The organism is Pseudocalidococcus azoricus BACA0444 (assembly GCF_031729055.1).
Lineage (GTDB): Bacteria > Cyanobacteriota > Cyanobacteriia > Thermosynechococcales > Thermosynechococcaceae > Pseudocalidococcus > Pseudocalidococcus azoricus.
In genome coordinates this window covers 1-55373 of record NZ_JAVMIP010000002.1, presented here as the reverse complement: position 1 = coordinate 55373, position 55373 = coordinate 1, and the positions used below count along the sequence as shown (strand labels likewise).

Here is a 55373-nt window from a genome sequence, read left to right as displayed (position 1 = left end):
TACTAATCAATCGGTTAATTTGCCGCCGTTGTTCTCGAATCGTAGCCTGCCAACTTTTACTGCGAAATTGGGGTTGATAGTGCCATTTTAATAGATGTCCTAAGAGAATTCCCAAGCGATTTTCGAGTTCCTGTTGTTGCTGTTTGCCCAATGCTGCAATCTCCTCGGCCAAGTTCTCAAAATCGAGTTGTTCCATATTATGGGTGCGTAAATATTCTGCTTGGGTTTCAGTCCAGGCCTGGAAATCGAGTTCGTAAAGAGAAAGAGGAATGGGGGTTTGAGTATTCATTTTGATAACGCAAGTGTGAGCTATATCTTGAATCGTGCTGTAAAATTATTCCTGATTTCTTGAGCAGCAATATAATTAGAAATAGATTTCATAATCCTACAATCTGTCCCCATTCTACCCAAAGATTTAAGGTATCTCGATGCACACCCAACATTTCACTGCGATTATTTACAAGGAAGAAGATGTGTATATTGCTGAGTGTCCGGAGGTTGGAACAGTTGATCAAGGTACAACGATAGAAGAAGCGATTACCGGCTTGAAAGAAGCAACTCGACTGTATTTAGAAGAATTCCCTTTGCCCGAAAAATCCCCTAGGTTCGTGACCAGTATTGAAATTAGTTATGCCTAAGCTCCCACGAATCTCAAGTAGAGAGGTAATCAGAGCATTAGAGCGTTTGGGATTTCAACGGATCCGTCAAACAGGGAGTCATGTTGTGATGAAAAAGAGGCTAGAGGAAGGAGAGTTAGGTTGTGTGGTGCCAGTCCATCAAGAGTTAAAAGTCGGAACTTTAAGGGGAATTCTCAAACAGGCACAGGTCACAGTTGAGGAGTTGATTGAAAATTTATAAAAGAGTTGTGCATTTGAGCCTCCTAAAGCGAGTTTGGTTGTCAGGATTAGGGCAGGGAGTTACTTTATTTTTCCTTGGTTTAATCACCGGTCTATCCTTGCCGCCGTGGGGAGTTTGGGGTCTGGCCTGGGTCGGTTTGGCTCCGGTGTGGTTCATTGCAACTGTTAAGACTGAATATCAAGATATCGGGGCGAGATTTCGGCAGGGATTTTTTGCAGCGGGCTGTTGGGGCTTGGGGTTCTATGGCTGGGGCCTGGCCTGGATTACCGGGTTGCATCCGTTGATGTGGATGGGTTTATCTCCGGTGCAGAGTCTGGCTGTGGCATTAGGGGCTTGGGTTGCGGTCACAGGTTGGGGTGTAGTGCTGGTCGGGGCCTGGGGGGGCGTGTTGGCGATCATGACTCCTTGGCGAAAAGCCTGGGCCTGGGAATTGCTGCTGGGGATCGCGCTTTGGTGTTTGCTGGAAGGAATTTGGACTCGCTCGCCCTTGTGGTGGACATCCTATGCTTTAACTCAAAGTCCGGGAAATCTGGCTATTTTGCACTGGGGGCAGGTATCAGGCCCTAATACGATTTGTGCCTTGTTACTGCTGGTGAATGGGATGATTGCTGGGGCCTGGAAGCAATTATGGAACCACCCCAAACCTCTCAAACTCTGGCTATTACCAATTCTAGGGTGGGGAATTGCCCAAGGGATCGGCTGGATTTGGCTGCAAACTCCCCTCACCCCAGATAACCAGGCCCCGCTGACTATCGGGATTCTTCAAGGCAACATTCCCACCCGGATTAAACTGACTCCCCAAGGCATTAACCAGGCCCTATCACGCTACACCCAAGGCTATCAGGCACTCGTCCAACAAGGAGCCGAGGCAGTTTTAACCCCCGAAGCAGCCATCCCGTTAGTCTGGCCGAACCCGAAATTAACAGAATTAACCCAAGTGGTTGGGACTGAAAATGTGCCATTGTGGCTGGGAATTTTTATGCCAGTTACTAATCGCAATAATGCCCTAACGCAAAGTTTAATCACGCTGACGGGTAACACCGCCCCCTATAGTCAATTCAACAAAATTAAACTGGTGCCCCTGGGAGAATATATTCCCGAATTTTTGCAAGGTGTTGTCTCCCGACTTTCCACAGCCACGTCTGAATTGATTCCCGGCCGCTTGGATCAACAGTTTGCAACGCCCCTTGGCCCAGGGATTATTGGGATTTGTTTTGATTCAGCTTTCTCCTATGTGTTTCGGGATCAAGCCCATTTGGGCGGAGCGTGGATCATGACGGTGGCCAATAACGACCCCTACGATGCCACCATGATGCGCCAACACCAGGCCCAGGACATTTTACGGGCAATTGAAACGGATCGCTATGCCCTGCGAGCTACCAATACCGGACTCTCAGGTGTCACAGACCCCCACGGAAACACCCTCTGGTTATCAGCCTATCGCCAAGAAGATCGTTACTTAGCCCACATTTATCGGCGGCAAACCCAAACCCTCTATGTCCGGTATGGCGACTGGTTAACCCCAATGTTGCTGCTTTGCCTGGGGGGAATGGGGTTGCTGCAACGGTCTCAAAGCCCTGGTTCACGCCCATAGGGGCCAACTCGGAACAAATCAGTCGGCATCCCGTTCTGGTATAAACTGATTTGTCAATTGCGAATCCTAATTTAGTCCCGCTTCCAAATCACCCTCTGGGAATGATCCTATGCTCCTCCTTGGCCGTCTTTGGTTTCGTCACATTGTCCCCACGGGTTTCCTGGGCATCGTCACTTGGTTAGTGGTCATAGCCCCAGGCCTGGCCTTGGAATTACGGGTCGCCGTGCAGCAAAACCTCTCTCAGGTGAAGGTTGCCAGTTCCACCCCAGCTAATATTCTCGACAGTAACCGCCGCCAAATTGCCAATCTGCAAGTCCTACAGGGAACGGCCATCGCCACAGGTAGCAGTGTTAGTTTGGGGCGGATGTCGGGGGCGCGTTTGTGGATTGAACCGACCCAAGGGGGCCAGGTACAGGTGGGAGAACGATGGTATCGGGGGCGTTTAGAGTTAATTGGCACGGGCAATGGCCTGGTGGCCGTCAATCATATTGAGGTAGAGGAGTATCTCCCCAGTGTCGTGGGCAAGGAAATGTATCCCAGTTGGCCCTTAGAATCTCTCAAAGCCCAGGCCGTCGCCGCGCGTACCTTTGCCCTATTTCGCCGGAATCGGGAACTTAGACGGGGAACAAGTCTATTTGACCTAGGAGATTCTGTCTTATTCCAGGCCTACCCAGGCGTAGCAACAGAGACAGCGAGTACCATTGCCGCCGTCCAAGCAACCCAGGGCCAAGTCCTCACCTACAACGGACAACTGATTGAAGCAGTCTTTCACTCGGCATCAGGGGGACATACTGAAAACTCGGAGCAGGTCTGGTCTGGTGCAGTTCCCTACCTCCGCGGTGTGCCTGACTTTGACCAAGGGGCCCCTGTGTACCAATGGACGATTCAACTCACCGCGGCTCAACTACGCCAACGAGTTCCGGGAGTGGGTAATATTCTCGCCATTCAGCCCACCCAAATCAGCCCACAGGGACGCATCAGACAAGTGCAAGTTATTGGCGATGCCGGGACACGAACAATGACTGGGGCCCAGGTGCGCTCTGCCTTAGGTTTGCGTTCAACTCTCTTCACCATTCAACCGGAACTCCCCCTTGTGGCCAGTCAAATTAATCCCCGCATCCCACCCATTAGCTTTCTCATTTCTGGACGGGGTAATGGTCATGGCCTGGGGCTGAGTCAGTGGGGAGCCTTGGGGATGGCCAATCAGGGTTATACCTATGACCAAATTCTCACCTACTATTACCAAGGAGTGACCATCAGCCAGATGCGGAATTAATCTTAGCCCAACCCCTCAAATGGGAATAGAACCTAGGCTCAGGGTTTCAAGGCGTGTTGTTTTAGGTCTTCTAAGGCCACATAGTTTAGAGCCGCAATATGGGTTGATTCCAAAATGACGGGCGGGGCCACACCCATTTCTAAGGCTTCTTGCCAACGGCTGGCACATAAACACCAGCGATCTCCTGGTTTCAGGCCTGGAAAATTGAATTGGGGGGCAGGAGTTGTTAAGTCATTCCCTTGGGCCTGGGTGTAATTCAAAAAGGCCGGTGTCACTTGGGCGCACACCACATGAACACCCCGGTCATCTGGGCCCGTCTCACAGCAACCCGTACGATAAAACCCCGTCATAGGATTGGTGCAGCAGGTTTGGAGGGGAGTTCCTAGGACATTTTTCGGGTGCTGATTGAGTTCATCAGGGTTCAAAATGGGGCCTCCAGAGTTAGGAAATTTATGGGTATGGCTAATTCCCCAGTTTAATCGCCTCAGTCCTGACAGATTTGAATGATTGACTGTAATCACAAGACCTTGATCGCAAGACCTTAGTTGAGTACATCCAGGAGAGCTTGTCCCATTTCTTGGCACCCTAAAAGCGTCATTCCCGGCCCCATTAAATCCCTAGTGCGTTTGCCTTGATCCAAAACCGTGAAGACAGCCTGTTCAATGGCCTGGGCCGGGCCGGGTTGATGCAAACCATAACGGAGCATCATCGCCGCACTCAGTACCATGGCCAAAGGATTCGCCTTATTTTGACCCGCAATATCTGGAGCCGAGCCATGAACCGGTTCAAACACCCCAGGCCCCGCAGACCCTAAACTGGCTGAAGGTAGCATCCCAATACTGCCTGTTAACATCGCCGCTGCATCCGACAAAATATCCCCAAATAGATTCCCCGTCACAATCGTGTCAAATTGCTTGGGGGCGCGCACCAACTGCATCGCCGCATTATCCACATAGAGATGACTAAGTTCCACATCAGGGTAGTCTTGGGCGAGTCCATTGATCCGATCCCGCCAGAGTTGAGACACTTCTAAGACATTGGCTTTGTCCACTGAACAGAGTTTCTTGCCCCGCTGTCGGGCGGTCTCAAAGGCAACTCGCCCAATCCGATCAATTTCTGATTCGGTATAGGCCATCGTGTTCACACCCCGTTTTTCCCCAGATGCCGTGCTAAAAATCCCCTTGGGCTGGCCAAAGTAAATTCCTCCCGTCAGTTCTCGCACCACCATAATATCCACACCAGAGACAATTTCTGGCTTCAGGGAAGAAGCATCAATCAGTTGGGGCAAAATCTGGGCAGGCCGTAAATTGGCGAACAATCCCAACCCAGCCCGCAGTCCCAACAAACCCGTCTCTGGGCGTAAATGTCGGGGTAAATTGTCCCATTTATAGCCCCCAATGGCCGCCAATAACACGGCATCACTCTGCCGACAGGTTACCAATGTCTCTGGGGGTAAGGGGTCTCCGGTCGCATCAATGGCCGCTCCCCCCATCAAGGCAGAGGTAAAGTCGAATGTTAAGCCAAACTGCGGGGCTACAGCCTTGAGAACAGCAACAGCAACGGCCATAATTTCCGGGCCAATGCCATCACCAGCCAAGAGAGTAATGCGATAGGAGGTCATAGGAATCAGGGTTTCCAGCAGAAAAAACGGTCAAAGGGAGTTATTTACTGGCCGCAACGGTGGCAGCTTCTTCAGGGGGCTTGGTGACACCCAAACGAATTTCTGAGCAGAAGGTAGCCATACTAAAGCCACCAAATCGCTTCAGAATACTGGTACGCAGGCGCAAATTAGGACTAGCAAACCAAAGCCGTTCTTCGGAGTACATGGTTTCATATTCCGTAATCAGGGTCAGGGAACCATCATCCCCCATCACATATCGGCCCGCCACGGGTGTTTTTTCCGCATAACCGACTTCCCGTAAAAGCTGACCCGTGAGAGAATCCGGGGCATCGGGAACCGTGACTAAAACCGTAGAGCCTTGATGCTTTTCCTCATCCCAGGCCATGGTGCCATCCCAACTGACCCGCGCCCCACAACTGGCCAAACTGGGATCAATTTCATACTGCTGACAGAGGGCAATAACCGCTGCATCTGTGACCGGAACTAACTCAATCGTTAACTGAGACTGGCCCGACTCGGTTTGTTTGAAGGCCAGGTGATGACTTGTCCGTTGTGAAAACCAGCGGCCGGAACTCTGTCCAAAAAATTCTTGAATATCCATGTATCTAATTGATGAATGTTTATTTATTTTAGGCTGATTTCTTGGCTCAATTCCCCTGTTGCCCCCTAGGCCTGGTTGTCAATGTTAGCCCCCAGTAAGCGGGAAATAAAAATTTCTAAGGAGCGAATGAGGAAAATGCCGCGGGCTGGGTGGGCTTTGTTAGCCATAGGACGGACTAAAATTGTAAACATCCCTAAGCGATTGCCGGCCAAAACATCGGTAAAGACCCGATCGCCAACCATCGCCACTTGGGCATTGGGTAAGTTCATGGCTTGTAGGGCCTGGCGGAGTTTCCGGCGAGAGGGCTTGGCGGCTCCCATCAAAAACGGAACTCCCAACGTTTCCGCAATCCGGCGAATCCGACTGTGATTGAGATTATTACTCACCAGCCAGAGGGACACCTGCCCTTTAATGTCCGCTAACCAGGCCAGAACTTCCGGGGGAACTTCTTCCTCCCACGTGGGCACAAGGGTATCATCCACATCCAGAATCAACCCCTTAAGATCATGCTCTAACAGCAAAGATGGGGTTAGCAATAGGACATTTTCCCCGAGGACAAGATTGGGCTGAAGTAGAGACGCAAGTTCCAACGGGGCCATCACTAAATCCTGAATCTGATCAATCGAATGACCAAGTCATACTGAAAAACGATAGTTAATCTGATTCCAAAACCACGGTCGCTTACCAATCCTCTTCCTCGTCACCCACCCAGTCAACCAGGTGCTTTTCCAAATGCTCTTCAATTAAGGGTTGAATGTGTTGAAAATCTTGGGGGGAGAGAACTTCGGGTTTATGACCAGGCCGGAGACGGGCCACTAAAAGCATTGGGCTGAGGGGCATATAGATGGCATATTCGCGATCCTGATGAAAGAACTTGGAACCCAGAGGCTGATATTCTTCCTCCTGTTCGCTGCCTTCATCTTCTTCAAAGGTGACAATTTCCACCTCATCGGCCAGGGGCACTTCCCCTTCCACGGTTAGGAAATGGGCCGTCCGTTTCAACAGCAAGTTTTGTTCGGCCAAAATTGCCCGGGCAATATCAAAAACGGGATCAATATCCTCTTCTTCCAGGGGCATTAGGGTTTCTTCATCATCGCTATCAGCTAAGACCACAAAGATTTCCACCGGAAAATCAATCGGCTGTAACAGCGCATATTCTTGATCACTAAATTTCAGACTAAATTCAATAAAACAATCGAGTGCGCGCCCAAACTCATCGAGCAGGGTCACTTGCTCACGCTCTTGCTCAGGATCTGTGGGTGACCACTCTGAGTTATTGTTTTGCCCGGTGTTGTTTCGACCCATGATGATTGTTTAATTATCCCTTATGGCTACGAAGCATAACACTTGGCTGTCACCCCTGAACGTTGCTGATCAAGCCATTGTTGGAGAATGATCGCCGCCGCTTGACTATCAACGGTCGGTTGGGAGGTGGATCGTTGCCGCTGGGAATGTCGCCCATAGCCCCGCTGCCGTAACATTTCTTCGGCCTGGTAAGAGGTGAGCCGCTCATCCACAAAGACAACCGGGAGATTCAGGACTTGCCCCAACCGTTCTCCCCAACGCTGGACATGGCGGGCCTGGGTGCCAATTTCACCATTCATCATCAAAGGCAACCCAACCACTAGCTGCTTAACCTCCCGTTGCTGACAAATGTACCCAATGGCCTGGGCATCTTCGGCAAAGGAGCGATGAATCAGGGTTTTCAGGCCAAAGGCAATTAGACCCAATTGATCGCAGGCTGCTAAGCCAATCCGTTTCCGGCCAAAGTCGAGGCCCAGGGCCGAAATCATCAATTATGCTTCCAAAGGATAAACGCTAATCCGTTTGCGACTTTTACCAAACCGTTCAAAGGTGACAACTCCCTCAATGGTGGCAAACAAAGTATCATCACTCCCCCGACCCACATTGGTTCCAGGGTGCACTTTTGTTCCCCGTTGCCGGATGAGAATATTCCCAGCTTTGACCACTTGTCCACCGAAGCGTTTGACCCCCAAGCGTTGGGCATTGGAGTCACGACCGTTACGGGTACTGCCGGTGCCTTTCTTATGTGCCATTGGTTGATTCTCCCTAAATTTTGTGAGCAGATTAACTAAATAAAACCCTAGTGGATGATTTTCCGAACCGAGAGCAAGATTAGGCGGTGACAACTTCAGCGGGGGTTTCCCCAACCATTGAGCGACCGTCAACCAAAATATCTGTCACCATAATCCGGGTTAGCTCTTGACGATGGCCTTGTTTTTTGCGGGTCTTTTTCTTGGGCTTCATTTTGTAAATCACGATTTTGGGGCCCCGCAGATGTTGCATGACCTCGGCCTGAACTGTAGCCCCAGTTACCAGCGGTTGGCCAACCAGAACCTCTGTTCCAGTTTGTACCAAGAGGACTTGATCCAGGGTTAAGGTTGTTTCCGGGTCAGCCGCAAGTCGATTCACATCATAAAATCGGCCGGGTTCGACGCGCAGTTGTTGGCCGCTGGTGGCAATAATGGCATAGGTCATCGCAAAAACTCCATACGCTGCCGTAGAGGTGGGCTTGGACTAGCATCCTTCCCTTTTAACCTGGTTCGAGCAGTCTAAAATAATCTGACAATTTTCAATCATAGTTAATTTAAGGGGATGCCGTCAATCTTTGGGTTAAGGGGTGATGGCCCAATTCTAGGTAAAGGTGCGAATTTATCCTTAACTTAACGACTTAAGGACAGTCTAAAAACCTTTGTACCTCTGAGGCTGTGGGTTGGGGAGTAGTTGCCCCGGCCCCTTGGGTCACCATTGCCCCGACTGCACTGGCAAATTGGAGGGATTGAGTCAGGAATGTTGGATTGGTGAGGGCATTGTGCAGATCCTGGACTGGACAGAGACAATGGAGGAGTCCGGCCACAAAGCCATCCCCTGCCCCAGTCGTATCTACAACCTGAACTCCAAAAGCTGGTAGTTCTCCTGAAATTGTCCCGGTTGAAAATTGACAGCCCCGTTCCCCATCCGTAATCACCACCAGGCCAGTGTTGCCTTGCACCTGATTTTTAATCGCCTCTGGGTCTGTGGTCTGAAATAGCCAATCTGCTTCCTCCGCAGCGAGTTTAATCACCTGGGCCTGGGATAATAGTGGGCGAATGGTGGATTTGGCCAGTTCCGGATCAGTCCAGAAAATCGGCCGCCAGTTGATGTCAATTAAGACTTTGATCTGATTGTTTTGGGCCAATTCCAAGGCTTGGGTTAAGGCCCGACTCGTCATCGGTGCAGCAAAGCCGAGTGTTCCCATCACTAAAAATCGCGCCGATTCAATCAGTGAGGTGGGTAACTGGGAGGCCTGGAGTTGTTCATCGGCAAAACAAGGGCAATCTACGGGCGCAAAACCAATAAATTCCCGGTCGCCATTGGCCTGGTGTCGGACAACAACTTGACGGGTGGGGGCCTGGTTGACCCGTTGAAGACCAGCCAGATTAACCCCCAGGTCCTCTAATTGTTCAACCAGCCGATCTCCAATGGCATCCTGCCCCACTGCCCCAATAAACCCCGCCGGAGTTCCCAACTTGACTAGGCCAGCCGCAACATTGGCCGGCGCACCCCCTAAATAACAATGCCGTTGGTGGTCTTTGGTAATGCAGTCTTCTAAAACTTCCCCCAAACAAAGCACAGGGGGCAGGCTCGGGACAGCAGCAGCAGAATGCATAATAGAAGCAGTAAAACAACTATGTTGGTTGCATTATTCCACGGGATTGCCCTATGCCCCAAAATCAGACCGCCTACTCCTCGGACGATTTACAAGGAATTTTGAAAATAGCCCTCTCGCGCCAACAAAATCAGGGGGAATTTTCTTGGGATGATCTGGTGGAAATTGCCGGGGAATTGGGCCTAACTCCGGGTGACTTAATCATTGCGGAACAGGAATGGCAAGCGAACCAGACCATCCAGGCCAAGCAGGCAGAATTTGATCTACTCCGGCAACGGCAATTGGGGCAACGGGTCGGGCGTTATCTTCTGATTGGCAGTGCTTGTGTGGGCTTAAATACGCTCACGGGTTGGGGAACACCTTGGTCGCTCTATGTCCTGTTGGGTTTAAGTCTGCGCCTCAGTCTCCAGGCCTGGGCCGTCTATCAGCCGAAAGGAGAAGCCTATGAACAAGCCTTTCAAAAGTGGTATCGGCGGCATCAATTCCGGGGTTGGCTGAGTCGGTGGACAAGTCGGTTACTCCAAAGCACATTGCCCCAATAAGTTCCGCAACTCAAGCATCTTGGGCTGGACAGACTGGCAGGGCCTTAAACTGGGGGTTGAAATGGGCATCAAATGCTCCTTGTCCCTGGAGTAAATACCAGACTCCTTCAATGATGCTGGCAACCCTGGCAATGCCCCAGGCCGGCAACAGCACCCCTAGGAGTAAATAGAGACACCCCCAAAGATATTGACGCAGATAAAATTTATGCAGGCCAGGCAGTAACAATCCAGCAACGGCTAAGAAAATCGCCACAGCCCGATTTTTGTAGATGAATTTGGGCCTGGTCTGATCTGACAGTGGCATCAAAAATTTCCCTAAATGTCCGATCATTTGCTTTACATATCCTTACCCAGCTTAGGCATAACTTGTGCAAGATACTGTGACCTAGGCTACGAGCATCGTCCGAGGTTTATAGCATATCGCTGAGATTGTCAGGGCATACGGTTAAGGAACGGTTAGCCCCCACCCGGTCTGGAAACAATCGGGCATAATAAACACAAGTTAAATAGGTATAAATCTCCATGACTGCTGCCCAAGAATTACCACCGCAAAACCTAAAACCGGCCTGGAAAACGATTTTTTTCATGGCGTTGGTACATTTGGGGGCCTTGTGCGCCTTAATTCCTGGCACCTTTAGCTGGTCAGGCCTGGCTGTGGGCGGAGTCTTATTTTGGATGACTGGGGGCCTGGGGATTACCTTGGGCTGGCATCGGCTATTGACCCATCGCAGTTTTCAGCTTCCCAAATTTCTCGAATATTTCTTTGCCTTTTGTGGAGCCTTGGCCTGTGAGGGTGGCGTGATTGAATGGGTAGGACTGCATCGAAACCACCATCTCCATTCAGATCATGATCAAGATCAACATAATTCTCGGCGGGGCTTTTGGTGGAGTCACATGGGCTGGATGCTCTCCGAAATTCCGGCAAAATCAGAAATTGACCGCCTCACCAAAGATATTAACCAAGACCCGTTCTATCGTTTTTTAGATGATCATTTTATTTGGATTCAAGTTGCCTTTGGCCTGGTTTTATTTGCGATTGGAGGCTGGTCTTGGGTGATTTGGGGAATTTTTGTCCGGTTAGTGGCGGTTTACCATGTGACTTGGTTTGTGAACAGTGCCACCCATCAATTTGGCTATCGCACCTTTGAAAGTGATGACTATTCTACGAATTGCTGGTGGGTGGCTCTTTTAGCGTTTGGCGAGGGCTGGCACAATAACCATCACACCTACCCCCATTCAGCCCGGCATGGGTTGCAATGGTGGGAATTTGACTTGACATGGGAAACGATTCGCCTCTTACAGATTTTAGGATTTGCGAAAAAAGTTCGCTTAGTTACAGCCTCGGGTGAACAGCGGGATGAATCAGTGTAGCTGACAAGCCTTTTAAGTCCTTCCCTAAATCTTGGGTATCCTAGAGACAATTCCCGACCATTGCACCTGTTTGACACTTTCCCGCCGATAGGAGAAGAACCACTGGCTATCCTGGAATGTGCAGTAAGGAGCAACAGACATTTGGTCGGGAGTAATTCCCAGATGCTCAAGTTGGAGGGTGTTCACTTGCCGAACATCCAGTCGGACTCTTCCAGGTGTCGCATCCTCACTGATCGGAGAATTTTCCAAATTTTGCAGACATTCTAACCTCTCTTCTAAGGTTAGTCCTTGCTTGAATGGAATTAAGCTTTTGCCAACCGTCACGGCCACATCTAAACCCACTTGATAATTCTGGCCAGAAATAGCGGGCCCGAGAGCAATCCGTAAATTTTGAGTCTGACTACCCGCTGCTTGGAGTTGTTGCACCGTTAAGGGAGTAATGCCCAACGCTGTGCCTCGCCATCCAGCATGAATAGCAGCGACTTGTCCAGTTTTTACATCGGCAATGAGCAGGGGAACACAATCGGCACTACACACCCAAACGGCCTGATCTGGCTTAGAAGAGACTAAGGCATCTCCGGGTAATTGGACTTCGTAATCTAGGGTTGTAATGCCGTTGTCAAAAATATCAGTGGTGGAGTGAATGAGGTTGCCATGCACTTGCTTGACTCGGAAGGGTTGGGCCAGGGCCTGGAGATGGGCGGTTAAGTCAACCAGAGACTGTTTAGCAAATTGGCGCGTAAAAAATCCGTGGGGAAATTCGCGCAACAAATCACAGGTCAGATAGCCACCGAACTGAGTAGATTGCCAGGCCCAGCCTTGTTCCGTGCTCATGGCCAACCTACATCATCCCCATACCACCCATTCCGCCCATGCCTCCCATACCCATTCCGCCCATTCCACCACCACCAGGAGGCATTGCAGATTTGGGTTCTGGTTTTTCGACAACAAGCGCTTCAGTGGTTAACACCAGGCCAGCCACCGATCCAGCATTTTGCAGCCCAGAGCGAACAACTTTGGCCGGATCAATAATCCCCGCGGCGATCAAGTCTTCGTAAGCTCCCGTGGCCGCATTAAACCCGGTGTTAAAGTCAGCCGCTCTGACATTCTCAACCACCACAGCCCCTTCTTGTCCAGCATTATCAGCAATTTGAGCTAAGGGAGATTCTAGGGCTTTCATCACAATTTTGGCTCCGGTTTGTTCTTCCGGGGAAAGTCCAGCCAGGATCTGGGTGATTTTGCCAGCCAAGTGTAAAAGCGTTGTCCCACCACCGGGAACAATTCCTTCTGCAACCGCAGCTTTGGTGGCATTGAGGGCATCTTCAATTCGGAGCTTGCGATCCTTGAGTTCGGTTTCAGTCGCGGCTCCCACTTTGATCACGGCTACACCACCGGCCAGTTTGGCAATCCGTTCCTGGAGTTTTTCCTTGTCATATTCGGAATCGCTGGCTTCCAGTTGTTTGCGGATTTGGGCCACCCGTTCTTTGACGGCGGCTTCTGTCCCCCCACTGCTGAGGATTGTCGTGGTGTCTTTCGTAACCGTTACCTTGCTGGCCTGGCCAAGCATTCCCACATCCACTTGATCCAAGGTGAGACCAATTTCTTCGGAAATCACTTGTCCGCCCGTGAGAACAGCAATATCCTGCAACATGGCCTTGCGGCGATCCCCAAAGGCGGGGGCTTTAATAGCAATAGTGTTCAGGACTCCCCGGAGTTTGTTAACCACCAAGGTAGCTAGGGCCTCGCCTTCAATGTCTTCCGCCAAAATCACTAACGGACGGCCAGAACGAGCTACCCCTTCCAGGGCGGGAATTAAGTCTTGGATGCTGCTGATTTTTTTGTCCACAATCAGTAAGAAGGCATCATTAAATTCAGCGATCATCCGCTCGGCATCGGTGACAAAGTAGGGGGAAATATAGCCGCGGTCAAACTGCATCCCTTCGACAACTTCCAATTCGGTGCTGAGGGATTTGGACTCTTCAACGGTAATCACCCCATCTTTGCCAACCTTATTCATGGCCTGGGCAATCATCGCCCCCACTTCCGGGTCATTACCGGCGGAAACACTGGCCACCTGGGCAATCATATCCCCAGTCACAGGTTTAGCAACTGCTTCAATCCCCGTTACTACTGCAGCAATGGCTTTATCAATACCCCGGCGTAAGGCCACAGGGTTAGCTCCGGCCGCCACATTTTTCAGGCCTTCTTGGATCAGGGCCTGGGCTAAAACCGTCGCGGTTGTCGTCCCATCGCCAACTACATCATTGGTTTTGGAAGCGACTTCCCGCATTAACTGCGCGCCCGTGTTTTCGAGGGGATCTTCAAGTTCAATTTCTTTGGCAATGGTGACACCGTCATTGATGATTTGGGGCGCGCCATAGCTTTTTTCAATCACAACATTTCTGCCTTTGGGGCCAAGGGTAATCCGGACGGCATCGGCCAGGGCATTAATCCCTTTTTCGAGCGAGCGGCGGGATTCTTCGTGGAAAATGACGATTTTACTCATGGAGTCGTAATTCCTCTGGTGGGCCCGTGAATCGGTGAGCGCAAAAACTTGTTAGACGAGCCATTTAACAGGACTGATTTTAGCACTCTCACTTGGTCAGTGCTGATGTGAGGGCCTGGAGGGATCACCGAACTTGAGGCTACATTCTGGATACCCGGCCCGGCGGGTTATGGACAGGAGCAAAAATTCTCCGCGGAAGATGAGATGACTACGCTGGTTTTCCAGGCCTGGCGATGAGGGCGGGCAACTTTTTTAGAGCAGCATTGGATAATTTGCTTTAGGTGGCCAGGGCCTGGTTTTGCAAGTCCAGCAATTCCTTGATGCCAATTTCAGCTAAATCCAACATCTGATTGAGTTGATGACGGCTAAAGCTACCGGATTCGGCAGTGCCTTGAACTTCTAATAATTCGAGATTTTCAGTCATGACCACGTTAAAATCCACCATTGCGGCTAGGTCTTCGGCATAATTGAGATCCAAACAGGATTGATTTTCCACCAGGCCCACGGATACGGCCGCCACTTGATGCTTAATGGGTAAATGGGGCAACTCTCCTTGATTGACCAATCGTGTTAAGGCATCCACCAAGGCCACATACCCGCCCGTAATTGCCGTGGTTCTGGTTCCCGCATCGGCCTGTAACACATCGGCATCCACTAAGATGGTTCGCTCCCCCAGGCCTGGTAAATCTAAGGCAGCCCGCAGACTTCGCCCAATCAAGCGTTGAATTTCCTGAGTCCGTCCCGATAGCTTATAGAGTTCCCGGTCTTGGCGTTGGGGAGTAGCTCCGGGTAACATCCGATATTCCGCCGTTAACCAACCCTGCCCCGATCCTTCTAAAAACTTGGGCACACCCGGCCGAACTGAAACCGTACATAACACCCGCGTTTGCCCACAACTCGCTAAGACCGAACCAGGCGTGAATTGGGTGAAGTGGCGTTGAAAACTAACCGGCCGCAGTTGTTGCCAGTCTCGTCCATCAGGTCGTTGCCAGGTCATAGGGGTTGAGTCATGCCTTACGCGCCGCGCAGTTGTCCTTACCCAGAATAATTCATTCTGCCCCCCTTGACGGTTCTGTATATCTAGTGTTCACTAAGGACAAACTCAAAGGTTCTACACTATATTTGTGGCTGACTCCCCCCAGATCATGCTTTAGTTAACGGATCGGTGGTGTCTCCCAGGCCTGGTTGAGCGCGCTTGATTAACCCTTTTTTTGCAGCTTGTCTCCTATGGTTTCCCAACTTGTTGAACTACGCCCCCGCTCAGATGCACCCGTCCAGGCCAAGGGTCAGCCTCCTTATTGTGTCGAAGGGTTAATTCAAATCTTCACCGCCCACCATCGCAGCTTTTTTACAACCGTCATGGCCCAAGCCCTCACCATCGCTGGCCAAGGAACTCCGGTTTTAGTGGTGCAATTTCTCAAAGGTGGCATTAACTTAGGGGTGGCGCGACCTATGACCCTGGGACAGCATCTGGATTGGGTGCGCTGTAATGTCCAACGGTGTTTACATCAGAATGATCTTAGCGAGAGTGAAGTCAAGGCCTTAGCCGAATTATGGGAGTTTACCCAGCAGGCCATTCGCCATAGTCAGTACAGCCTCGTGGTTTTAGATGAGTTAAGTTTGGCCGTACATTTGGGCTTGATTCCCGAAGCAGCCGTGATCAATCTTCTCGAAAATCGTCCGCGCCAACTTGACATTATTCTTACCGGCCCCGCTGTCTCCCCCCGTCTGTTGGAATTAGCCGATCAAGTCACAGAACTACGCCGCACCTATCGCACCTGAGTGCTGATCCAGTTTTCCTAGGAAAATCGCGGCCCAGGCCTGGGATCACCTCTCTCTAAGCTAGGATGGGAAGGAAGAGTCTGGTTTACTGGACTTTATTGCTTTTTCGGTGTTGGAGGAGTGGGTCTAGCCCGCTTTTTTTATGGCCATGAATCTGAGCCGCCAGCCTCGATAGGATTACCCGTGTAAGGCCGCAGATGACCAGATCAACAGGTGCTTTTCAATGCTGACTTTCAAGCTTACCGCTGGTTCAGAACTATCTGTGTCATGCCATCGGTCAAGATTACTCATTCGCCCCCCCTTGTTTTGATTGATGTCCCTGCGTTTATGTCTCACCCCTTAATTCCCATTGTTCATGATCTTGCTAAATCTGTGGCGAGCCAACTGGGCCTGGAAGCGGTCGCTGTTTACTTCTACACCCATCACTCTCCCCCAACCCTGCGTGTGGATATTCGCCACCCTGAGCGGGATATTACCCTGGAAGACTGCGCCCAAATGAGCCATTGCTTAGAAGAGGTTTTGGATGCGAGTGATCGGGTGACAACCGCCTATGTTCTGGAAATTTCTAGCCCCGGCCTGTCTAATGATTTAACCACTGATCGAGATTTCAAGTCGTTTCGGGGGTTTGCGGTTCAGGTCACAGCCCATTCCCCAGACCATGGTCAGCAGGCCTGGCAGGGAACCTTGATTGGGCGAGATGAGGTGGCGGTTTACCTGAATCAAAAAGGACGCAAAATTACGATTCCTCGTGATCAGGTGTCTCTGGTGCAGTTACAAGAGGGGCCGAGCTAGCCTCTCTGAGATTGAATTCAAGTTGTTATGGAGTTGTTGTTATGAGTACCTATCGGTTGCCTGGCTTGCGGGAAATGCTCAATCAAATTAGTCGGGAGCGGAATTTACCCAAAGCCTCCGTCCAAGAAGCCCTGGAAGAGGCCTTACTCAAAGGTTATGAACGGTTTCGCCGCAGTCAGCGTCTAGACCAAAGCCACTTTGATGAAGAGTATTTTAGTAATTTCCTCGTCGAACTGGATCCCGATGATGAAGGCTTTCGGGTTCTTTCCACCAAAACCATTGTCGAAAAAGTGGATAATCCCGATCACCAAATTGCCCTGACCGATGTTCTGGAAGTGGTGGAAGATGCGGAACTTGGCGATAACGTGGTTCTGGATGTCACCCCCGATCAACAGGAATTTGGGCGGATGGCGGCGATTCAAACCAAGCAAGTCCTTTCCCAAAAATTACGGGATCAACAACGCCGCCTAGTTCAAGAAGAATTTCAAGATTTAGAAGGGACAGTCTTATTGGCTCGGGCTTTACGATTTGAACGGCGATCGGTGATTATGGCGGTGCGTAGTGATGCCCTCCAGCCGGAAGTTGAAGCTGAACTGCCCAAACGGGAACAACTCCCCAATGACAACTATCGGGCCAATGCCACCTTTAAGGTCTATCTGAAGCGGGTTAAGGATGGGCCGCAGCGGGGGCCACAAATGGAAGTTTCCCGAGCCGATGCTGGCCTGGTGGTCTATCTGTTTGCCAATGAAGTGCCGGAAATTGAAGATGAAATTGTCCGTATCGTTGCCATTGCCCGTGAAGCCAACCCCCCGAATCCGAAAATTGGCCCCCGGACAAAAATTGCCGTTGATACCTTGGAGCGGGATGTGGATCCAGTTGGAGCTTGTATTGGGGCTAGGGGGGCCCGCATCCAGGCCGTGGTCAATGAACTGCGGGGCGAAAAAATTGATGTGATCCGCTGGTCTCCCGATCCTGGTACCTATATTGCCAACTCCCTCAGCCCGGCCAAAGTTGAGGAAGTCCGCTTAATCAACCCCACCCAACGGATTGCCCATGTCCTGGTTGCGCCGGATGTGATTAGTTTGGCCATTGGTCGGGAAGGACAAAATGTGCGTTTGGCCACCAGGCTAACGGGCTGGAAAATCGAAGTCCGGGATGCGACCACCTATGATTACGAGAGTGAAGATCGCAAAGCCGAGTCGGCCTGGGAATCTGAGGAGCGAGAAGAAGCCCTGGATTTAGACGCGGCGGTCGAGGTGAACAGTGAAGCCGCAACCGATTTGCTGCTCCGAGAGGAAGCTGACGAATAGTCGTCTCACGATGCCACCCCATACTCGCCGTTGTCTCAGTTGTCGTTGCCTTGGCCACAAGTCAGAGTTTTGGCGGGTTGTGCGGTTGGCTCAATCTCAAACCGTGGTCTTGGATCAGGGCCAGGGTCGTTCGGCCTATCTATGCCCCCAGGCCAGTTGTCTCCACCAGGCCCAGAAGAAAAACCACCTTGGTCGTGTCCTGAAGGCCCCAATTCCGCCGGAAATCTACGCCACTCTCCACAGTCGTTTAGTTGCCAGGCCAGAGCATCCGCTGACCCTACCGCCCCCAGTGAGCTAGACCTAGGGAATCGCCACCATGTCTAGAAGTTCATGGACTAGGGCCTGGTTATTTCGTCCGCCAGCAGTAATTAAACGGTGACTGAGGACATGGGGAGCAAGATATTTGACATCATCGGGAATCCCATAGTCACGTCCCTCCAGAAAAGCCAAGGCCTGGGTGGCTCGATAGAGGATGACGGCTCCCCGCGGACTCACGCCCAAGGTAATACTATCGGTCTCCCGCGTTGCCCGGACTAAGCCCAGGATGTATTTCTGCAAGGGTGCTTCAATCCGGACTTCTTGTACCTGGAGACGTAGCATCTGAATATCCTCGAGGGATAAGCATGGCTCTAGGGTGGCAAAGGATGGCTGGGTTTGCAGACGTTGCAGCATTTGCAGTTCTTCGCTTTCGGCAGGGTAGCCCAAACTTAAGGCCAGGGCAAAGCGATCCAATTGGGCTTCGGGGAGAGGAAAAGTGCCTTGATACTCCACAGGATTTTGGGTCGCAATCACGAAAAAGGGATGGGGTAAGTTATAGGTGACACCATCAATGGTGGCCTGGGTCTCTTCCATCACCTCTAATAAAGCAGACTGGGTGCGGGGGGTAGCCCGGTTAACTTCATCTACCAGCAAAATATTTGTAAAGACAGGGCCGGGGCGAAACTCAAAGCTGGCGGTCTGAGGATTCCAAATATTGGTTCCCGTCAGGTCGGTGGGTAGCAGATCCGGTGTGCATTGAATGCGATGAAATTGGCCGGCAATAGAGCGAGCCAGGGCTTTAGCTAAGAGGGTTTTACCCACCCCAGGCACATCTTCCAAAAGCACATGGCCCTGGGCCAGAATGGCCACCATCACCAGGCGAATGGCATCCTGCTTCCCGACCATGACCTGATTGAGGTTGTCCAAAAGCCGACTTAAAGGTTCACGCATAAAAATTTAACGAGCTAATCGTTACGGGTTTCCAGAGGATAACGAAGAAGGGCAAGATCTAACCCCTACACCATAAACCATGTTGAATAAACTGCTCTCAGGTTATGGCAACCATACTCAAACCCTGGGAAATTTACAACTAGGGGGGCGGGGTTAAAATAGGAAAACTCTGCATGTCCCGATCATGGAACTGATTTTGTCCCAATGACATCCCCTGCTGCCGATCAACCCCTCAGACTTGGGCGTAACCCCGGCCTGCAAATTAGCCATGATGCCCTGGATCGACAAACCTTGACCCCGATGTTGCAGCATTATGCCGACATGAAGGATCAATATCCCCATGCTCTGCTGCTTTATCGGGTCGGTGACTTTTACGAAACTTTTTTTCAGGATGCTTGTACGATTGCCCGAGAGTTAGAACTGGTTTTAACCGGGAAAGAAGGGGGCAAAGATATTGGCCGGATTGCCATGGCTGGAGTCCCCCATCATGCCTTAGAACGCTATTGCCGCCAACTGGTGGAAAAGGGCTATGCGATTGCAATTTGCGATCAAGTCGAAGACCCGGCCCAGGCCCAGGGTTTAGTCAAACGGGAAGTGACCCGGATTTTTACCCCCGGCACGGTGTTAGATGAAGGCCTGTTGCAACCCCGGAAAAATAATTTCTTAGCAGCGGTGATTTTAGCCGGAACCCATTGGGGCCTGGCCTATGCCGATGTTTCCACCGGGGAATTTCTCACCACCCAAGATCAAGACCGCGACCAACTCCACCAAGAACTGACCCGGCTGCAACCGTCCGAAATTTTACTCGCCAGTGAAGCCCCGGATTTGAATCGGCTGTTGAGGCCTGGGGAGGGTGGGGATTTACTACCGGAAGGCCTGCCGACCCAGTTTTGCTACACCCTGCGGCCGATGGCAGATTTTCATCACCCAGAGGCCCGCCAACGCTTACTGGAAACCTTTGGGGTACGTTCCTTAGAGGGCCTGGGCTGTGAACGATTAACCTTGGCCACTCGCGCGGCTGGAGGACTTTTAGGTTATTTAGCGGATACCCATCGCGGACAACCGATTCCCCTACAAACCCTCAGCACCTATCAGCTAACAAACTATTTGATCCTCGATCAACAAACACGGCGTAACTTAGAGTTAACTCAAACCTCCCGAGATGGCACGTTCCAAGGTTCCCTGTTGTGGGCCATTGACCGCACCTGTACAGCCATGGGGGGCCGGCTCTTACGGCGTTGGCTCTTACAACCGTTGTTAGATATTAAGGGCATTCAAGACCGCCAGGCCACGATTCAAGAACTGATCAGCCAAACCCATCTGCGTCAAGAAATCCATCGCCACCTCCAACATATCTATGATCTGGAACGATTAGCCGGTCGGGCGGGTTCAGGTACTGCCAATGCCCGAGACTTAGTTGCCCTGCGTGATTCCTTTGATACGCTTCTCAAGCTAGCCCCAATTCTCGCCACCGCTCAATCCAGTTACCTGACTGCCCTAAAAACCCTACCACCGGAACTGGAACACCTGGGGGATGTATTACACGGGACTCTGGTTGAATCTCCGCCCATTGCTTTGATGGAAGGGGGCTTAATCCGGCCTGGGGCTAATTCCGATCTGGATCAGCATCGTCAGCAATTAGAGCAGGATCGCCAATGGTTTGTCACCTTAGAGAGTCATGAGCGAGAACGGACTGGGATTAATAGTCTCAAAGTTGGCTTTAACAAGGCGGCTGGCTATCACATCAGTATTTCCCGGAGTAAAAACCAGGCCCCGCCCCCAGACTATATCCGCAAGCAAACCCTGACCAACGAAGAACGCTACATCACCGCCGAACTGAAAGAACGGGAAGCCCGCTTAATGACCTTACAGGCGGATATACATAACCTGGAGTATGAAATTTTCCTGGAACTACGAAACGCGGTTGCCGCCCAGGCCAGCTTAATTCGCCAAATTGCCACCGCAGTCGCCAGTATTGATGCCCTCTGGGGCCTGGCAGATGTGGCCATTTATCAAGGTTACACTTGCCCAGAACTAGTCGAGAATCGAGAACTTTTCATTACTGGCGGGCGGCATCCAGTCGTTGAACAGGCCTTGCCCATTGGTTTTTTCGTCCCCAATGATACGCACCTGGGCGGGATTGCCGATTTGATGATTTTGACTGGCCCCAATGCCAGTGGCAAAAGTTGCTACCTACGCCAAGTGGGATTGATTCAACTCTTAGCCCAGATTGGTAGTTTTGTGCCCGCCCAGGCCAGTAAGTTAGGCATCTGTGACCGCATCTTTACCCGGGTTGGGGCAGTGGATGATCTGGCCACGGGCCAATCTACATTTATGGTCGAGATGAATGAGACTGCTAACATCCTCAACCATGCCACCCCAAAATCCTTAGTCTTACTGGATGAAATTGGCCGGGGAACGGCAACATTTGATGGGTTAGCTATTGCCTGGTCAGTAGCAGAATATTTAGCGATGACCATTCAAGCCAGAACGATCTTTGCCACTCATTATCACGAGCTTAATGAACTGGCGAGTTTGTTAAGTAATGTTGTCAATTATCAAGTTGTTGTCAAGGAACTGCCCGATGAAATTATCTTCCTCCATCAAGTCCAACCGGGTGGAGCCGACCGTTCCTATGGGATTGAAGCAGGCCGCCTAGCTGGACTACCCCCCTCGGTCATTCAACGGGCCCGGCAAGTCATGCAGCAAATTGAACAACATAGTAAAATTGCTCTAGGCTTACGAAAAACCGGGCCGAACTCTTCTAGGACAACGCAACCCGCAACAAAAGTTCATCAAGGACAATTGTTTAGTTATGAGTTGTAATTCAAGATTTCCCTCAGTTCCGTAGTTTTACGGTGGTGGTGGCCGATATTCACAGCCTAGGGTAAAAATAGCCGTAGGGGATTGTTATTAGCCTCAATAATCCTCAACCAAGCTAAAAATTCTCCCGCAGGACTCTTGCCCATGTTTAAGTTGCATTGGCCTATGGAAACTCCCTCAACTCCCTCGAACAAGACCACCCATGTGCCAGAGCAACAGAAGCCCATTGGTTTAGCTCAACCATCCCGCGGCTTTGTCCCCCATACAGATGCTGTCTTTGTTGCCCCAGTCCCGCGCTTAGTCATTTATTCCCCCTATATGCAGCGTTCCATTGCCCTTGGCCATCAACAGGAATGGGTGATTGGGCGAAATAAGGATAGTACAATCGTCCTTCCCGATCGCTGGTCATCCCGCCATCATGCGGTTGTTAAAGCGGATGAACGAGGTAACTTTAATCTTGTTGATTTAGAAAGCTTAAATGGGACATTTGTTAATAGTCAAAAAATTAGTAAGCCTTACCTCCTCAAACATCGTGACATTATCACCATTGGTGAAACAGAAATTCAATTTATTTACCCTAATCCAGGCCCGATAGTAGATGGCTCGGTGCAGGGAAATCGGTTTGTTTTGATGACCCACGCCTCACGAGTACAAGGGGAAATGTGGCGGGAAATTCTCAACTCCCAAGGTATTTCGACCATTTGGGGCAGTTCCCACTTTGAGCTAGAAAAAGTGATTGGCCAAGTGGAAGGCCTGGGCATCACAGCCAATTTATTGATGCTAGATCTGGGGATGCCAAAAACCAATCCCTATGACTTCTGCCGCCGCTATCATGCCAGCTATCCTGATTTGGGAATTATCCTACTAAATGGGATGCGCACTGAGATTCATGAAGCTGAACGGAAATGGGCCAAAAATCAAGGCGCGTTGAATTTATTTGCCGCCCTGCCTCGGGAGCATCTCTTTGCGGAAGTAACGGAAATTGCTAACCGCCTACAAATTATCTCCCAGACCCTAGATTGGCCCATGATCAACGGGGAAACCCTGACCGCAACCCTGATGCATCTTCAGTCAGAAACCGATGACATTGCCTCTGGGTTTTTCTAATCAACCAGAATCTAGGAAATCTCACCCACAATATTCCTCAGGCCCATCAGCAGCGATAAGCAGCCCCCAGAATCATGTCTAGGCAGTTAGTAGCCCAGCCGGCGTTAATCAAACATCCGAAAGTAGGGGGGACGGGTCGGCGCGCCAGGTTCTTTTTCCAAATTAAAATTAATGACATCCCAACAGGGAGCCGTTTCGGCATCGGGACTAAACTCCACCGGCAAGCCATACAAGCGTAATTTTTGCCCTTCTCCAGTGCGCCATTGGGTGCCCCGCTCTAAATAGCTACTGATCAAATCTTGGTAGCGCTTGGCAATCACGACTCGGGTGGCCCGATAGCCCTGGGTATATAGCCGATCCAAGGCCTCGTGAATTTCAAAGCGGATGCCATCGGGGTGGGTATGTTGGCGATACCATTCATCCTGCCACAGCCGCCAATGTCGTCCAGATTGTAAATGCACCAACTCACCAGATTTAGGATCAGCCTCAAAGGGGCCATGGCGCGGACAGAGATAGGTATCCGTGAGAGTCAGAGCGGGAATCAACTGCCGACAATGGGGACAGGAAATTTCGGGGCCGAAGATGGGATACTGTAAGCCAATCAGGGTCATGAAAAGCCAAAAGAAAAACAGAAAGGCCAGAACGGTGACTCATTCGCTTTATTATATGGCTCCCTCACCCGGATCCCCAGTAATTTAGGTAACCAAGTCATGATTGAGGATGGTTCAGGGATAGACTATCCTTTTTGAGGGGTCAGAAATGGCAGCCTGAAGATAAAGATCAAAGCAAAATTTAATTCTCAATATAAATAAAGGTGAGCGCGTGACGACAGCATGGGTGTTTCCGGGACAAGGGTCGCAACAGGTGGGCATGGGCCTGGAGCTGTGGGAAACAGAACTCGGTGAACAACGCTTAGGGGAAGCGGCGGCCATTTTGGGTTGGTCGGTGGCGGCGCAATGTCAAGCCCCTTTGGCAGAATTATCCCAGACCCAATTTACCCAGCCCTGCCTATACGTCCTGGAGACGGTCTTGGCAGATTTGGCCCAGGCCAAGGGACTTAAACCCGACTATTTGGCTGGCCATAGCCTGGGGGAATATGTGGCCCTCTACGCTGCCGGGGTTTTTGATTTTGCTACGGGGCTAAAATTAGTGCAGCAACGGGCTAAACTGATGAGCCAAACCGCCAACGGCACAATGGTGGCCCTGATTGGCTTTGACCGCGAGGAATTGGACTCAGCAATTGAGGCGGCGGATCAAGTGGTATTGGCCAATGATAATCATCCCGGCCAAGTTGTGATTTCTGGGGATGCCATTGCTGTCCAGGCCCTGCTGAGTCAAATTAAAGTCAAACGGGCCGTCCCCTTACCGGTCAGTGGAGCCTTTCATTCTCCCTTGATGGCCGATGCTGCCCAGGCCTTTGCTGATGTTTTAGCGACTATTCCCTTCCAACCTGCCCAAGTGCCAGTCCTCGCCAATGTTGAACCCCAGGCCACCACAGACCCAGATCTGATCAAAACCCGCCTGATGGCCCAAATGACCGGATCGGTGCGCTGGCGAGAAACCTGTCTCAACTTAGCTGCCTTGGGGGTGACAGAGGTGATGGAAATTGGCCCCGGTAATGTTCTCACGGGCCTGGTCAAACGCTGTACTCCCAATCTGGGCCTGGTTAATATCACGGGTCTGGATGATTTAGCTGCCCTTTAACTTAAAAACAATCCCATGAGCTTGGCCCAACGACAACGGGAACCGAAACTCAGTCTTGCTCTCTATCACCTGTTTAAGTGGTCTGTGGTTGCCCCGCTCTTCCACACCTACCTGCACGGCCGAATTATTGATGCTCAAACTGTCCCGCAACGGGGGCCCTTAATCATCGTCAGTAACCATGCCAGCTACTTTGATCCACCCCTGCTCTCTAACGCGGTCTGCCGCCCCGTTGCCTTTATGGCCAAAGCCGAGTTATTCAAAATTCCCATTCTTAAAACCCTGATCCGTCTTTATGGAGCCTATCCAGTCCAACGGGGAGCGAGAGATCGCAGTGCCATTCGGGCAGCCCATCAGGCCCTCAACCAGGGTTGGAGCGTTGGCATTTTTTTAACCGGAACCCGGACTCCCAATGGCCGCATTGATGATCCCAAGCTCGGTGCCGCCTTAATCGCCGCCCAGGCCCAAGTTCCTTTATTACCAGTCTGCCTTTGGGGAACTGAAAAAATCCTCAGTCGTGGCCCAATACCCCGGTCTGTGCCAGTCACCGTCCGGATAGGCCAGTTAATTCCCCCGCCTGCCAGTAGTGATCGTCACGAATTAGAGGCTATCACCCAGGCCTGTGCCTCCCAGATCAACGCCCTTCACAACTTGGGACGATGACACGGCTCCCTCTACTTTTGTCTCTAGCATTGGCCGAGTCTAATTTGTCCTTGGACACAAGAAACTCAGCGTGGATCAAAACCGTCACTGTCCCAGTACCATAGTCAAAGTATCCTACGGACTAATTTTCTTTTTGGGATATGCATAGTGACCGGAGTGAAGGCGATAAAACAACAACAATCAACAACGATCATGTGGCTCCCCTCTGTCCCTAATTTTTGAGTAATTTGCGAATTTTTAGGAGAATTTATGAATAGGTTGGCTCGCTTCGGGGTCTTAGCTAGTTTAATCAGTGGGATGTGGATTGCCCCAGCGATGACGCGCCAGATGGTTGTCCAAGCCTTGCCCCAGGAACAGGTGTTACAGCAACTGAGCAATGTCCCGATTTTCATGATCACCAATGCCAAAGGTGAGCCACTCACTTATTCTGTCCCCAGTCCCGCCGATAAAACCAAACAAGTCCAAGTCTTTACTTTTTTCATTAGCAAGCAGGACGCAGAAGCAACGATTACCAGCCTGAAGCAACAGCAGCCGCAGATTGGGAACAGTGCAAAAGTTACGCCAGCCTCTCTAAGTGGGGCATTGAAGGCCGCCTTAGATGCTCAGAAAAATCCCACCTTGGGCGTGGATATTGTCCCTTCTCGCGTCCAACTGGAAAAGGCCATTGCCATGCTCAAGCAGTCTGGTGACATCCAAGAAAAAGAGGGCAAGCTCGTCACTAAAGATGGGCAGCCCTTTCGGACGGGGACACCGCTATTCTATGTAGCCGATATTAAATCTGGTAATCCGATTGCCATTGAAGCCAAAGTCCAGGAAAACGGCCAGGCCAAGACCATGCGCTTTGTCCCTTTTTACTTTGACAATACTCAATTGCAAACGGAGCTAGATACGGCCCGCAAGACGAATCCCGACTTAGCCAAAAATACAAATATTCGGGTGGTGATGTTGGATATGCTGGTGGCGACCCTCCTGAGCAGTAACGATCCAGCGGTGGGGCAAATCCAATTGGTTCAAACCCCTGATGCGATCCAAGCCGCAGTCCAACTACAGCGCAGTAGTAACCCCGCCCCCAGTCCAGCAACCCCGGCCAGCACCACACCCGCAACCCCGCCCAAAAAATAAGGCTGAATCTTGGGAAGATGTAGATACTCCTGGCAGGGCTGGGCATAGGCCAACTCCCCAGACATCACAGATCTTCCCAAGGGCGGTGGTGCTTGGCCCTACAAGGTGGACTCATCTATAGCGTTCCCCATTTAGGGTGAGAGAGGGATAAGGCAGGAAATCCTTGATGGGCAGTGTTTGCAACATTTCTCCTCTCTCAGCACAGTTTGCATGACCCTATAGCCCAAGGCCTGGGAGGTGTCTCTATGCTTCCGGTTGACGACTGAATAGCACCGGACATTCGGCATAAACTCGCACATAGTCAGACATGGATGTTCCCAATAGGCGATCCAGATCCGGCAAGCTCCGGGCAATGGAGGGGCGGCGATCAGGGGATCCCAGCACCAATAAGTCCGCATTGGTTTCCTGGGCAATCCGGCAGACTTCTTCCCCAGGCCGGCCAGAACTCACAAAGCATTGATAGGCAATTCCCCGTTTTTTGGCTTCAGCAACCGCCGGGGCAATGACTGAATCCTGTTCCGCTTCAGTACTGGTCAGGGGGCCACTACCTTTGAGGTCAGGATTAACATGGGCCAGAATTAGCTTGCCACCCTTGACATCCTGAATTAAATTGAGGGCGACCTTCAACGCGGCCTGGCTAGAACTGGAGGGATTGAGGGCTACCATAATCCGATTAATTTTTTGGACGTAAATGTCATCTCGGACCAGGAGCATTGGGCGGGTAGAGAGTTGAAAGACATACTGACTAACTGAATTCGCCAAGATGGATTGCAAGCGTTTGAGGCCTCGAGACCCCATGATGATCAAGTCCGTGTTGAGTTCTTCTGCCACCCGACAAACCGTATCTTTCGGGTCTCCCTCCCGGAGAATAGTGTTGACGCTATGGACTTGCTGGGGATTCAGATGGAGTCGTTCCACGGCCTGGGCTAATAGTTTCACCCCTTCGGCGCGCTGGGCTTCTACTTCTTCAGCAACAACTTTGGGGGGAATGACATGAAGAACCGACACGGTGGCTCCCTGTACTGCTGGTAGTTCCATGAGCGACTTCAACATCAACTCTGCCTGGCCAGTGCCGGAGTCCGCCAGCAAAATATTACGAATCATGATTTACCTCATCAGCTTCAATAACTAATGGCATCCCACAACAGGAACGACCGAAACAACGCAGCAATCAAAACCTCTGCCAATTTCGGAGTTATGCCCTCAATCCTGCTGTTAGCTTAGATCTTAAGGCGGACAAGCCCAGGCCTTACGGGTTAATCTACAAAACGTCATGGTTGTGTCAGCAAGGGATCGACTGGCCTGGCCAATTCCCAAATCACGATTCTTGACCGCCAAGACCGCTCACCTCAATCACCGACAAGGAAGCTGATCAACTGATGGTACCTTCTACCCCTTGGCTCAACTACCCTGTACGCGTCCAACCCCATCAAACAGATTATGCAGGGGTGGCCTGGCATGGTAGTTACCTGGCCTGGTTAGAAGAAGCCCGGATTGATTGTTTACGACAAGGGGGAATTGAGTTTGCTGACTTAGTCAACTTAGGCTTTGATCTACCCGTGGTGCGCTTAGAAGCTCGTTACCTCCAGGCCCTGAAATTTGGGCAAACTGCCTTTGTGAGAACTCGCTTTGTCCGCCAAGAAAAAGTGCGCCTCTGCTTTGATCAATGGGTGGTATCCCCAGATTTAAGTCTGATCTATTTTCAGGCCAGCGTCCAACTTGTTCCGCTTCAGCGTCCGACTGGTAAAATTCTCCGCATCCTTCCTCAACCACTAGTTGCAGCCTTACATAAACTGGGGCAGCAGTCTGATTGATTAATTCGAGATGAACAGTAAAGACGATCTGTTGCCATGAGTTCAAATCACTCTGAGAGTTTTGAAAGTCTTAAATTTACGCTGACCTGAAAAACGACCGCATTACATGGACTGTTTTGGCCGATGTAACTCCTTAGATGTGCTGCTAAGAAAAGGATTTTGAGCTGTCCTTCATCCCATTCAAGAGGGGTAATCTTTTGACATGATGCAGCCTTCAGAATCCCTCCATCAGAATTCGACCATAAACTAGAGAGTGTTGGGGTAGATAGAGATTGATCGATGAGTAAATTTCGCACAGGCCTGGTGATTGCTCTAATCACGTTCATCATTGTGGTTAGTGGGAATTTGATGAGCTTGGCCACAATGGCGCGCCCCCAAGTCTCCCCTGAGTTGAGTCAAGCCGTCTTAAACATGGAGAAGCGACTCAAAAATGACTTTGACACCTACTTCGGGCGTGATTTAGCCACTGTCACCCAAGACCCCGCCACCATCGCCACGAGTCTAGCCAAAATCAGCCGCAGCACGGGGCAAAAAACAGCCGTTCTTTGGGTCATTCCCCGGGCCAATGACCTACACCTAGTTTTGATTACGCCCAATCAAGCCCCAGTGGTCAAGGATTTGCCAGAAGCCCGCCAAGAACTACTTTTGCCAGTGGTGGAGAAATTTCAGCGGGAGGTATCCAGCCCGGTAGTCAGGGAGAAGAATTTTCCGGCTGCCCAGCAACTTTATCGGTGGATCATTGCCCCCTTTGAAGCTGAATATCTCCAACCCCAGGGCATTGAATCACTCCTTTTTTGCCTGGGTTCTGGGGTACGGACTTTGCCCTTAGCAGCCCTTTTTGATGGTCAACAATTCCTCGTCGAGAACTATGCCCTTAGTCGGATTCCCGCTTTTAACTTGATTAAGCTCACCTCAAAGTCCTTACACCGGCCCCGCATCTTAGCGATGGGAGCTTCGGAATTTAGAAGCCTTAGCCCTTTGCCAGCCGTTCCAGTAGAGCTGAATACCATTGTGCAGAAGGTGAATACCCCTCGTTCCGCTGAGTTTCTTAATCAAGACTTTACGTTGGAAAATCTTAAAAAGCAATTACGCAAGACTCCCTTTGACATTGTTCACTTGGCAACTCATGCGGAGTTTCGGCCTGGAACCCCCAACGAATCCTTTATTCAGCTTTGGGATCAGTCCCTCAATTTGCAAGATATGGATCGGATGCCTTGGCAAAAACCCATGGTGGATCTCCTCGTGTTGAGTGCCTGTCGGACTGCAGTGGGGGATCATCAAGCCGAACTGGGGTTTGCGGGGGTAGCCTTGCAGGCCGGGGTTAAGTCGGCCCTCGCGAGTCTCTGGTATGTGGATGATTTGGGAACCCTCGCACTCATGGGGGAATTTTATGGGCAGATGTCGCGTTTTTCAACCAAAGGAGAAGCCTTACGCCAAGCCCAATTGCATCTGCTCAGGGGAGAGGTAGAAGTGATTCAAAATACATTGCATCTTTCCAAAGCAGACATTACCTTGCCCAGCAACCTAGCCCGCTCTAGTACAGTCAATTTTCGCCATCCTCGTTACTGGGCCGCCTTCACAATGATTAGCAGCCCTTGGTAAATCTCTCTATATAGTCATAGTCATTTCGCTTAGGAATGAAACACAAAAATACTTGAAACCATTACGAACTGGACTTTTGAGTGTCCCAGTTTTTGCCGAAATGACTATAACTAAAACTAACGTTAGCGTCAGAGCTGAGCAAATCTGTCAACTTTTCCGTTAATTCCGCCTCAACATGAACTAGATAACTAGGTTAAGATAAGGTTAAAACCAAGTTAAAAGGGAGGAAAGATGGATAAACAAGCCTTTCTTTATCCCCGTAGTCGCTACTATGGGACGGTCAAGTTAGAAAATCTTGCGTTTGATGCCAATTTGCAAGACTTTGCTACCCAGGTTAGCTACATTACGGCACTCCAAACTAATGGCAAGCTTTCTCCTCTCGAAGCCTATGGCAAAATCAAGGGCCTGTGGCACGCTCTCAAGTCCAGCAAGAAAACCCTCGGTGTAGGTGAAAATCCGTTCCAGGCCCCAGAAATGCCTCAATAATTCCTCGGGCCTAACCAGAGCCTTAAGCAGGGGGGAGATCAAACCAGAGTAATTCTGCCTCGGTCATGGTGAGCATGGTCAGAGTTCCCGGTCCCGTAACCGCCAGGCCATCTCCCTCCTGCAAGGGGTGATCATTCACCAAAACCTCTCCCTGGGCCACCTCTAACCACCCTAAGCGACCGGGGGCCAAGTCTTGGGTCAGGGGATGGCCGGCTTGAAGATTAGCAGCAGAAATCCGGGCATCTTGGTAAATGATTACAGTTCCTCCTTGGCTGGGTGGGGCGGCAATCAGGTGAAATTGGTTAAGTTTAGCGGTTGGGTCTAAGGACTCTTGGGCATATCGGGGGGACAGGCCTTGCTGATCAGGGTGAATCCAGATTTGCAGTAATTCCACAGGCTCAGTGCTAGATGGGTTAAATTCGCTGTGAATAATTCCCGTGCCAGCACTCATGATTTGCACATCCCCGGCCTGGATAATCGCGCCATTACCTAAACTATCCCGATGCTCTAAGGCTCCTTTAAGAACATAGGTGAGAATTTCCATATCCTGATGGGGATGATTGGGAAACCCGCCTTGGGGGGCAATATAGTCATGGTTGATCACCCGGAGTTGGCTGAATCCCATCCGTTGCGGATCGTAGAAATTAGAAAACGAGAACGTGTGGTAGCTTTCTAACCAACCCAAGCGGACATGGCCCCGTTCTTTGGCGGGATAGAGTTTAGTTTTTAAGGCCGTTAGCATTGACATAGAAGACACCTCAAATAAGGGATAAAGAACAAGTATTACTAATAATTAAGACTCTGATTAATCAATGTTTAGGGTAGAGGATAGGGCTGTTGCCAATGACTTGTAAAAACAAAATTAGGAAAGGCTTTGCGGCCCCGCGATGAGGCTTCCCGTTCTTGCAGTTTGTCACTGAGTTGCTGTCTGTCTCCGTAATATCCCAAGGCGATGGCAACCACCGGATCATATCCCGTTGGAATCTCACAGAATTCTCGCGCTTTGGCAGTATCAAACCCGGCCATCTGATGGACAAATAGACCGCTGGCGGTGGCTTGAACCGTTAATTGGGCCACGGCGGCTCCCAAATCATAATAGGCATGGGCATTGGGCTTACCGTTGTGATCAAAGGTGAGTTTCGCCACCCCAATCATCAGCACAGGGGCATTTTGAACCCAGGCCTGGTTTGCTTCCACCAGACAGCTAAAGAGGCGTTGATAGTCTTCTGTTTGGGCTTGGGTGGCCACTAGAAATAACCAGGGTTGCTCATTAAAACACGATGAGGCCCAACGGGCGGCTTCCAATAAACTGGCAATTTTTTCTGGCTCGACGGGTTGCTGACTGAAGGCAAGGGGACTCCAGCGGCGTTGGATTAGCTCATGAATTGGATATTGGGTGAGAGCGAGTTTTTCCATGCGGGGGAGTTCCTTCAAATACGCGTTTTAATCCTGATCCTTACTGTAGCGATTAAACCGATAAAATGTGAAGTACCTACAAAAAAGTAAGATACTTACCAAAAAGATACTATGGACACATTTACGGATAGTTACGCCGACCTATCTCAAGAATCTCATTGTGCTGTTGAAGCCACCTTGCAAGTGATTGGCGGCCGCTGGAAAGTGCTAATTTTACGGGAGTTATTTGGTGGAACCCAGCGGTTTAGTGCCTTAAATCGGGCCTTGCCAGGGATTACGCAGAAAATGCTGACACAACAATTACGGGAGTTGGAACAGGATGGCATTGTTCACCGCCAAGTCTATCAACAAGTACCGCCACGGGTTGAATATTCCTTAACATCCCTCGGACAAACCCTCTATCCAGTCCTCAAAAGTATGCATGAGTGGGGAAAAACGTTTTTAGCTGCAACTTCAGAATCCAAGAGTTAACCCAGGCATCTTACTGAAATAATTCCGCCAAATTAACCACCAGGCCGGGGAGAATTGCCCTTGTCACGATGGGGTTAGTCCGATCAAATACCTGCCAATGCACAGTTTCAGAAGCCATGATCGCCGTTAACACAATCTTATTTTCGGGAAAGATAATCCACACCTCTTGGGCCCCAGACTCTAAATATTCTTTGGCTTTGGCTAATAATCCTTCTCCGGGATCATCGGGAGAGGCAATCTCAGCAATCAAGGGAAAACTCTGATCTAAGGCAACTTTTCCCGCAATTTGGCCCAGTAACTCCCCAGTGACAAATGCCACATCAGGCCGCCGCCCTTGGGTTTGGGTTCGACAAAGAGCTTCGACTAAGACTCGTCCTGTTAACTGCTCCTGAAATAAATACTGCTGCCAGAGGTATGCCAGTTTGGCCTGGGTTGCTGCATGATTAAGGGTCATACCCGTCTTTTCTTCGATAATGTGATCAATCCATTCACATTGGTCGGGAGGATGGGCCAGAAAGTCTGCTAGAGAAACCGCTTGCCCAGGCCGGTAAACAGGAATAACTTCAGGATTAACAACTGGAGCCGAGGATAGTTCGAGTTCTGCTGGAGTTGAAAGGGCAGGAGTGGCAGCCATAGGAGTTCACTTAATCCAAACTGTTTTAATGTTGACAAATTCTAAAATCCCCGGCCGGCCCAATTCCCGCCCAAAGCCAGAGCGTTTAATGCCGCCAAAGGGTAAACGCGGATCCGACTTCACCAGGCCATTGATAAACACGGCTCCCGCTTCCAAATCTCGGATCAGTTGGATTTGCTCTTGGGGGTCATTTGTCCAGGCACTAGCGGCTAAACCAAAGGGGGTGGCATTGGCTAATTTAATGGCTTCAGTGATGTCTTTAACTGTGAAAACCAAGGCAACGGGGCCAAAAAACTCCTGAACAAAGGCCGGATTGTGGGGGGTGATGCGAGTTAATACTGTTGGGGGATAGTAATAGCCTGACCGGATTGAGGCGGGTAATTCTGGACTGTCTTTAAGAGATGTACCACCTAAGAGAATTTTAGCTCCATGTTCAACCGCGGTTTGGACTTGTTGATCCAGCTCTAAAAGAATTTTTTCAGTCGCTAAGGGGCCGAGTTGCGTAGTGGCATCAAAGGGATCCCCAATTTTCCAATGTTGAAGCTGGGCAATAAACTTTTCGGTAAATTCATCGGCCACAGATTCAGCGACAATAAATCGTTTAGCAGCAACACAGGATTGACCATTATTGATCATCCGGGCTTTGGCAGCAGTTTCGGCAGCACTGGCAATATCCGCACTTTCCAGGACAATAAACGGATCGCTGCCCCCTAACTCCAAAACCACTTTTTTCAGTTCATGGCCACTGGCCTGGGCTAAACTCATCCCCGCGGGTTCACTGCCAGTCAGGGTCGCGGCTTTAATTCTGGGATCACTGATCAGGGGAGCAATTTGATCTGCCCCAATCAGTAACGTTTGAAAGACCTGAGCTGGAAACCCCGCGGCCTGGAAAATTTCGGCAATTTTGAGGGCACATTGGGGCACATTGGAAGCGTGTTTGAGTAAGCCAACATTACCGGCCATCAGGGCTGGAGCCGCAAACCGAAACACTTGCCAAAAGGGAAAATTCCAGGGCATGACGGCTAAAATTGCGCCCAAGGGGTGATAGGTGACATAGCTATGGTGGGCATCGGTGGCAATGCTTTCTTGGCTCAAAAATGTTTCGGCATTCTCGGCATAGAATCGACAGACCCAGGCCGACTTTTCGACTTCCGCAATGGCCTCGGTGATCGGCTTTCCCATTTCTAAAGTCATTAAACGGGCATAGTCTTCTCGATGGGCCACCAACAGGGCAGCGGCTTTCAACATCCAACTAGCCCGCTCTTCAAAGGTCGTATGGCGATAGGATTCAAATGCTGCTTGGGCCTGGGCCACCGCTGTTGTGAGTTCCTGCTCGGATAAGGCTGTAAAGTTTTGAATTACATCTCCCGTTGTCGGGTTAATCGAGGCAATCGCCATAATGTTTGCTCCTGAAAATGCCGCGGTGCAACAGCCGTAGTCCACCAATATCCATCAGCCGATGGATCTAGGATAAGACGCAAACTAGGATTTATCCCGCTCAACAAACTGTTCTAGGCCGTGCAAGAGTCAGCCCGGATCAACTCCCAAGGGATTTATCATTACTTTTGGTTCAATCTGGATATATCCATCTCCTGTAATGCTTAAGGACTGGGGCTTGGCTAAGTTATCGCCTGTTACCCATTGAGGATAAGACCGGAACAAGACTGACTTAACCTACGGATGCCTCACTGATCACTTCTACGGTTGTTCGTTGCTCTGGGTGTAGGGCCTGGGCGACCCGCTGAATATCGGCTGGAGTAACGGCTTCAATAATCTCTAACTGCTGAAATAGATTCCGCCAATCTCCAGTTTTGACCGCATATTCTGCCAGTTGTTTGGCCATCCCTTCCGTGGACATCAGGGCTTGAAGTAGATCCATGCGGGCTTGAGTTTGGAGGCGGCTGAGTTCGACATCACTGATTGGTGTGGTCTGGAGGTGGCTTAACTCGGTCTGGATGGCCTGGGCGACTTCCTTGGTGCTATGGCCGGGAGCGGGTAAGGCATATATCACCAGCCGATTTGGATATTTATTACCTGGATAACCTGTAAAGGCTTGGACATTAAGGGCAATTTTGGCTTGTAACACTAGGGCCTGGTATAACCGGGAGGTACGGCCACTGGTCAAGACTTGGGTGAGGAGTTCATACAGTGAATAATCTCGATCCTTCAGCGGCGGACAGGGATAGGCTTCCACATAGTAGGGTTGACTGGGCAGTTGAATCTGGGCTTGGCGCGGTGCAGTTAGGGGAGGGTCAACTGTGGTCACTTTGGGGGGTAAGGGACGCTGCGGATAACGACCAAAATACTGTTCAGCCAAGGTTTTAACCTGCTTGGGTTCCACATCGCCCACCAGTACCATGGTCAAGTTGCCGAGAGCATAATACTGCTGAAAAAAGTCTGTAACATTCTGGCGGGTTAAGTTGGCAATATCCGCTTCATAGCCAATCACAGGCCGGCGATAGGGATGCTGCTCAAAGGTGGTGCTTAGGAACGTATCAAAAAGTTGTCCGGTGGCTGAGTTTTCGGTTCGCATGCGCCGTTCTTCTAGGATCACCTGCTTCTCAGTAAAAAAGTCTCGGAAGACTGGTTCTAAAAACCGCTCTGACTCTAAGGACATCCACAGTTCGAGTTTATTGGCGGGAAAACTGTAGAAGTAACGAGTTGCATCCGCAGAGGTGGTTGCATTTAAGCCCACGCCCCCAGCCTGTTGGACAATTTGCCCGTATTGATTAGAAATGACAAATTTACTGGCCTGGGCCTGGACTTGATTGAACTGATCTAAAAGGGTTTTTAGTTGATTTGTCTGCTGCTGTTGTTTGGCGGCCTGGATCTGGGTAAATAAGTGATCTAATTGATCTAAATACTGGGCCTCTTGTTGAAAATCCTGGCTGCCAATTTTCCGAGTTCCCTTAAAGGCGAGATGTTCTAAGTAGTGGGCCACTCCAGTTTGTCCCTCTGGTTCATCTACCCCACCGACATCGGCATAGGTCAGAAAGGAAATGATCGGGGCCTGGTGCTGCTCCATGACAATAAAGCGCATTCCATTTTTAAGGCTAAATTCCGTCACCTGATGCATGGCCCGCTCCACATAGGGTTCAGTTGTTGGCTGTAGGGTGGCTCCATGGACAGGTATGCCCAGGCCCCAGGCCCAAGTCAACATTCCAAGGACAACTGCCCCAAAAACAACATCAAAAAATTGCTGGATTTGCTTCCCTCGCCCTGAAATTTGAGGCACTATCTGCATCCTCAACCATTGCCAAGAGTTAGGAATTTTTTTCTTGCTCAAAATCAACTAAATGACAGAGAATTTCAGCTTGCCGCTCTTGGGCTGTAGTTAAGGAATCTAGAACTTGGTTTTCCCGCTCGGCCTGTTGAAGAAGAATTTCCAAGATGCGATGCCGCCGCTCCTGATCCGCCTCTAAATGTTCTGCCAACTTTAAGACCGATTCCACGAGCCGGCCCACATGGGTATCTGTTTGGGACTGTTGTTGTTTGAGTTCGGCGATGATCTGGCTATTGGCCGCAATGGAACGAGCATTGGAGTGGATCATCTGTTCTAAGCGAGTTAGGCGTTGATCCAGATCTTGGAGAAGTTGTCCCCAGGATGAGGCGAAGGGATCATTCGGGTTCATCGGAGAAAGTTACTCACTATCCAAAAGATCAAGTAAATAAAGACACTCACCAGGCCTTCTACATTACCAGCAAAGCCAAAAATTCCCAAACTAGCCAGCCCCCCGCCAATAGCTGCCCCAATCAGTAAGGCGACTAAGGTGATCAAAAATGCTCGTCCGAGCCGTTGTTCCTTGCGATTCAACCAAACTAAATTAAAGCCAACTCCCAAGGCCAACAGTAACGCCAAGGAATCAGTATTGGCCACCAGGCCCAGGCCAGCCAAACTGCCATACACCAAAGTCGTAATGACTAAGGACATGACTGGAGGCTTATCGATCCATTCTTGCCAAGGAAGATTGAAGCGAGGGTTGGTGGGTTTAGCCGTTTTTTTGGGGGGCTGCTCGGCTAATCGTTCCGCAAAGCGAATCCGCTCAGGAACTTTAATTTTTCCTTCTTGGCGTAGTCGTAACCGATCCATCAAAATGGCATCGTAGGCCGCCTCGATTGTGGTGCGGAAACGGTCGTCATCTAAATGAGTTTGGAGTAGTGTGTCCCGTGCCGCCTGAATTTCTTCAAAGGTGGCCTCCTGCGAAACCTGCAATTGCTCGTAGGGAGAGGGCTGTTCGCTCATTGGTCACAATCCATGATTCGGGTAAAGGGCTGACGGCATCGGTCAAGTTCAAGCCTCGGAATCATTGCACAGCAGTAACGAAAATTTCTAGGCCAAGCAACAACTCATTTTAGGATAACAAAACCTTCTCAAATTATAAAAATTATGAATTCTCAGAGCGTCTGGCTGCTGCATTGGCCTAGAAATCCGGCTCTCCAGATCCGGGCTGTTGCCGTAAATAGTCAAGAAACTCTAACAATTCATCGTCACTGAGTTGTTGGCGGGAGCGTTTTTTATAGGTTCGTTGTAGGTAACTGCGTCCCTGAACTTCTGTCCAACCTAGTCGCTTTAGTTCTACAGTTGTTTGGGCAATCACATCCGACAAATCTAACGGCGGCGACGGGGTTAGTTCAGGTTGGGGGCGGGCAGGGGGACGAGAGGGGCGGCTAGAGGGGCTGGGGCTGGGTGGTGGGGTGTCATCCATGAATAGGCTGGCCTGGGGATCGTCCGGCTTGTGCCAGGATTGAGGGGCTTCAGCTTCAGGGAAGGAATAGGTGCTTTCCGGCAGGGGTTGAGGTCGAGCCGGGTTTAGCAGGGCCTGGGGAACTGTACCGATTAAATGGGCGGGCGGTTCATAGGTCGTAATCACAATTCCCAGAACAGCAAGGGCCCGTTGGCGCGCTAAATCCTCGGCCTGTTCAATGGCAGGGGCAGCTCCCAGGCCTGTGGCTAAGGTGGTTCCGCCGACCTGGATTTTGGCCTGGACAATAAACAAGCCATCATGAATTTGCAATAAATCTGCCGTCAAACTACCCGTCGGATACCGGTGATGAAACTGTGCTAAGTCTGGCTCCCCACTGCCATGCATTGCTGCCATCTGTTCTTTTTCCTGGTTTGGCCTCTCCTATCCTACCTAAGAAAAAAGGGCTGCCCCTATGAGAGACTAGCCCGTTTATGGAATATTTAATTAACTCAGTTCCCGAAACACTACTCTTTCAAGAACCCGCTGTAAGCTTCCATCCCATGCTCACTGATGTCCAAACCTTTAAGTTCTTCTTCCTCATGGACCCGAATGCCGAGGGTAGCTTTCAGGATCATCCAGAAGATAGAGGTCAGGACAACGGTGAAGCCACCAATGGTGAGAATACCGACGATCTGAGCAATCAACTGGGTAGCGCCGTGACCGTAGAGCAAGCCTAAGTCCTTGTCAAACAGACCCACAGCTAGAGTTCCCCAGGCACCATTCACCAGGTGAACCGAGGTGGCACCAACGGGATCGTCAATCTTAATTTTGTCAAAGAATAGGACAGAAAAGACGACAATAATCCCGGCAATGGCCCCAATGATCACTGCACCCCAGTAGGACACACCGGCACACCCAGCCGTAATCGCCACCAGGCCAGCCAGAATTCCGTTGATGATCATCGAGAGATCGGGCTTACCAATAACAAGCCAAGCAGTCACGGTGGCGGTAATTCCACCAGCGGCAGCGGCTAAGTTTGTGGTGACAGCAATATAGGGGACAGCATCATCAGCCGCCAACTGGGAACCAGGGTTAAATCCAAACCAGCCGATCCAGAGAATCAAGCAGCCGAGCATCGCAAAGCCCATGTTGTGGCCGGGGATTGCATTAGGAGTGCCATCGGGATTGTATTTACCAATCCGAGGCCCCAAGAAAGCTGCCCCCATCAGAGCTGCCCAGCCGCCAACCATGTGAACAACGGTAGAGCCAGCAAAGTCTTTGAAAGCCACGCCTTCGCCCAGGAAACCGATGGAGCCAAGCATCCCGCCACCCCAAACCCAGTGGCCAGTAATCGGGTAGGAAATCCCCACCAACAATAGGCTAAAAATCAAGAAGTCCACAAACTTAATCCGTTCAGCTACTGCCCCGGAAACAATCGTGGCCGCAGTGCCAGCGAAGGCAACCTGGAACAGGAAAAAGACCGGAATGGGTAGGCCAAAGGTTTCGTAGGTATCGGGGCTTTCACTGCTCAGGAAGTAACCACCCAGGCCAATAAAGCCATTTCCTCCTTCTTTTCCAAACATGAAAGAAAACCCAAGGGCCCAGAAAGCAATAGTTGCCAGGGCAAAGACAATTAAGTTTTTGGCCAAGATGTTAACGGCATTTTTCTGACGACAGAAGCCTGCTTCCAGCATCCCGAACCCGGCGTTCATGAAAATAACCAGAACAGCGGCAATAAAGACAAAGGTTGTATTCAGGTACCCTTGTAGTGTTTCCACCGTCAATGGTTCATCCGCCGCCCAGGCCGAGAATTCCCAGCCCAAGAAAATGAACAAAGCCGCCGGAATACAGGCAAACCAGGCGGGAGATAATTTAATGGAGGGCAAAGCTTGGGCAAATAAGTTGCGATTAACCCTCAGCCTCACTCCCGGCCGTTTTGTCCGCCTCCCTTGTTTCGATTTCAGCTTTAACATCACGCTTCGAGATTCCTCTAAATAAATTGACAACAATAAAAAGTCTCGTGCTTAGACACTAAACTTCAACGGAGTGTGAGTGAGTGACCGCCCCTAATAGGGTTTGTTATTTATCTGCCCGATCAATAACTCAGACAGAAACAAAATTGGACGTTCAGATGCCGGTAGTTTCAGATAGTGAACCTGTTTACCTGCTTTTAACCCTAGATTGCATCAGTTATTTGTTCGGAAAATCTGTATTTTCTTATACATTTGCTCAAAGGGCGGCTAGGGTCTAACCTAGAAGTGGCCTGGGTTCAACTACAAATTACTTCTTAGAGACTTTGGGGTAGTAACAGGGTCAATTATTCACCAACTGGGATGGGGTGGCATGGGGACAATTTGGGAATTGGATTTTTATTCGCGCCCTATTTTAGATACACAACAAAAGAAACTCTGGGAAGTTTTAATTTGTAACCGTCAGTTAACATTCCAATTTGCCAAATATTGCTCTGGAGCAGAAGCCAATGCTCGCTGGTTGATGTCCGCTATTCAGGAGGCCGTTCAGCAGTGGCAGCAGGAATTTAATTTGCCAGAGTCAGAACGACCGGAGCGGATTCGCTTTTTTCGCCGCCCCATGAACAGCATTATTCTGCGGGGATGTGAAGCGGCTGGAATTCCCGGATTAGCCAGTCGCCGCACCTTTGGTCTCTATGAGTGGTTAGCCGAGCGCCAAGAGCAGGTCTATCCCCAAACCCCCGGCTATCAGCCCTTGATTGCCCCACCCCCCGAACTACCCCAGGCCAAAGCCCTACCATTACCCGATGCCCTTCAAGGTCAGAAATGGCAATTTGTCAGTCTGCCCGTGGCCGAATTTGCCAACGCAACCGAGTGGGAGATTAAGTTTGGCGAGGTGTTTTCCTTGTCTGGCCTCGATCCTGAGTCATTAATTCCCGGAATTATCATTTATTCGCAGCGAGCATTACCTCTGGCGGCCTGGATGTCGGGACTGGAACCAGCTTGCTTAAGCTTAGAGCTGGGGCGTGATCCGCAAATGGTGCTGGAAACAGGAGCCGATGACCGCTGGACACTCGTGACATTGCCGAATCAAGACCTAATCACTGCGGCAGAAGCGTTTATAGCGGCCCAAGCTCAAGTAAAAAATCTCCATTTCTTGGCCGTCCAAGCTAGTCCTGAGCGGGAAGATTTTGCTGGATTTTGGCTCATGCAGGCCTGGTCTTTGGTGTGAATCTATACTAAGTCGGGCAAATGATCCTGATCCAAGTTGAGATAGTTATGAGGCCTTCCCCAAAAAATCCTGTATGGCTTGGACAATAGCCTGATTGCCGTTATTAGGGAGGGGTAAGTTTGTTTGGGGAGGTTGGGGATCTGCCCTCAGAAAATCCCAAGAGCCTTGATAAAACTCTGCCGGAGTCAGGATTTGATGATAGCCGTAAGTCCGCAATCCCTCCAGGAGCAGCCGGCCCTCAGCAAAATCATCTCGGACGAGGCTGCTAATGGGCAAGCCTAAGCGTAAGGCCTCGGAAAACGTGCCATATCCAGGCTTACTGACAATCCGACCGCAAATGGGCATGATATCTACAGGGCGATAGGTGCGACCACAAAGCTTGAGTAAATTGGCCAGGCCAGCCGGGGCATTGGGATCAAACGTCATAAATTGCCAATCTGGGAAACGATCAAGATTTGCATAGGGAATTTGCTCCAGGCCCAGGCCCCCAAAGGTCAATAACACCGTTTTTTCTGGGGGATGGTCAAGGTTCAATTTTTCCTTTAACTCTGGTGTACTGAAGCGTGGCCGGCTCCCCGTCAGACCAACATCTTCAAGCACCGGAAACGCAGCCATGGGTTCATGGAAGGGCAACCGAAACAAGCGATCGCAGTGGCTAAAATGCTCGGCAATCCAACTCACGAGGTCTTGAAAAGGCCCACCCCAGGCCTGGTAAATAAAATCCCAGCCGAAATTACTACTCATCCAACAGGGAATTCCCGCTTTTTGGCCAATGGCCGTTGCTAGACAGGGAATATCCGCCAGGATCAAAGGAACTTCATTTTGCTCAATAAAACTGACTTCGGCAGCAATTAAATCGAGGGACTGGGCCTGTATCTGTTGCCATTGCTCTAAGGTTGCCCCCAAGTCCATGGTCAAACTATCGGATTGGACAACCCCCAAGTCTAAGCTGCGGGGCCGATGAATAAATTCCCCAGGAAGATAGGCATTCAATAACCAACGCGGCGCGCCGGTAACAAATATAGGCAGTAAATCTGGAAGTTGTTGTTGTAAATCCGCAATCACTGCCGCAGTACGAGTCACATGACCAAACCCATGATTTGTAATGGCAACATAAAGTGTTGGGCGGGACATAGGCAGAGCGACAGGATTTACAAAGCTTAACTATAGCAGCCTTGCTCAAAAAGTCATTGTTGATTAAGGGTTTTTGACTTGTTTTGATTTCAGCCCTACAGAGGTAATGCTAGAGTTTCTGATAGGCTTGGCAGGTCGTTAAATCAATGCCCGTTGTGGAGAGAATTCCTAATGAAGCAATGGTAATTCGTGGCGGACGTAATCGCCCAGAAGATATTCAACGGGGATTAGGCATATACCCAAGTGGAGTTGCTGGAATCTCTTTAGAGTGTGGAGTAGGATTGTCCATAGGAGAATTAGCAGCTGATATCCCCCACGAACAGATTGGTTCAACAACGGTTGGTGAGATTCGCAAAGGAGGAGAAGATGTGATCCGCACTAGTGGTAGAAGTCCATTCCATCCCACCCTGACAGGCTTAACTCCCAAACAAATCAGCGACTGACTCACTCCCATATCCCCTAATCCAATCCGAGTCAGGAAGTCAATCTCATGAAAGCACCCAGAGTCTTTGCCGATTTTCACAATGCCGATACTCAAGGACGGCTACGCCTCAACTGCATGGGTACAGCAGAAGATTTAGAAGTTGAAGGTGTAGCCCATTATTCAACGAAGAAAGGTATGGGTAGCTACGATTAACTGGAATGTGATCAGAGAGTCACAATCCTCTACTATTCAGATGGGTGATTTTGTAAGTTTGAGAAGTTAAAGCTAGGAACCTAATTTGCTGTATGGAAACCCGCCCCCTTGGACAAACCAATATTCAAATTACCCCAATCATTATGGGAACCTGGCAAGCTGGCAAGCGTTGGTGGGTCGGGATTGAGGATCAGGATTCCATTCAAACGATTCGGGCCGCCTATGAAGCGGGCATCACCACCATTGATACGGCTGAAGTTTATGGGGAAGGTCACTCGGAGCAAATTGTCGCCCAGGCCTTGGGGGATGTTCGTCAGGATTGCGTTTATGCCACCAAAGTCTTTGCCAATCATCTCCGTTATGCCGAAGTCATCCGGGCCTGTCACCGCTCCCTAAAAAACCTCAACACTGACTACATCGACCTCTATCAAATTCATTGGCCAGCTGGCTCCTTTAATAGTGATTTAGTCCCGATTAGCGAAACGATGGCGGCCCTGCTCGAACTCCAAAAACAAGGCAAAATTCGGGCCATCGGGGTTTCTAATTTTTCTCGGCAGCAACTTGAGGAAGCGATGGCCTGTGGTCGCATTGAATGTATCCAGCCTCCCTATTCCCTATTTTGGCGATGGGTGGAAGCGGATATTCAGCCCTATTGCATCGAACACAATCTGACTATTATGGCTTACTCTGCTCTGGCTCAAGGGTTGCTCACCGGACGATATGGCCCAGGCCATGAATTTCCCACAGGAGACAATCGGCAGGCTAACATTCTTTTTCAGGGAGAAACCTATATCCAGGCCCTCAATACCCTTGAACAACTCAAACCCATGGCCGCAAATCATCACACAACCTTGGGAAATCTTGCCTTAGCCTGGCTCATTGCCCAACCCCAAACCTCAGCCATTGTCGGAGCTAGATATCCCCAGCAAGCCCAAGAAAACGCCCAGGCCAGCCAAATTAAGCTATCCCTAGAGGAACTTGCCACCATTGATCAACTCAGTCAAGCGGTCATTGCCACTATCCCCGCCCGGCCTGTGATGTGGAACTGGTAAACCGCTACACTGGGGGGAGAATTTTCGGATAAGCTGCCATGCCCGCCCCTTCAAAATCTGATTCGCAGTCAAGCCCATCCCAGTCACAGCCAAAATCAGACCCTCCGCAGGCGACAGAAGTTGGGCGAATGGAAGTGAGTACCACCTTTATCTACTACTGTGCTGGCACGACAATGATTGCTGCCTTTGTCGCTAGTCAATTACTTCACCTTAGCTTACTCACTCCTCAGCCCTATCGAATTGGCTTAATCTTTGGTGTGGTGGGTGGTGTCTTAGGAGCCTACTTTAATCACACAGCTACTTTTTCCTTAACGGCTACAAACCCCCAGGCCTTGGATATTCAAATCACAACCCTACTGGCTGAAACTGGATATTCTCTTGCCCAGCAGGAACCTAATCCCGAAGATGCAGCAAAACCTGAAGACAGTTCTAAAGAAAAAATGGCTGGGAGGAACAAACCGTCCACTGTGGGCCCCCCCCCAACCCTTGAAATCTACCGTCCTTCTTTTTGGAGAAGCCTGTTTACTGGGCCAATCATCATTCAGCGCAACCCCCATCAACTAACTTTTATCAGCCGGGCCCAAACAATTAAGTGGCTGCGGGAACAATTAAGTTAATGAAATCAATGAGCACACAGCAGCTCAATCAAAACCAAAGTGCCTGAGTGATGCAAAAAAATATACAGAGTAGTACGAATCTACACAAAAGTAACCACAGGGAAACAAACGAGCCGCAGCCTCAATTAGGGGAACATCAATAACACAACAGGCAACTTAGTTATGGGAACTTTTGGAATTCCAATACCAATACTCTACGCCTAAGAGACAGTTACGATTTTCAACCCGAGGGAAAACACAGAAAAAAGGGAACACTCTCATCTTGAGCATCACAAGGATTGAAATCGAACCTGAAGACACAGAACCCAATAGGAAGGGGGCTATCAGGAATTTTCACTGGACACACAACAAGCCAAACATTCAATCTTGAGAACTCAAATTCAGCCTCAAGAACACCAGAGTCAGATTACTTTGAATACAAGGGAACTGAAAACAACGGGGAATATGAAAAACTCCTGCTTCAGTTCATCATCCTTGCCATCCAGAGAACCTTATCTCTCGGTGGGTTTTCACTTGGATCAAGTTACTTAACCTTTGATAATTAGTATCCTGCCATAGTTAGAATCAGACCTCTACCGTAAAATTACGCATCTTTTGCTGGATAGAATTGCCCAAAGAAGCAGGCCCAGTAAATCTACCGAGGGGCCTGGGGGCAAGCAGGTCGCAGGAATGGGCAAGCCAGATAGCCTAATTACGGATTTGAATCGGCATGACCAAATAGGTAAGCTTCATCCCGCCCAAGGGAGTCAAAATGGCTGGGGTTGTCGGCCCATTGAGTTGCAGTTGGACTTCTGCGGCGGCCATGACTTTCAAGCCGTCCAAAACATATTTGACATTAAACGCCACTTCCAAAGACTCTCCCGAAATTTGGGCCGGAATCAGTTCTTGACCGCTCCCTAACTGTGGAGCTTCCGCCGATAACTCCAATTGTTGTTGCTCGGTGTTCAGAATGATTTTGACAACATTGTTCTTCTGAGCCGCCAAGACTGCGACCCGTTCTAAAGCCGCCACTAATAAAGCCCGTTCTACAGTCACTTGCCGCTCAAACTGACGGGGGAGGAGTTGGGTGTAATTGGGATATTGCCCTTCTAGGAGCCGACTGGTTAAACAGGCCTCGCCGGGAATTTCAAACACCACTTGGGAGGTATCACAGCGCATGGTCAGGTCAGATTCTTGCTTACTCAACAGCCGCTCTAGTTCTCGCAAGGACTTCGCCGGAATTGTAATTGGCGATAGGGTGCTGGGAATGTCTTGAATTGCTGCTGCCACCGCTAACCGATGCCCATCCGTAGCTGCAAATTCCAGGCCATCGGGCTTAAAACTGACATGGAGTCCAGTCAACACCTGTTTGCTTTCATCACTACTGGCTGCAAAGAGACTATTCTGTAACCCATCTCGGAGAGTAGTCGCGGTTAGTTGCAAGGAGGCCACTTCTTCGAGGCTCGGTAAGGCCGGAAATTCTTCGGCGGTAATCCCCTGCATTTGGTAATGTCCAGAGCCATAATCCAAGATAACTTGGGTCTCTTCGGCCGTAATTTCAATGTCCTGGTTCGGCAACCGCGAGACCATTTCGTTAAATAACTTGGCGGAAACAGTGATTGTCCCCGGAACCTTGACCGTTGCCGGCAGCCACACCTGCATTCCCAGACTCAAGTCAAACACCGTCAAGCTCAGATAGTCATCGGCAGCACTCAGAAGAATGTTGGCCAAAATTGGATGGGAGGGATTAGTTGGCGCAACTCGACTGAGCAAGGATAACTTACTACTGAGGGAATTTTGAGGACAGACGACTTTCATGGGGATAATTACAGTGTTGAGAATGAGGTGCGGTGGTCAAACTGGTCATAGAAGTTAACCGACAAACCCAGCCGCCAGAATCATAGACCTTCCCTATCCTACAAGATCAATCCCTGGGGAAATTTACCCTTAATTTAGAATTCAGCGGCATGATCGTCCCTGCACAACGTAGAGAGGGAAGAATTTAGCTCAGACCACAGAGTTTGGCACTCAAATCCCATAACTTGCGGGCCTTGGCATCATCTTGGGCTTCATTAGAGACTTCCTGGGCAAAGGAACGCCGGCCGGGTTGTTGCCGATTCCCCCAACTCCAGTAGATGCCCGATTCTTTCAACTCCGGATCCGCCACCACAGCCGCCACCCGATCTCCGGCTAATTCTTGGGAAACATAGCCGCCGGTAATATTTTTCTGAAACAAGGGGAAAAGCTTTTGAAACAGAGGATAGTGATTCCGGAACAGGGGTGTATCGGCCACACAACCGGGATAGAGGGAGCTAAAGGTAATCCCCGTTGAGTCATGGTAACGGCGATGCAACTCCCGCATGGTTAAGACATTACATAATTTACTATCTTTGTAGGCTTTTCCGGGCTTGAAGGGCTTGCCGTTAATCATTGAAATGGGGGCCTTAAAGCCGGCCTCGAATCCAGCCAAATCACCTAAATCAGGAGGAGCCGGAATCGGAATTTTACCCCCCAGTTCTTTCGGGTTAGCGGTCACGGTTCCTAAGATGACAAGACGGCGATCAGGATAGGTGGATTTTTTCAGGTCTTCGAGCATCAAATTACAAAGCAGAAAATGGCCCAGGTGATTGGTGGCCACACTGAGTTCATAGCCATCGGCACTGCGGAGGGGTTCCTTCAGGAGGGGTAAGTAAACAGCGGCATTACAGACTAGGGCATCTAGGGGCTTCCCAGTGGCTCGAAATTTTTCCACAAACAGCCGCACCTGACTTAAGTCGGCTAAATCGAGGGGCAAAATGGTGTAACTTCCCGGTTTCATCCCCACGGATTGGGCGGCAGTTTCAGTTTTGGACAAGTCTCGACAGGCCATGACAACGTGCCAGCCTTTTTCGGCCAGGGCCCGTGCCGCTTGCAACCCAACGCCAGAAGATGCTCCGGTAATCACAACTGTGGGGGTGTATTGTTCTGCCATAATCCTCTAACTTCCCGGTGATACCTAATGCAAGGATAGTTTCTAGGATTCCATGAGGGGTGAAGCCGTGGTGAGTCTTGATGGACTTCTGTAACAAAACTCAGCAAAATATTTGCAAATTGTTATGGGTCTTGGCCTGGATAAGAGCAGATTAGGGGACAGGATGGGTTGAATATGCTTGAAGTAATGCCAAGTGCTCTGTCAAATAAATTTGAATCGCTTCTAAATGATCAGGAGCCTTATAAGTCAGGATATTACGCCGCATTCAATATCACATGACTCAATATTCCGAACTCGCAGATACAACTGGTAGCCTTCAAATATTTCTTTCGTTTTTCATGATTTTATTGATGAGATATTCAGTTGCACAGATGACTTTTAAGAATCAACGAGAGTAATTAATATGCACAGGTTAAACTATTAATACTTGATATTTTTTATTTATCTCATATTACTTCAGATAATTTTTGCACAATTGAGTTGCAATCAAGTCAGTACAACGAGGGCTACAGTCCCCTGCGATGGGGTGAGATCAGCCCCAGGCCTGGGTACAATAAAAAAATAGTCCCTTAACCATTCTTAACCCCAAGTCCCATGACCTCCACTGCCCCGCGGCTCATTGCCCCTGCTTTAACTGGTGATCAAATTCGGCAAAAGTTCTTAGAGTTTTATGCCGCCAAGGGACATCGGATTTTGCCCAGTGCATCACTCATTCCCGAAGATCCGACCGTTTTACTGACCATTGCCGGGATGTTACCGTTTAAGCCAATTTTTCTCGGACAACAGGCCCCGACTGTTCCCAGAGCTACTACCTCACAAAAGTGTATTCGCACCAATGACATTGAAAACGTGGGTCGGACAGCACGGCATCATACCTTTTTTGAGATGTTGGGTAATTTTAGTTTTGGCGATTATTTCAAGACTGAGGCAATTAGCTGGGCCTGGGAACTCTTAACCGAAGTCTATCAATTACCCCCGGATCGGCTGGTGGTGAGTGTATTTGAATCCGATGACCAGGCCTGGGAGATTTGGCATAAAAAAATTGGGATTCCCCCGGAAAAAATCTGTCGGATGGGTGAGGAGAGCAACTTTTGGACGGCCGGCCCAACTGGCCCCTGTGGCCCCTGTTCGGAAATTTATTACGATTTTCACCCCGAACACGGCACTAAAGATATTGATCTCGATGACGATTCCCGCTTCATTGAGCTTTATAACCTAGTGTTCATGGAACTAAATCAAGATAGCAATAAGCAGCGGACACCCTTACAGGCCAAAAACATTGACACAGGGATGGGCCTGGAGCGGATGGCGCAGGTATTGCAGGGAGTCCCAAATAATTACGAAACGGATTTGATTTTCCCAATTATCCAGGCCACGGCCAACTTAGCTAACCTCAACTACGCGGACTCTCCAGAAACAACGAAAACGTCTCTCAAAGTCATTGGGGATCACATCAGGGCCGTGGTGCACTTGATCAGTGATGGCGTGAGTGCGAGTAATGTCGGGCGAGGCTATGTGCTGCGGCGGCTGATTCGGCGAGTGGTTCGGCATGGGCGATTGGTCGGGATTAACAAACCCTTTACGACTGAGGTGGCCGAAGTGGCGCTCCAAATGTCTGAGGCTGTTTATCCCCAAGTGCGACAACGGCAAGCGGTGATTTTGTCCGAGTTGGAACGGGAAGAAGAGAATTTCCTCAAAACCTTAGACCGGGGTGAAAAACTGCTGGCTGAAATTATTGCCAAAGCCAAATCGTCTAAGAAAAAATCTAAACCGGCAATGATCTCTGGCCTGGATGCCTTTACCCTCTATGACACCTATGGTTTTCCCCTGGAGTTGACCCAAGAAATTGCTGCCGAACAGGGACTAACGGTGGACGAAAAAGGCTTTGAGAAGGAAATGGAGAGCCAACGCCAACGCTCCCAGGCCGCCCACGAAACAATTGATCTCACGGTGCAAGGCAGTTTGGATCAACTGGCGGAACACATTCACCCCACGAAATTTATTGGCTATGACCAGTTTGCCTTGACGACTGAAATCGCCGCGCTGCTAGTTGAAGGGGAAATTGTCAAAACAGCGGGGCCTGGGACTTCAGTGCAAGTGATTTTAAGCGAAACTCCTTTCTATGCCGAATCCGGGGGACAAATTGGGGATCGGGGTTACTTAGCTGGCAGTGATGTCCTGGTGCAGATCGAAGATGTCCAAAAAGAAAACGGCATCTTTGTTCACTATGGCCGGATTGAGCGGGGCAATCTCCAGACCGGGGATCCAGTTACGGCCCAAATTGATCTCACCTGTCGCCGCCGGGTACAAGCCCACCACACCGCTACCCATTTGCTGCAAGCAGCCCTAAAAAAACTAATTGATGACTCGATTTCCCAGGCCGGGTCGTTGGTGGCTTTTGATCGGTTGCGGTTTGACTTTAATTGCCCCAGAGCTTTAACCCCTGCCGAAGTTCAGCAAGTCGAGGATCAAGTCAACACTTGGATCACGGAAAGCCACGCCACCCAAACCGAAATTCTCCCCATCGCCGCAGCCAAAGCCAAGGGTGCGATTGCCATGTTCGGGGAAAAATATGGAGCCGAAGTCCGCGTGCTGGATGTGCCGGGGGTTTCCATGGAACTCTGCGGTGGCACCCATGTGAGCAATACGGCGGAAATTGGCCTGTTCAAGATCATTGCCGAAACCGGGGTGGCCTCAGGAATTCGCCGGATTGAAGCCATTGCCGGGCCTGCGGTGCGGGACTATCTCAATCAACGAGATCAGATTGTGCGGGAGTTGATGGAGCGGTTCAAGGTCAAGCCCGAGGAAATTATTGAGCGGATCACCGGCCTGCAAACGGAACTGAAAACCAGTCAAAAGGAACGGGACGCTCTGAAAGCGGAACTCGCGCTCCTGAAGGCGAAAGATTTACTCACCCAGGCCCAGATCGTTAACGACTTAAATATTCTCGTGGCCGAACTCCCCGACATGGATCCTAATGGCTTGAAAACTACGGCGGAATGGTTCCTTCAAAAACTCCCCCAAGGTGTAGTAGTGTTAGGTTCTGCCAGTGACGGGAAAGCGAGTTTAGTGGCAGCGATGAGTTTAGAAGCAATTAAACAGGGGTATCATGCCGGAAATTTAATTAAAGAACTGGCTCAACTCTGTGGCGGTGGCGGGGGTGGACGACCAAATTTTGCCCAGGCCGGGGGGAAACAACCCGAAAAACTAGCAGAAGCCTTAGAGTTAGCTCGGATGCGATTGGGACTCTAGTTTTGAGGAGTAAAATAAATCATGGCAACCACTCATCTCAGTTCTGACTTGGAGAAAAAACTAGGCATTAAAACCGACCAACTCACAAAATTTTGTCAAACCCGGCAGATCATTGAATTAGCTCTTTTTGGCTCAATACTGAGGGATGACTTTCATCCAGATAGTGATCTTGATCTACTTGTCACCTTTGATCCGACCGCAAAAATCAGTCTGCTTGACCTCGTTGATATGGAGTTTGAACTGGAAGCGATTTGTCAACGAAACATAGATTTAATCACCAAAAGAGCAATAGAAGCTAGTCCCAATTGGATCCGGCGGCAAGAAATTCTCACAACAGCAACGGTTATCTATGAATCGAGATCAAGCTTATCTACTTGATATTGCCGATGCCTGTAACACCCTTCTCGAATTCGTTGAGGGAATGAACTTAGAGTCATTTATTACAGATAAACGAACCCATCTAGCAGTTTTGTATGAAATTACAGTAATTGGAGAAGTTGTGAAGCGATTATCAGGAAATTTCCGGACAAACCACCCCGAAATCCCGTGGCGACAAATTGCTGGTATGCGGGATAAACTTATCCATGATTACAATCAAGTTGATTTAACACTCACCTGGGAAGTGACGCAATCGAGCATTCCCCAACTCTACAAATTTGTTTTAGTCTATTTATCTCAACAGGGTATTTACTTAAATGAGTGAGGTGATGGAGGTAAAAATATCTGGGGAATTGCTGCCAACATCAAATCTGACAAGGTTCCATTACTGGCAGGGGAAGTAGGGGGTAAATCTGTTACTGTTGTGGTTGTGGGCGGCCCAATTTTGCCCAGGCCGGTGGAAAAAAACCGGAAAAACTCGGGGAAGCCCTTAATATCGCTCGCACTCATTTTGGACTGTAAGCCATAGCCCTAGGGATCAGGTCGTTTAGCTATTCAAAATGGTTAAGAGGTTTTGGATCGCCATACTGGTGGCCCGGATCGCCTGGTGGACTTGGGGGCTTTTATTTTCAACTTGAAGCAAATAAGCCAAACTGGATTGCAAATAGGTGAGTGCCATTTGGGCATTGGCATCCATGTTGAAGACCCCAGAATTCTCTGGATCATAGCCATAGTCAGGTTGCGGGGCCTGGTAGGTTGGAGTTTGTAACGCTCTGGCATCGCCATTGGGGTCATTCATCGGCGCTCCCTCAAAGGTTTTTATATCTTGAAATTCAGATCGGTCTCGGACAAAAACTTGGGAATCCTCTGGCAAATCAGGCACATCTTGGCGGGGCGCAGACTGTAGCACTGTGGATTCGTCATCATGCTGGACATTCTCGGCCTTTGACTCTGGGGATACTTGGGAGATTGGGGCCGGATGGGGCGATTCTTTGGGAGCGGGGGGCAGCACTTGAGTCGGGGAATTGGCAACTGTGGACATTCGCTCACCAATTTCGTGGGAATTAGCTCCACCGGCCCCTGTCCGGCCATCCTCTTTTTTCAGCCAGAGGACAAAATCCGCCGCACTTAAGGTTGCTTCATGGCCAAGCGTCCGAATCACCACAAAACCATTGGCCGCACTCACACTCTGGATTGGATACCACGTTCCGCGATGTAAAATCATGGCATCTACACCAGACATAGCCCCCAAGGTATTGACGGGACGGCGTTTGCCTTGTCTCCAGCGATCTTTCCAGAGAATCCCGGCCTCTGTGTATTGGGCTACATATCCCTCGGGGACGGTTCGGTACTCAAAGCGGGCAAACCCAGGGACAGTGGATTTACCCATTAAAAAAATGTCATAGGGGATAAAAGCTTCCTGAATTAAGCCCATGTAAGGAGACTTTTCCCGCACATCCAAGCAGGCCTGGGGACTTTCTAAATTCACCCGAGCAATAATCCCCTCCCGTTGCGCTAATAATTGGGCTTCCCGGAACACGATATCCACTCTTAAATTCCGATTACACACCATCTTAGGTTGCCCACTGACAATACCCGCAGCAAACTCCTGAATCACTTCACGATCATCAAGTTGTCCTGGTTCTGAGGAGCGCTTAGAACTGGAATGGCTTTCGGTATTAATCATAATCAGCTAATCAGTTAAGAACACATGGAAGTCGGAAATTCCTTGAAAACATGAAAATTTTGTAGAGCCAGCATTGTAAAGCTTATAGTGTACAGCCTAACCCAATCTAGTTTTCCCGGGTAGCCCATGGGTGCCACTTAAGATCATCAGATCATGTCGGCTCCCTTGTACCCTACCCATGACCCGCAGCGAGAATTTGCTGTTCAACTAATTGCCGCAACTGGGACAAGTTAAGCAGATTGAGAGTCTGGGCCTGGGGGTCAACTTTTAGCCAGCCTTTGGTAGCAAACCGATCTAGCAACTTCGCCGCTTCCTCTGTGCTAATACTAGCCATATCTGCCAGATCTTTGGCCGGGACATTACAGAGGGTTGCTGTCATTCCCCCGCTGGGCTGCCCGTAACGTTGCCCTAACCCCACTAGGACATTGGCTAATTTCACTGCGGGTGGATAGTGAATAGCTTCAATACGGGAGTTGGTCTGGCGTAGCCGTTGGGCCATCAGTTGCAACATCCGATAATTTAACTTTGGCTCCCGCAGCAGAACTTGTGTAAATTTTTGTGAAGGTATCGCCATGATTTCAGCCCGGGTTAAGGCGACAACATCGGTCGAGCGCGGGGCCTGGTCTAAAATTGCCATTTCCCCAAAAAAGTCGCCGGGGCCGAGAATCGCCAGGGTATGTTCAGTCTGATTGCTCCCTAAGCGGCGCACCTTGACCCAGCCTGCCAAAATGAAATAGACGGCATTTCCCCAGGCATCTTCAATCAGAATTGCCCGGTTGGCTGGATAATCATTTTGCCAGGCCACGCCTAACATTCCCCCCAATGCCTCTGCTGAACCCGCATCAAACAAGGGAAAAAGCTTACTAAAATCTCCGGTTTCCATAGCCGCTCTAGGTTAGGTTGGCAGAAAAAGGTATCTTAAATATATCTAAAAAGAATGAAAGTTTATTGACATTTACCTATTGTTTTCCTTATCTAGCCTACCCGTTTATGCCCACCTTGATTCTGGCCTCTGCTTCCCCAGCCCGTCGTCAACTTCTAGCCAGTGTGGGTATTTTGGCCCAAGTCCAGGTGAGCCATGTAGATGAAACGGCCTTTGATCATGGAGATCCCCAAAGGTTGGTTCAAGTCCTAGCCCAGGCCAAAGCAGCCGTGATTGCCCAACGCCTTGAGACTCCGGCCTTAGTCCTAGGTTGCGATTCAGTGCTCGTGCTGGAGGGGGAAGTTTATGGTAAGCCTCAAGATGCTGCGGAGGCGATTCTGCGTTGGCATCAGATGCGGGGGAAAACCGGCCAACTCTTTACGGGACACGCCTTATTGGATAGCTATCAACAAAAATCCTTAGTGAATGTGGACTGTACGGACGTGACCTTTGCCCCCGTCAGTGATGCCGAAATTGTCGCCTATGTGGAGAGTGGAGAACCCCTGGCCTGTGCCGGTTGCTTTGCTTTAGATGGCCGAGGTGGCCTATTTGTGAGTGAAATTAAGGGCAATCCCAGTAATGTTATTGGCTTAAGTCTGCCACTGTTGCGCCGGATGCTCCAAGAACTGGGCTATCAGGTTACGGATTTTTGGCAGAGTTGATTTTTGTCTTTTTAGCGAACGACTTTGACGGGAGTTCCAAGGACAACTTTTTCAAAGAGTTCTTCGATATCGTGGTTTTTCATCCGTACACAACCATGGGACACGGCCTGGCCAACATATTGCGGATCTGGAGTCCCGTGAAAGCCAATCCAATCCTGACCATCGGTCCAAAAGCCAATCCAACGCCGGCCAAGGGGGTTGCGGGGATGTCCAGCCCGAATCACTCTGCCATCAAAGGGATTCGCCCAATCGGGATTCCGAATCATTTCCTTAACCGTGAATTTTCCCACAGGGGTTTCCCAGCCCGGTTTTCCCACCGCCACAGGATAGGTTTTCAGGGCTTGATTGCCTAAATAAAGCGTTAAACGGCGGCGAGTGAGGTTCAATTCTAGCCAGAGGTTAGTTGCGATGGATTGGGTGGCAATTTGTCCCGACTGAATCGCCCACTCTTGCCAGGCCGGTTGATTTGCTTGGGCCGCCTCTATCCCCCAAGACGGACTTAGCCCCAAAAGACTAATCAAGATTAAACTTCGCAGTGAGGATCGCCAATGGGCAGCAAGCATGAACCGAGAATCAGCCATAGACGCAAAGTTAACTTGTCAAAATTTACACAAATCCTGATGGAGTCTTTTCTTTAGTTAGCTCTAGGAGGCGAAATTATGTCAACTTGCACCTTGAAATCGAGACAAGGAGAGACGATTTGGTTTGTACTTCTCCAGGCGCGAGGTTTCGGGGGAGAATAGAGCCATGAATTTACCCACAACTGGTGAGAACTTTAATTTTAAAGGAGAATCGAATGTCAGCATCTCCGGTTGAGGTCGTTGAAAATTATTTAACTGCTCTCCAGGCCAAGGATTTAACGAAACTCCCGTTAGCAGAAAATATTATCTTCACGGATCCACTGGCGGGGACGTTAACGAGTAAGGCAGCGGTGGTGGCATTTTTGAGTCATATTCTGCCCATTCTCCAGACCGTGACGATTCATCAACACCTGCTAGACCATCACCGAGTGGTCACCCGTTGGGATGCACAGACAACCTTGGGTGTCATTAATATTCTGGAATGGTTTGAGATTACTGAGGACAAAATCCAGGTTGCCCAGGCTTTTTTTGACCCGCGAGCAATGACCCAAACAACATAAGTGTCCATTTCCAATAGGCAGTGCGGTGGAGATACAGCATATTCCTCGCTAAGTTGGTACACTTTTTCTGAAGCTGTGTCAAAG

General features: G+C 50.0%; 62 protein-coding genes (1 of these 62 running past the window's edge). 29 read left to right on the top strand and 33 right to left on the bottom strand.

Annotation, left to right across the window (positions count from 1 at the left end):
• On the bottom strand, window positions 1-289 hold the 5' portion of the coding sequence (locus RIF25_RS02700; RefSeq protein WP_322877020.1) for a DUF29 domain-containing protein. Its footprint begins 170 nt before the window's first position; 289 of the gene's 459 nt are visible here — the first part of the coding sequence; its start codon is at window positions 287-289; the stop codon falls past the left edge of the window.
• Window positions 290-428: 139 nt separating this feature from the next.
• Here RIF25_RS02700 and RIF25_RS02695 point away from each other — a divergent pair, with 139 nt between their 5' ends.
• From RIF25_RS02695 to RIF25_RS02680, 4 genes are all read left to right on the top strand, one after another.
• Window positions 429-638 (top strand): type II toxin-antitoxin system HicB family antitoxin, encoded by a 210-nt coding sequence (locus RIF25_RS02695; RefSeq protein WP_322877019.1) that lies wholly within the window; start codon window positions 429-431, stop codon window positions 636-638.
• Window positions 631-858, top strand: a complete 228-nt coding sequence (locus RIF25_RS02690) for a type II toxin-antitoxin system HicA family toxin (protein ID WP_322877374.1) — start codon at window positions 631-633, stop codon at window positions 856-858. The genes RIF25_RS02695 and RIF25_RS02690 overlap by 8 nt, the downstream gene beginning before the upstream one ends.
• Before the next feature lie 13 nt (window positions 859-871).
• A complete protein-coding gene (lnt, locus tag RIF25_RS02685) occupies window positions 872-2452 on the top strand; it encodes an apolipoprotein N-acyltransferase (protein WP_322877018.1) in 1581 nt (526 codons plus the stop codon).
• 109 nt (window positions 2453-2561) lie between these two features.
• A complete protein-coding gene (locus RIF25_RS02680) occupies window positions 2562-3728 on the top strand; it encodes a SpoIID/LytB domain-containing protein (RefSeq protein ID WP_322877017.1) in 1167 nt (388 codons plus the stop codon).
• Window positions 3729-3766: 38 nt separating this feature from the next.
• Here the strand turns inward: RIF25_RS02680 and RIF25_RS02675 are convergent, their stop codons facing one another.
• From RIF25_RS02675 to RIF25_RS02635, 9 genes are all read right to left on the bottom strand, one after another.
• The gene (locus tag RIF25_RS02675) at window positions 3767-4153 is read right to left on the bottom strand and encodes a DUF2237 family protein (protein WP_322877016.1); all 387 of its coding nucleotides are present in this window, start codon (window positions 4151-4153) and stop codon (window positions 3767-3769) included.
• A gap of 116 nt (window positions 4154-4269) precedes the next feature.
• The gene (leuB, locus tag RIF25_RS02670) at window positions 4270-5349 is read right to left on the bottom strand and encodes a 3-isopropylmalate dehydrogenase (RefSeq protein ID WP_322877015.1); all 1080 of its coding nucleotides are present in this window, start codon (window positions 5347-5349) and stop codon (window positions 4270-4272) included.
• Window positions 5350-5389: 40 nt separating this feature from the next.
• Entirely contained in the window at window positions 5390-5950 is a 561-nt protein-coding gene (locus RIF25_RS02665; protein ID WP_322877014.1) for a phycobiliprotein lyase, read from the bottom strand.
• Window positions 5951-6015: 65 nt separating this feature from the next.
• The gene (locus tag RIF25_RS02660; RefSeq protein ID WP_322877013.1) at window positions 6016-6549 is read right to left on the bottom strand and encodes a YqeG family HAD IIIA-type phosphatase; all 534 of its coding nucleotides are present in this window, start codon (window positions 6547-6549) and stop codon (window positions 6016-6018) included.
• An 82-nt stretch (window positions 6550-6631) separates the two neighbouring features.
• A complete protein-coding gene (locus RIF25_RS02655; RefSeq protein WP_322877012.1) occupies window positions 6632-7255 on the bottom strand; it encodes a DUF3727 domain-containing protein in 624 nt (207 codons plus the stop codon).
• A 26-nt stretch (window positions 7256-7281) separates the two neighbouring features.
• Window positions 7282-7743, bottom strand: coding sequence for a Holliday junction resolvase RuvX (gene ruvX, locus RIF25_RS02650; protein ID WP_322877011.1), 462 nt, complete (start codon window positions 7741-7743; stop codon window positions 7282-7284).
• Between the two features lie 3 nt (window positions 7744-7746).
• Window positions 7747-8007 (bottom strand): 50S ribosomal protein L27, encoded by a 261-nt coding sequence (gene rpmA, locus RIF25_RS02645; protein WP_322877010.1) that lies wholly within the window; start codon window positions 8005-8007, stop codon window positions 7747-7749.
• 79 nt (window positions 8008-8086) lie between these two features.
• On the bottom strand, window positions 8087-8449 hold the full coding sequence (rplU, locus tag RIF25_RS02640) for a 50S ribosomal protein L21 (protein WP_322877009.1): 363 nt from the start codon (window positions 8447-8449) through the stop codon (window positions 8087-8089).
• Between the two features lie 193 nt (window positions 8450-8642).
• Window positions 8643-9620, bottom strand: a complete 978-nt coding sequence (locus RIF25_RS02635; protein ID WP_322877008.1) for a carbohydrate kinase family protein — start codon at window positions 9618-9620, stop codon at window positions 8643-8645.
• Between the two features lie 53 nt (window positions 9621-9673).
• Here RIF25_RS02635 and RIF25_RS02630 point away from each other — a divergent pair, with 53 nt between their 5' ends.
• Complete coding sequence (locus RIF25_RS02630) at window positions 9674-10162, top strand: 2TM domain-containing protein (RefSeq protein WP_322877007.1); 489 nt, start codon at window positions 9674-9676, stop codon at window positions 10160-10162.
• Window positions 10163-10172: 10 nt separating this feature from the next.
• Here the strand turns inward: RIF25_RS02630 and RIF25_RS02625 are convergent, their stop codons facing one another.
• Window positions 10173-10466, bottom strand: coding sequence for a TM2 domain-containing protein (locus RIF25_RS02625; protein ID WP_322877006.1), 294 nt, complete (start codon window positions 10464-10466; stop codon window positions 10173-10175).
• A gap of 218 nt (window positions 10467-10684) precedes the next feature.
• On the opposite strand from RIF25_RS02625, the gene RIF25_RS02620 reads away from it, so the two are divergent.
• A complete protein-coding gene (locus tag RIF25_RS02620; RefSeq protein ID WP_322877005.1) occupies window positions 10685-11533 on the top strand; it encodes an acyl-CoA desaturase in 849 nt (282 codons plus the stop codon).
• 24 nt (window positions 11534-11557) lie between these two features.
• Here the strand turns inward: RIF25_RS02620 and pgeF are convergent, their stop codons facing one another.
• The 3 genes from pgeF to rph form a co-directional block, all read right to left on the bottom strand.
• Window positions 11558-12367: a peptidoglycan editing factor PgeF gene (gene pgeF, locus RIF25_RS02615; RefSeq protein WP_322877004.1), complete on the bottom strand. Its 810-nt coding sequence runs from the start codon at window positions 12365-12367 to the stop codon at window positions 11558-11560.
• Between the two features lie 7 nt (window positions 12368-12374).
• Window positions 12375-14039: a chaperonin GroEL gene (groL, locus tag RIF25_RS02610; RefSeq protein WP_322877003.1), complete on the bottom strand. Its 1665-nt coding sequence runs from the start codon at window positions 14037-14039 to the stop codon at window positions 12375-12377.
• 277 nt (window positions 14040-14316) lie between these two features.
• The gene (gene rph, locus RIF25_RS02605; protein WP_322877002.1) at window positions 14317-15036 is read right to left on the bottom strand and encodes a ribonuclease PH; all 720 of its coding nucleotides are present in this window, start codon (window positions 15034-15036) and stop codon (window positions 14317-14319) included.
• A 230-nt stretch (window positions 15037-15266) separates the two neighbouring features.
• Between rph and RIF25_RS02600 the strand changes: the two genes are divergently transcribed.
• The 4 genes from RIF25_RS02600 to RIF25_RS02585 all read left to right on the top strand — a co-directional run bounded on the left by RIF25_RS02600 (window position 15267) and on the right by RIF25_RS02585 (window position 18221).
• Complete coding sequence (locus RIF25_RS02600; RefSeq protein WP_322877001.1) at window positions 15267-15821, top strand: P-loop NTPase family protein; 555 nt, start codon at window positions 15267-15269, stop codon at window positions 15819-15821.
• Window positions 15822-16148: 327 nt separating this feature from the next.
• Window positions 16149-16613 (top strand): ribosome maturation factor RimP, encoded by a 465-nt coding sequence (gene rimP, locus RIF25_RS02595; RefSeq protein WP_322877000.1) that lies wholly within the window; start codon window positions 16149-16151, stop codon window positions 16611-16613.
• A 41-nt stretch (window positions 16614-16654) separates the two neighbouring features.
• On the top strand, window positions 16655-17923 hold the full coding sequence (gene nusA / locus RIF25_RS02590) for a transcription termination factor NusA (RefSeq protein WP_322876999.1): 1269 nt from the start codon (window positions 16655-16657) through the stop codon (window positions 17921-17923).
• Window positions 17924-17933: 10 nt separating this feature from the next.
• Window positions 17934-18221, top strand: coding sequence for a YlxR family protein (locus RIF25_RS02585; RefSeq protein ID WP_322876998.1), 288 nt, complete (start codon window positions 17934-17936; stop codon window positions 18219-18221).
• Window positions 18222-18223: 2 nt separating this feature from the next.
• Here the strand turns inward: RIF25_RS02585 and RIF25_RS02580 are convergent, their stop codons facing one another.
• Window positions 18224-19132 (bottom strand): AAA family ATPase, encoded by a 909-nt coding sequence (locus RIF25_RS02580; protein WP_322876997.1) that lies wholly within the window; start codon window positions 19130-19132, stop codon window positions 18224-18226.
• 204 nt (window positions 19133-19336) lie between these two features.
• Here RIF25_RS02580 and mutS point away from each other — a divergent pair, with 204 nt between their 5' ends.
• Window positions 19337-21958 carry a DNA mismatch repair protein MutS gene (gene mutS / locus RIF25_RS02575; RefSeq protein WP_322876996.1) on the top strand — a complete coding sequence of 874 codons (2622 nt, stop codon included), beginning with the start codon at window positions 19337-19339 and terminating at the stop codon, window positions 21956-21958.
• A gap of 162 nt (window positions 21959-22120) precedes the next feature.
• Window positions 22121-23062 (top strand): FHA domain-containing protein, encoded by a 942-nt coding sequence (locus RIF25_RS02570; RefSeq protein WP_322876995.1) that lies wholly within the window; start codon window positions 22121-22123, stop codon window positions 23060-23062.
• A 104-nt stretch (window positions 23063-23166) separates the two neighbouring features.
• Here RIF25_RS02570 and RIF25_RS02565 read toward each other — a convergent pair whose 3' ends face one another.
• The gene (locus RIF25_RS02565) at window positions 23167-23673 is read right to left on the bottom strand and encodes a TIGR02652 family protein (protein WP_322876994.1); all 507 of its coding nucleotides are present in this window, start codon (window positions 23671-23673) and stop codon (window positions 23167-23169) included.
• A 211-nt stretch (window positions 23674-23884) separates the two neighbouring features.
• Here RIF25_RS02565 and fabD point away from each other — a divergent pair, with 211 nt between their 5' ends.
• The 3 genes from fabD to RIF25_RS02550 all read left to right on the top strand — a co-directional run bounded on the left by fabD (window position 23885) and on the right by RIF25_RS02550 (window position 26548).
• Window positions 23885-24766 carry an ACP S-malonyltransferase gene (fabD, locus tag RIF25_RS02560; protein WP_322876993.1) on the top strand — a complete coding sequence of 294 codons (882 nt, stop codon included), beginning with the start codon at window positions 23885-23887 and terminating at the stop codon, window positions 24764-24766.
• A gap of 15 nt (window positions 24767-24781) precedes the next feature.
• Window positions 24782-25426 (top strand): lysophospholipid acyltransferase family protein, encoded by a 645-nt coding sequence (locus RIF25_RS02555; protein WP_322876992.1) that lies wholly within the window; start codon window positions 24782-24784, stop codon window positions 25424-25426.
• Window positions 25427-25675: 249 nt separating this feature from the next.
• A complete protein-coding gene (locus RIF25_RS02550; RefSeq protein WP_322876991.1) occupies window positions 25676-26548 on the top strand; it encodes a Tic22 family protein in 873 nt (290 codons plus the stop codon).
• Window positions 26549-26791: 243 nt separating this feature from the next.
• Here the strand turns inward: RIF25_RS02550 and RIF25_RS02545 are convergent, their stop codons facing one another.
• Entirely contained in the window at window positions 26792-27652 is an 861-nt protein-coding gene (locus RIF25_RS02545; protein ID WP_322876990.1) for a universal stress protein, read from the bottom strand.
• A 275-nt stretch (window positions 27653-27927) separates the two neighbouring features.
• On the opposite strand from RIF25_RS02545, the gene RIF25_RS02540 reads away from it, so the two are divergent.
• The 3 genes from RIF25_RS02540 (at window position 27928) to RIF25_RS02530 (ending at window position 30450) form a co-directional block, all read left to right on the top strand.
• Window positions 27928-28362, top strand: a complete 435-nt coding sequence (locus tag RIF25_RS02540) for an acyl-CoA thioesterase (protein WP_322876989.1) — start codon at window positions 27928-27930, stop codon at window positions 28360-28362.
• A gap of 279 nt (window positions 28363-28641) precedes the next feature.
• On the top strand, window positions 28642-29964 hold the full coding sequence (locus RIF25_RS02535; RefSeq protein ID WP_322876988.1) for a CHAT domain-containing protein: 1323 nt from the start codon (window positions 28642-28644) through the stop codon (window positions 29962-29964).
• A 231-nt stretch (window positions 29965-30195) separates the two neighbouring features.
• Complete coding sequence (locus RIF25_RS02530; protein WP_322876987.1) at window positions 30196-30450, top strand: DUF7219 family protein; 255 nt, start codon at window positions 30196-30198, stop codon at window positions 30448-30450.
• A 22-nt stretch (window positions 30451-30472) separates the two neighbouring features.
• On the opposite strand, the gene RIF25_RS02525 is transcribed toward RIF25_RS02530, so the two are convergent.
• Complete coding sequence (locus tag RIF25_RS02525) at window positions 30473-31198, bottom strand: pirin family protein (RefSeq protein WP_322876986.1); 726 nt, start codon at window positions 31196-31198, stop codon at window positions 30473-30475.
• A 68-nt stretch (window positions 31199-31266) separates the two neighbouring features.
• Complete coding sequence (locus RIF25_RS02520; protein WP_322876985.1) at window positions 31267-31866, bottom strand: nitroreductase family protein; 600 nt, start codon at window positions 31864-31866, stop codon at window positions 31267-31269.
• 111 nt (window positions 31867-31977) lie between these two features.
• Between RIF25_RS02520 and RIF25_RS02515 the strand changes: the two genes are divergently transcribed.
• On the top strand, window positions 31978-32337 hold the full coding sequence (locus RIF25_RS02515) for a winged helix-turn-helix transcriptional regulator (protein WP_322876984.1): 360 nt from the start codon (window positions 31978-31980) through the stop codon (window positions 32335-32337).
• A 10-nt stretch (window positions 32338-32347) separates the two neighbouring features.
• Here RIF25_RS02515 and RIF25_RS02510 read toward each other — a convergent pair whose 3' ends face one another.
• From RIF25_RS02510 to RIF25_RS02480, 7 genes are all read right to left on the bottom strand, one after another.
• A complete protein-coding gene (locus tag RIF25_RS02510) occupies window positions 32348-32971 on the bottom strand; it encodes a Uma2 family endonuclease (RefSeq protein WP_322876983.1) in 624 nt (207 codons plus the stop codon).
• A gap of 6 nt (window positions 32972-32977) precedes the next feature.
• Window positions 32978-34369, bottom strand: coding sequence for an NAD-dependent succinate-semialdehyde dehydrogenase (locus RIF25_RS02505; RefSeq protein ID WP_322876982.1), 1392 nt, complete (start codon window positions 34367-34369; stop codon window positions 32978-32980).
• Between the two features lie 271 nt (window positions 34370-34640).
• Complete coding sequence (locus tag RIF25_RS02500) at window positions 34641-36215, bottom strand: M16 family metallopeptidase (RefSeq protein WP_407682304.1); 1575 nt, start codon at window positions 36213-36215, stop codon at window positions 34641-34643.
• Between the two features lie 19 nt (window positions 36216-36234).
• A complete protein-coding gene (locus RIF25_RS02495) occupies window positions 36235-36603 on the bottom strand; it encodes a hypothetical protein (RefSeq protein WP_322876980.1) in 369 nt (122 codons plus the stop codon).
• Complete coding sequence (locus tag RIF25_RS02490; RefSeq protein WP_322876979.1) at window positions 36600-37214, bottom strand: CPP1-like family protein; 615 nt, start codon at window positions 37212-37214, stop codon at window positions 36600-36602. Before RIF25_RS02490 ends, RIF25_RS02495 begins: the two co-directional genes overlap by 4 nt.
• Window positions 37215-37392: 178 nt before the next feature.
• Complete coding sequence (locus RIF25_RS02485) at window positions 37393-38070, bottom strand: hypothetical protein (RefSeq protein ID WP_322876978.1); 678 nt, start codon at window positions 38068-38070, stop codon at window positions 37393-37395.
• A gap of 110 nt (window positions 38071-38180) precedes the next feature.
• Window positions 38181-39629, bottom strand: coding sequence for an ammonium transporter (locus RIF25_RS02480; protein WP_407682303.1), 1449 nt, complete (start codon window positions 39627-39629; stop codon window positions 38181-38183).
• Between the two features lie 370 nt (window positions 39630-39999).
• On the opposite strand from RIF25_RS02480, the gene RIF25_RS02475 reads away from it, so the two are divergent.
• A complete protein-coding gene (locus RIF25_RS02475; protein ID WP_322876976.1) occupies window positions 40000-40857 on the top strand; it encodes a Tab2/Atab2 family RNA-binding protein in 858 nt (285 codons plus the stop codon).
• A 45-nt stretch (window positions 40858-40902) separates the two neighbouring features.
• Here the strand turns inward: RIF25_RS02475 and RIF25_RS02470 are convergent, their stop codons facing one another.
• On the bottom strand, window positions 40903-41991 hold the full coding sequence (locus RIF25_RS02470; protein ID WP_322876975.1) for a glycosyl transferase: 1089 nt from the start codon (window positions 41989-41991) through the stop codon (window positions 40903-40905).
• A gap of 146 nt (window positions 41992-42137) precedes the next feature.
• On the opposite strand from RIF25_RS02470, the gene RIF25_RS02465 reads away from it, so the two are divergent.
• The 4 genes from RIF25_RS02465 to RIF25_RS02450 all read left to right on the top strand — a co-directional run bounded on the left by RIF25_RS02465 (window position 42138) and on the right by RIF25_RS02450 (window position 44297).
• Window positions 42138-42434, top strand: coding sequence for a hypothetical protein (locus RIF25_RS02465; protein WP_322876974.1), 297 nt, complete (start codon window positions 42138-42140; stop codon window positions 42432-42434).
• A 47-nt stretch (window positions 42435-42481) separates the two neighbouring features.
• Window positions 42482-42628 (top strand): hypothetical protein, encoded by a 147-nt coding sequence (locus tag RIF25_RS02460; protein WP_322876973.1) that lies wholly within the window; start codon window positions 42482-42484, stop codon window positions 42626-42628.
• Window positions 42629-42720: 92 nt separating this feature from the next.
• Window positions 42721-43680: an aldo/keto reductase gene (locus RIF25_RS02455; RefSeq protein ID WP_322876972.1), complete on the top strand. Its 960-nt coding sequence runs from the start codon at window positions 42721-42723 to the stop codon at window positions 43678-43680.
• Between the two features lie 128 nt (window positions 43681-43808).
• A complete protein-coding gene (locus RIF25_RS02450) occupies window positions 43809-44297 on the top strand; it encodes a hypothetical protein (RefSeq protein ID WP_322876971.1) in 489 nt (162 codons plus the stop codon).
• 687 nt (window positions 44298-44984) lie between these two features.
• Here RIF25_RS02450 and dnaN read toward each other — a convergent pair.
• Both dnaN and RIF25_RS02440 read right to left on the bottom strand, forming a co-directional pair.
• Entirely contained in the window at window positions 44985-46094 is a 1110-nt protein-coding gene (gene dnaN / locus RIF25_RS02445; protein ID WP_322876970.1) for a DNA polymerase III subunit beta, read from the bottom strand.
• A gap of 184 nt (window positions 46095-46278) precedes the next feature.
• Window positions 46279-47247 (bottom strand): protochlorophyllide reductase, encoded by a 969-nt coding sequence (locus RIF25_RS02440; RefSeq protein WP_322876969.1) that lies wholly within the window; start codon window positions 47245-47247, stop codon window positions 46279-46281.
• Between the two features lie 594 nt (window positions 47248-47841).
• On the opposite strand from RIF25_RS02440, the gene alaS reads away from it, so the two are divergent.
• The 3 genes from alaS to RIF25_RS02425 are packed head-to-tail and all read left to right on the top strand — an operon-like array spanning window position 47842 to window position 51202.
• On the top strand, window positions 47842-50499 hold the full coding sequence (gene alaS / locus RIF25_RS02435) for an alanine--tRNA ligase (RefSeq protein WP_322876968.1): 2658 nt from the start codon (window positions 47842-47844) through the stop codon (window positions 50497-50499).
• 21 nt (window positions 50500-50520) lie between these two features.
• Window positions 50521-50877, top strand: a complete 357-nt coding sequence (locus tag RIF25_RS02430; protein ID WP_322876967.1) for a nucleotidyltransferase family protein — start codon at window positions 50521-50523, stop codon at window positions 50875-50877.
• Window positions 50849-51202, top strand: coding sequence for a HepT-like ribonuclease domain-containing protein (locus RIF25_RS02425; RefSeq protein ID WP_322876966.1), 354 nt, complete (start codon window positions 50849-50851; stop codon window positions 51200-51202). Before RIF25_RS02430 ends, RIF25_RS02425 begins: the two co-directional genes overlap by 29 nt.
• Here RIF25_RS02425 and RIF25_RS02420 read toward each other — a convergent pair.
• The 3 genes from RIF25_RS02420 to RIF25_RS02410 all read right to left on the bottom strand — a co-directional run bounded on the left by RIF25_RS02420 (window position 51187) and on the right by RIF25_RS02410 (window position 53447).
• Window positions 51187-51387: a hypothetical protein gene (locus tag RIF25_RS02420; protein WP_322876965.1), complete on the bottom strand. Its 201-nt coding sequence runs from the start codon at window positions 51385-51387 to the stop codon at window positions 51187-51189. The genes RIF25_RS02425 and RIF25_RS02420 overlap by 16 nt on opposite strands.
• A 37-nt stretch (window positions 51388-51424) precedes the next feature.
• Window positions 51425-52564 carry a hypothetical protein gene (locus RIF25_RS02415; RefSeq protein WP_322876964.1) on the bottom strand — a complete coding sequence of 380 codons (1140 nt, stop codon included), beginning with the start codon at window positions 52562-52564 and terminating at the stop codon, window positions 51425-51427.
• A 172-nt stretch (window positions 52565-52736) separates the two neighbouring features.
• Window positions 52737-53447 carry a Crp/Fnr family transcriptional regulator gene (locus RIF25_RS02410; protein WP_322876963.1) on the bottom strand — a complete coding sequence of 237 codons (711 nt, stop codon included), beginning with the start codon at window positions 53445-53447 and terminating at the stop codon, window positions 52737-52739.
• A 107-nt stretch (window positions 53448-53554) separates the two neighbouring features.
• On the opposite strand from RIF25_RS02410, the gene RIF25_RS02405 reads away from it, so the two are divergent.
• Window positions 53555-54148, top strand: a complete 594-nt coding sequence (locus RIF25_RS02405; protein ID WP_322876962.1) for a Maf family protein — start codon at window positions 53555-53557, stop codon at window positions 54146-54148.
• Window positions 54149-54159: 11 nt separating this feature from the next.
• Here the strand turns inward: RIF25_RS02405 and RIF25_RS02400 are convergent, their stop codons facing one another.
• Window positions 54160-54729 carry a L,D-transpeptidase gene (locus RIF25_RS02400; RefSeq protein WP_322876961.1) on the bottom strand — a complete coding sequence of 190 codons (570 nt, stop codon included), beginning with the start codon at window positions 54727-54729 and terminating at the stop codon, window positions 54160-54162.
• 215 nt (window positions 54730-54944) lie between these two features.
• On the opposite strand from RIF25_RS02400, the gene RIF25_RS02395 reads away from it, so the two are divergent.
• Window positions 54945-55289, top strand: coding sequence for a nuclear transport factor 2 family protein (locus RIF25_RS02395; RefSeq protein ID WP_322876960.1), 345 nt, complete (start codon window positions 54945-54947; stop codon window positions 55287-55289).
• The last annotated feature ends 84 nt before the right edge of the window (window positions 55290-55373 follow it).

Coding starts and splice junctions, on each gene's coding strand:
- pgeF (WP_322877004.1), bottom strand. CDS start 12,367: ATGAGCACGGAACAAGGCTGGGCCTGGCAATCTACTCAGTTCGGTGGC.
- dnaN (WP_322876970.1), bottom strand. CDS start 46,094: ATGAAAGTCGTCTGTCCTCAAAATTCCCTCAGTAGTAAGTTATCCTTG.
- RIF25_RS02405 (WP_322876962.1), top strand. CDS start 53,555: ATGCCCACCTTGATTCTGGCCTCTGCTTCCCCAGCCCGTCGTCAACTT.
- RIF25_RS02620 (WP_322877005.1), top strand. CDS start 10,685: ATGACTGCTGCCCAAGAATTACCACCGCAAAACCTAAAACCGGCCTGG.
- RIF25_RS02450 (WP_322876971.1), top strand. CDS start 43,809: ATGGAAGTGAGTACCACCTTTATCTACTACTGTGCTGGCACGACAATG.
- RIF25_RS02580 (WP_322876997.1), bottom strand. CDS start 19,132: ATGCGTGAACCTTTAAGTCGGCTTTTGGACAACCTCAATCAGGTCATG.
- rimP (WP_322877000.1), top strand. CDS start 16,149: ATGTCTCACCCCTTAATTCCCATTGTTCATGATCTTGCTAAATCTGTG.
- RIF25_RS02530 (WP_322876987.1), top strand. CDS start 30,196: ATGGATAAACAAGCCTTTCTTTATCCCCGTAGTCGCTACTATGGGACG.
- rpmA (WP_322877010.1), bottom strand. CDS start 8,007: ATGGCACATAAGAAAGGCACCGGCAGTACCCGTAACGGTCGTGACTCC.
- RIF25_RS02660 (WP_322877013.1), bottom strand. CDS start 6,549: ATGGCCCCGTTGGAACTTGCGTCTCTACTTCAGCCCAATCTTGTCCTC.
- RIF25_RS02545 (WP_322876990.1), bottom strand. CDS start 27,652: ATGATTCGTAATATTTTGCTGGCGGACTCCGGCACTGGCCAGGCAGAG.
- RIF25_RS02475 (WP_322876976.1), top strand. CDS start 40,000: ATGGGGACAATTTGGGAATTGGATTTTTATTCGCGCCCTATTTTAGAT.
- RIF25_RS02500 (WP_407682304.1), bottom strand. CDS start 36,215: ATGCAGATAGTGCCTCAAATTTCAGGGCGAGGGAAGCAAATCCAGCAA.
- RIF25_RS02625 (WP_322877006.1), bottom strand. CDS start 10,466: ATGCCACTGTCAGATCAGACCAGGCCCAAATTCATCTACAAAAATCGG.
- RIF25_RS02495 (WP_322876980.1), bottom strand. CDS start 36,603: ATGAACCCGAATGATCCCTTCGCCTCATCCTGGGGACAACTTCTCCAA.
- RIF25_RS02690 (WP_322877374.1), top strand. CDS start 631: ATGCCTAAGCTCCCACGAATCTCAAGTAGAGAGGTAATCAGAGCATTA.
- RIF25_RS02415 (WP_322876964.1), bottom strand. CDS start 52,564: ATGATTAATACCGAAAGCCATTCCAGTTCTAAGCGCTCCTCAGAACCA.
- RIF25_RS02525 (WP_322876986.1), bottom strand. CDS start 31,198: ATGTCAATGCTAACGGCCTTAAAAACTAAACTCTATCCCGCCAAAGAA.
- RIF25_RS02635 (WP_322877008.1), bottom strand. CDS start 9,620: ATGCATTCTGCTGCTGCTGTCCCGAGCCTGCCCCCTGTGCTTTGTTTG.
- rph (WP_322877002.1), bottom strand. CDS start 15,036: ATGACCTGGCAACGACCTGATGGACGAGACTGGCAACAACTGCGGCCG.
- ruvX (WP_322877011.1), bottom strand. CDS start 7,743: ATGATTTCGGCCCTGGGCCTCGACTTTGGCCGGAAACGGATTGGCTTA.
- RIF25_RS02440 (WP_322876969.1), bottom strand. CDS start 47,247: ATGGCAGAACAATACACCCCCACAGTTGTGATTACCGGAGCATCTTCT.
- RIF25_RS02520 (WP_322876985.1), bottom strand. CDS start 31,866: ATGGAAAAACTCGCTCTCACCCAATATCCAATTCATGAGCTAATCCAA.
- RIF25_RS02555 (WP_322876992.1), top strand. CDS start 24,782: ATGAGCTTGGCCCAACGACAACGGGAACCGAAACTCAGTCTTGCTCTC.
- RIF25_RS02630 (WP_322877007.1), top strand. CDS start 9,674: ATGCCCCAAAATCAGACCGCCTACTCCTCGGACGATTTACAAGGAATT.
- RIF25_RS02565 (WP_322876994.1), bottom strand. CDS start 23,673: ATGACCCTGATTGGCTTACAGTATCCCATCTTCGGCCCCGAAATTTCC.
- alaS (WP_322876968.1), top strand. CDS start 47,842: ATGACCTCCACTGCCCCGCGGCTCATTGCCCCTGCTTTAACTGGTGAT.
- RIF25_RS02535 (WP_322876988.1), top strand. CDS start 28,642: ATGAGTAAATTTCGCACAGGCCTGGTGATTGCTCTAATCACGTTCATC.
- RIF25_RS02570 (WP_322876995.1), top strand. CDS start 22,121: ATGGAAACTCCCTCAACTCCCTCGAACAAGACCACCCATGTGCCAGAG.
- groL (WP_322877003.1), bottom strand. CDS start 14,039: ATGAGTAAAATCGTCATTTTCCACGAAGAATCCCGCCGCTCGCTCGAA.
- nusA (WP_322876999.1), top strand. CDS start 16,655: ATGAGTACCTATCGGTTGCCTGGCTTGCGGGAAATGCTCAATCAAATT.
- RIF25_RS02460 (WP_322876973.1), top strand. CDS start 42,482: ATGAAAGCACCCAGAGTCTTTGCCGATTTTCACAATGCCGATACTCAA.
- leuB (WP_322877015.1), bottom strand. CDS start 5,349: ATGACCTCCTATCGCATTACTCTCTTGGCTGGTGATGGCATTGGCCCG.
- RIF25_RS02695 (WP_322877019.1), top strand. CDS start 429: ATGCACACCCAACATTTCACTGCGATTATTTACAAGGAAGAAGATGTG.
- RIF25_RS02395 (WP_322876960.1), top strand. CDS start 54,945: ATGTCAGCATCTCCGGTTGAGGTCGTTGAAAATTATTTAACTGCTCTC.
- RIF25_RS02465 (WP_322876974.1), top strand. CDS start 42,138: ATGCCCGTTGTGGAGAGAATTCCTAATGAAGCAATGGTAATTCGTGGC.
- RIF25_RS02425 (WP_322876966.1), top strand. CDS start 50,849: ATGAATCGAGATCAAGCTTATCTACTTGATATTGCCGATGCCTGTAAC.
- RIF25_RS02550 (WP_322876991.1), top strand. CDS start 25,676: ATGAATAGGTTGGCTCGCTTCGGGGTCTTAGCTAGTTTAATCAGTGGG.
- RIF25_RS02680 (WP_322877017.1), top strand. CDS start 2,562: ATGCTCCTCCTTGGCCGTCTTTGGTTTCGTCACATTGTCCCCACGGGT.
- RIF25_RS02505 (WP_322876982.1), bottom strand. CDS start 34,369: ATGGCGATTGCCTCGATTAACCCGACAACGGGAGATGTAATTCAAAAC.
- RIF25_RS02480 (WP_407682303.1), bottom strand. CDS start 39,629: ATGTTAAAGCTGAAATCGAAACAAGGGAGGCGGACAAAACGGCCGGGA.
- RIF25_RS02600 (WP_322877001.1), top strand. CDS start 15,267: ATGGTTTCCCAACTTGTTGAACTACGCCCCCGCTCAGATGCACCCGTC.
- RIF25_RS02540 (WP_322876989.1), top strand. CDS start 27,928: ATGGTACCTTCTACCCCTTGGCTCAACTACCCTGTACGCGTCCAACCC.
- RIF25_RS02485 (WP_322876978.1), bottom strand. CDS start 38,070: ATGGCAGCAATGCATGGCAGTGGGGAGCCAGACTTAGCACAGTTTCAT.
- rplU (WP_322877009.1), bottom strand. CDS start 8,449: ATGACCTATGCCATTATTGCCACCAGCGGCCAACAACTGCGCGTCGAA.
- RIF25_RS02665 (WP_322877014.1), bottom strand. CDS start 5,950: ATGGATATTCAAGAATTTTTTGGACAGAGTTCCGGCCGCTGGTTTTCA.
- RIF25_RS02455 (WP_322876972.1), top strand. CDS start 42,721: ATGGAAACCCGCCCCCTTGGACAAACCAATATTCAAATTACCCCAATC.
- RIF25_RS02400 (WP_322876961.1), bottom strand. CDS start 54,729: ATGGCTGATTCTCGGTTCATGCTTGCTGCCCATTGGCGATCCTCACTG.
- RIF25_RS02655 (WP_322877012.1), bottom strand. CDS start 7,255: ATGGGTCGAAACAACACCGGGCAAAACAATAACTCAGAGTGGTCACCC.
- RIF25_RS02510 (WP_322876983.1), bottom strand. CDS start 32,971: ATGGCTGCCACTCCTGCCCTTTCAACTCCAGCAGAACTCGAACTATCC.
- RIF25_RS02420 (WP_322876965.1), bottom strand. CDS start 51,387: ATGAGTGCGAGCGATATTAAGGGCTTCCCCGAGTTTTTCCGGTTTTTT.
- RIF25_RS02430 (WP_322876967.1), top strand. CDS start 50,521: ATGGCAACCACTCATCTCAGTTCTGACTTGGAGAAAAAACTAGGCATT.
- RIF25_RS02515 (WP_322876984.1), top strand. CDS start 31,978: ATGGACACATTTACGGATAGTTACGCCGACCTATCTCAAGAATCTCAT.
- RIF25_RS02470 (WP_322876975.1), bottom strand. CDS start 41,991: ATGTCCCGCCCAACACTTTATGTTGCCATTACAAATCATGGGTTTGGT.
- RIF25_RS02410 (WP_322876963.1), bottom strand. CDS start 53,447: ATGGAAACCGGAGATTTTAGTAAGCTTTTTCCCTTGTTTGATGCGGGT.
- RIF25_RS02490 (WP_322876979.1), bottom strand. CDS start 37,214: ATGAGCGAACAGCCCTCTCCCTACGAGCAATTGCAGGTTTCGCAGGAG.
- RIF25_RS02585 (WP_322876998.1), top strand. CDS start 17,934: ATGCCACCCCATACTCGCCGTTGTCTCAGTTGTCGTTGCCTTGGCCAC.
- mutS (WP_322876996.1), top strand. CDS start 19,337: ATGACATCCCCTGCTGCCGATCAACCCCTCAGACTTGGGCGTAACCCC.